We start from the raw sequence: 55984 nt of genomic DNA, 5'->3' as shown, positions 1-55984 counted from the left end.
GAGCCGCGCTACGAGGGAATGCTCGGACGTCCTACCAGTGGACACCGGCGTACGGGCGTGAGCGCGGCCCCATCACTACAACCGGTGAAGGACTACCACTGATGACGACGCCCACGATCGAGCTCAAGCCGTCCGCGCACCCGCTCGCCGCGGCCGAGCGCGAGGCGATCCTCGCCAACCCCGGCTTCGGCCGCCACTTCACCGACCACATGGTGACGATCAAGTGGACCGAGGGCCGCGGCTGGCACGACGGCCAGCTCGTTCCGTACGCGGCGATCCCTCTCGACCCGGCCACCAACGTCCTGCACTACGCCCAGGAGATCTTCGAGGGCCTGAAGGCCTACCGCCGTCCCGACGGTTCGGTGGCCACCTTCCGTCCCGACCAGAACGCCAAGCGATTCCAGCGGTCCGCGCGCCGGCTCGCCATGCCCGAGCTGCCGGTGGAGACCTTCATCGAGGCCTGTGACCTGCTCGTCCAGCAGGACAAGGACTGGGTTCCGGCCCACGGCGGCGAGGAATCCCTCTACCTGCGCCCCTTCATGATCGCCACGGAGGTCGGCCTGGGCGTCAAGCCGGCCAACGAGTACCTCTTCCTGGTGATCGCCTCGCCTGCCGGCGCCTACTTCCCCGGCGGGGTCAGGCCGGTCTCCATCTGGGCCTCCGAGGACCGGGTCCGCGCCGTCCCCGGCGGCATGGGTGACGCCAAGACCGGCGGCAACTACGCGGCCTCCCTGCTGGCCCAGGCCGAGGCCGCCGCCCAGGGCTGCGACCAGGTCTGCTACCTCGACGCGGTCGAGCACAAGTGGGTCGAGGAACTCGGCGGCATGAACCTGTACTTCGTGTACGGGGACAAGATCGTCACGCCGACCCTGAGCGGCTCGATCCTCGAAGGGGTCACGCGTGACTCCCTGCTCACCGTCGCCCGTGACCTCGGCTACGAGTCGGAGGAGGCCCGGGTCTCCATCGAGCAGTGGCAGCGCGACTCGGAGAACGGCACGCTCACCGAGGTCTTCGCCTGCGGCACGGCCGCCGTCATCACCCCGGTCGGCACGGTCAAGCGCAACGGCGCCGAGTGGCTCCAGTCGGGCGGCGAGCCGGGCGAGGTGACCATGAAGCTCCGCGAGGCGCTCCTGGACATCCAGCGCGGCAAGGTCGCCGACAAGCACGGCTGGATGCACGAACTGGGCTGACCACCGCCGCCTGGAACGCCTGTCGCCTCCCCCCGCGGACCGCGGGGGGAGGCGACAGGCGTTCCAGGGCGGGGGGCCGCTCTCACACCCCGGAGGGGCTGGGCTGCGGCGCGGCGCGGCCTTCGTCCTCGGACGCCGGAAGGGACGGGTCGGCCGGGCGCGAGGGCAGCAGCAGGTACAGCGTGCCGCCCACCAGGCCCGACAGCAGGAAGCTGCAGTCCACCCCGCCCGTCAGCGACAGCAGCGGACCCTCGTACGACGGGAGGGAGACCGCGAGCAGGCCGACGCCCGCGCCGACGGCCCAGGAGACCGTCGCCCGGACGTTCCAGCCGGCCCGGTACCAGTAGATCCCGCCGTGCGAGCGGCGGTTGAAGACCTGGAGGGCGTCGGCGTCGTAGATCCCGCGGCAGCGGCGGAAGCCGATGAGGGTGATGACCGCCCACGGGGTGCCGATGGCCGTCAGCAGGAGCACGAAGGACGTCATCGCGGACTGCGCGTTCCAGGCGTAGTGGCCGACGAAGACGCAGGCCGTGGCGACGATCGCGACCGTGTAGGTGGCGCGGGCCCGGGACGCCCGGGGCAGGATCGCGTCCAGGTCCAGGCCCATCGAGTACAGCATCAGGCCCGCGTTGCCGACCGATCCCGCGGAGGCGGAGAGCAGCAGCGGGACCAGGTACCAGGCGGGGGAGGCCGACACCAGCGGGCCCGCGTAGTCCGTCGCCGACCGGGCCGCGTACGCGGTGAACGTGCCGAACAGCTGCGGCACCAGCAGCCCGAGGACCAGCCCCAGCCAGGTCCCGTGCAGGACCCGGCGGGAGGAGTGCCGGGCGGGGGAGATGTAGCGCGTGTAGTCACCGAGGAGGGTGATGAAGGCGACCGGCCCGGACAGTCCCGCCGCGACCGCGGCCAGACACCACGTCGGCCAGAAGCCGCCCAGCAGGTAGCCGCCCGCGTCCGGCAGCGGCGAGGTGCCGAAGTGCGGCGCGTAGGCGATGATCCCGAGGATCAGCAGGGCGGTCATGCCGATGGCGAGCACCTTGGACATGGCGAGCAGGACGCGGTAGCCGTAGACCGCGCCCGCCACCGTCGCCGCCGCGAGCACCGCGTAGACCACGGCGTACGACACCCCGTCCGCCGGCAGTCCGAACAGCCGGTTCAGCACGCCGACCATCACGTCGCCGCCGATCCACACGGTCAGCGCGGTGTACCCGAGGGCCAGCAGCAGGCCGACCACGGAGCCGACCAGCCGCCCGCGCACCCCGAACTGGGCGCCGGAGGAGGTGGACAGGTTGGTGCCGGTGCGCAGCGAGACCAGGGCCAGCGGAGCCGTGAACACCGTGCCGACCACCGTGCCCGCCACGATCGCGCTCACCGACGCCCACCAGCCGAGCCCGAAGGACGGCGGCAGCCAGCCGAAGATGATCACGCCGAGGCAGAGGTTGGAGCCGAGCAGGATCGACACCAGATCCTTGGGTCCGCTGGTGCGTTCCGCGTCCGGGATGGTGTCGACTCCGCGCTGTTCTATCGGCATGGCAGGTCTCCTTCGACGGCCGCCTGAAAGTTAGAGCGACGTTCAATGTGGGCGACCGGCCGGTTGATGTCAATGGTTCCCTTCTCGTAATGCGGCATTTAGAGTGTTGCTCTAAACGAGCAAGCCAAGAGGAAGCGAAGGAGGTGCCGGGACGTGCGACTGACCCCCACGGAACGTGACCGGCTGCTGCTCTTCGGGGCCGCCGAGCTGGCCCGCGCCCGCCGCGCCCGCGGCCTCAGGCTCAACGTGCCGGAGGCCACCGCGCTGATCGCGGACACCGTCTGCGAGGCGGCCCGGGACGGCCTGCGGCTCGCCGAGGCCATCGAGGCGGCCCGCTCCGTCCTCGGCCCGGCCGACGTGCTGCCCGGCGTCGCCGACGTGGTCACCGAGGTGCACGTCGAGGCCGTCTTCGACGACGGCTCACGGCTCGCCGTGGTCACCGACCCGATCGGGGCCGGCCACCTGGGCGAGGCGGCGCCGGGCGCCCTGCTCCCGGGACCCGGGCACGCCGACCCGGAGGCGGTCCTTCGGCTCACCGTCACCAACACCGCCGCCGTCCCCGTCTCCGTCACCTCGCACTTCCACTTCTTCGAGGCCAACCCCCGCCTCGACTTCGACCGCGCCGCCGCCTACGGCCTGCGGCTCGCCGTGCCCGCCGGATCCTCCGTCCGGTTCGGGCCGGGGGAGTCGCTGCAGGTCGGCCTGGTGCCCATCGGCGGCGCCCGGGTCGCCATCGGTTTCGCCGGACTGGTGGACGGCCCGCTGGACGCGCCCGGCGCCCGCGAGGAGGCGCTGCGCCGCGCGGCCGCCTGCGGCTACCTGGGCAGCCACGGCAACCACCGCGAGGAGGCAGACCGATGAGCCGTCCCGGAGGCCACCCGGCCGAGGCCCGCCGCCTCACCCCGTACGAGTACGCGGCCACCCACGGCCCCCGCGCCGGCGACCGGATCCGCCTCGGGGACTCGGGGCTGGTGATCCGCGTCGAGGACGACTCCCAGCGCTACGGCGACGAGTTCCTGGCCGGCTTCGGCAAGACCGCCCGCGACGGACTGCACCTGAAGGCCGCCGCGGTCCGCGAGACCTGTGACGTGGTGATCAGTAACGTCGTCGTCATCGACGCCGTGCAGGGCGTCCGGAAGGTGTCCATCGGCATCCGCGAGGGACGGATCTGCTCGATCGGACGGGCCGGCAACCCCGACACCCTCGACGGCGTCGACGTCGTGGTCGGCACCGGCACCTCGATCGTCTCCGGCGAGGGGCTGATCGCCACCGCGGGCGCCGTCGACACCCACGTCCACCTGCTGTCGCCGCGCATCATGGAGGCCTCGCTCGCCTCCGGCGTGACCACGGTCATCGGGCAGGAGTTCGGCCCGGTGTGGGGCGTCGGCGTCAACTCGCCCTGGGCGCTGAAGCACGCCTTCGGCGCCTTCGACGCCTGGCCGGTCAACATCGGCTTCCTCGGGCGGGGTTCGTCCTCGCACGAGGCTCCGCTGATCGAGGCCCTCGCCGAGGGGGGAGCCTCCGGTTTCAAGGTGCACGAGGACATGGGCGCCCACACCCGCGCGCTGGACACGGCGCTGCGGGTCGCCGAGGAGCACGACGTCCAGGTCGCCCTGCACAGCGACGGGCTGAACGAGTGCCTGTCGGTCGAGGACACCCTCAGGGTCCTCGAAGGCCGCACCATCCACGCCTTCCACATCGAGGGCTGCGGCGGCGGACACGTGCCGAACGTCCTGAAGATGGCCGGTGTCCCCAACGTCATCGGCTCCTCCACCAACCCCACCCTGCCCTTCGGCCGGGACGCGGTCGCCGAGCACTACGGCATGATCGTCTCGGTCCATGACCTGAAGACCGACCTGCCCGGCGACGCCGCCATGGCCCGCGACCGCATCCGCGCCGGGACCATGGGCGCCGAGGACGTGCTGCACGACCTGGGCGCGATCGGCATCACCTCCTCCGACGCGCAGGGCATGGGCCGGGCCGGGGAGACCGTCCGCCGTACCTTCGCGATGGCCGGCAAGATGAAGGCCGAGCTCGGCGCCCCGGACGACGGCCACGACAACGAGCGCGTGCTGCGGTACATGGCCAAGCTGACCATCAACCCGGCGATCGCCCACGGTCTGGCCCACGAGGTCGGTTCCATCGAGGTCGGCAAGCTCGCGGACATCGTGCTGTGGTCGCCCGAGTACTTCGGCGCCAAGCCGCAGCTCGTCCTCAAGTCCGGCTTTCCCGCGTACGGCGTCACCGGTGACCCGAACGCGGCCACCGACACCTGCGAACCCCTCGTCCTGGGGCCGCAGTTCGGGGCCCACGGGGCGACCCCCGCCGACATCTCGGTGGCCTTCGTGGCGCAGGCCGCCCTGGACCAGGGCAACGACACGATGCCCACCCGGCGCCGCCGGGTCGCGGTCCGCGGCACCCGCGGCATCGGCCCGGCCGATCTGCGGCTCAACTCCCGTACCGGAGCGGTCGACGTCGACCAGCGCACCGGCCTGGTCACCCTGGACGGCGAGCCGCTGCGCTCGGAGCCCGCCGACTCCGTCTCCCTCAACCGCCTGTACTTCCTGTAAGGATCACCCATGTCTGCTGCCTCCGACGGCTTCCGGATGCCCGCCGAGTGGACCCCGCACGAGCGCACCTGGATGGCGTGGCCCGGCCCCAACCCGACCTTCGAGGACCCGGACGACCTGCGCGCCTCCCGGGCGGCCTGGGCAGCGGTGGCCCGCGCGGTGCTGCGCTTCGAACCGGTGACGGTGGTCTGCGGCCCCGGTCAGTCGGCGCACGCCCGGACGCTGCTCGGTCCGGGCGTCGGCACCGTGGAGCGCGAACTGGACGACGCGTGGATGCGGGACATCGGACCCACGTTCCTCACCGACGGCCGCGAACTGGCCGCCGTGGACTGGACGTTCAACGGCTGGGGCGCCCAGCACTGGGCGCGCTGGGAGCACGACGCGAAGATCGCCTCGTACGTCGCGGACCTCGCGGGCGCCAGGACGTACGCCTCGAAGCTGGTGAACGAGGGCGGTGCGATCCACGTCGACGGCGAGGGCACCGTCCTGCTGACCGAGACCGTGCAGCTCGGCCCGGAGCGGAACCCGGACTGGACCCGCGAGCAGGTCGAGGCCGAGATCCACGCGATGCTCGGCACCCGCAAGGCGATCTGGCTGCCCCGCGGTCTCACCGGCGACTACCCTCCCCACGGTTTCGGCACCCTCGGACACGTCGACATCGTCGCCGCCTTCGCCCGCCCCGGCGTGGTCCTCGCCCACCACCAGCCGGACCCGGCGCACCCCGACCACGAGGTGACCCGGGAGGTCATCGGCCGGCTCAGGTCCCAGACCGACGCACACGGCCGGCCGCTGGAGGTCGTCGAGGTCCCGGCCCCGACCGTCCTGGAGGCCGACGGCCACTGGGCCGACTACTCCTACATCAACCACTACCTGTGCAACGGCGGGGTCGTGCTCTGCGGCTTCGACGACCCGCGCGACGAGGTGGCGGCCGGGATCTTCCGCCGTCTGTTCCCGGAGCGGACGGTGACCCTGGTGGACGCCCGTACGATCTTCTCCGGCGGCGGTGGCATCCACTGCGTCACCCAGCAGCAGCCGAAGATCCAGTAGCACGAGGAGCAGCACATGGCCGGTGGGCGCAGACAGGCCCCGCCCCGCGAGGACGTGCTCGCCACCGCCATGGACATGATCGCCGACCGCGGCCTGGAGAAACTCACCATGGCCGCCCTCGGCCGGGAGGTCGGCATGAGCAGCGGCCACCTCCTCTACTACTTCCGCTCCAAGGACGAGCTGCTGCTGCGGACCCTGGAGTGGAGCGAGGGCCGGCTGGGCGCCGAGCGGGGGCGGCTGCTCACCCGCCGGGGCACCGCCCGCGAGCGCCTGGACGCCTATGTCGACCTGTACGTGCCCGTGGGCCACCGCGACCCGCACTGGACGCTCTGGCTGGAGGTCTGGAACCGCTCGCAGAACGCCGACGACGCGGCCCGCGACCGCCAGGCCGCCATCGAGGGCGCCTGGCACCGCGACCTGGTGGCGCTGCTCGCGGAGGGCATCTCGCGGGGCGAGTTCCGGGCCGTCGACGCCGACCGGTTCGCGGCCCGCCTGCGCTCCCTGCTGGACGGCTTCTCCATCCATGTGGCGATCGGCCTGCGCGGCACCGACCGGGCGCAGGTCCTCGGCCATGTGCGGGAGTTCCTGGAGGCGGATCTCCTCGCGGACGCGTGACCTTCCGGCCCGGACGGCACCGAAGGGCGGCCGGGCCGACCGCATCCTGAGACGGTCGGTGAGCAGGGGGCGGTTTGTGCCAGACTTCCTCCGTGCTCTCGTTCGCCATGATTATTGGCAGCAGGCGCGCCGGTCCGCAGTGACCACCACGTACGACCAGGTACGGGTGGCCATCGTCGTCCTCGACCCGCGCGCAGACCTCTCGCACCCGCGAGGGGTTTTTTCGTTTTCCGGCCCACCTTCAGCCGGAAGGCAGGCGCGAGGGACCATGGAGGGACGGTGGAGCCGGTCATTCCGGTACGACCGAGATTCGACATCAGGAGCCTAGTGACCATGACCGAGACGGCAACCAACGAGCTGGACGACTCGTTCCACGTCTTCGACACCACGCTGCGCGACGGCGCGCAGCGCGAGGGCATCAACCTCACCGTCGCGGACAAGCTGGCCATCGCACGGCACCTGGACGACTTCGGCGTGGGCTTCATCGAGGGCGGCTGGCCGGGCGCCAACCCCCGGGACACCGAGTTCTTCGCCCGCGCCCGGCAGGAGATCGACTTCAAGCACGCCCAACTGGTCGCCTTCGGCGCCACCCGCCGGGCGAACGCCAAGGCCTCGGAGGACCCCCAGGTCAGGGCACTGCTGGAGTCCGGCGCCCCGGTGATCACCCTGGTCGCCAAGTCGCACGACCGCCATGTCGAGCTGGCGCTGCGCACCACCCTCGACGAGAACCTGGAGATGGTCCGCGACACGGTGTCCTTCCTGAAGGACCAGGGCCGCCGCGTCTTCGTCGACTGCGAGCACTTCTTCGACGGCTACCGCGCCGACCCCGAGTACGCGAAGGCGGTCGTGCGCACCGCCTCGGAGGCCGGCGCCGACGTGGTCATCCTCTGCGACACCAACGGCGGCATGCTCCCCGCCCAGGTCAGCGCGGTGGTCTCCACCGTCCTCGCCGACACCGGCGCCCGGCTCGGCATCCACGCCCAGGACGACACGGGCTGCGCGGTCGCCAACACCCTCGCGGCCGTCGACGCCGGTGCCACCCACGTCCAGTGCACGGCCAACGGCTACGGCGAGCGGGTCGGCAACGCCAACCTCTTCCCGGTGGTCGCCGCCCTGGAGCTGAAGTACGGCCAGAAGGTCCTCCCGGACGGCCGGCTGCGCGAGATGACCCGCATCTCCCACGCCATCGCCGAGGTCGTCAACCTCACGCCCTCCACCCACCAGCCCTACGTGGGCGTCTCGGCCTTCGCCCACAAGGCCGGCCTGCACGCCTCCGCGATCAAGGTCGACCCCGACCTGTACCAGCACACCGACCCCGCCCTCGTCGGCAACACCATGCGCATGCTGGTCTCCGACATGGCCGGCCGCGCCTCCGTCGAGCTCAAGGGCAAGGAACTCGGCATCGACCTCGGCGACGACCGCGAACTGGTCGGCCGGGTGGTGGAGCGGGTCAAGGAGTACGAGCTCAAGGGCTACACCTTCGAGGCCGCCGACGCCTCCTTCGAACTCCTGCTGCGGGCCGAGGTGGAGGGCAGGCCGCGCAGCTACTTCCGCGTCGAGTCCTGGCGGGCCATCGTCGAGGACCGCCCCGACGGCACCCACGCCAACGAGGCCACGGTCAAGCTCTGGGCCAAGAGCGAGCGCATCGTCGCCACCGCCGAGGGCAACGGCCCGGTCAACGCCCTCGACCGGGCCCTGCGGGTGGCCCTGGAGAAGATCTACCCCCAGCTGGCCAAGCTCGACCTGGTCGACTACAAGGTCCGCATCCTGGAGGGCAAGCACGGTACCGAGTCCACGACCCGGGTCCTGATCTCGGTCTCCGACGGCTCCGGCGAGTGGTCCACGGTGGGCGTGGCGGAGAACGTCATCGCCGCCTCCTGGCAGGCGCTGGAGGACGCGTACACCTACGGCCTGCTGCGGGCGGGCGTGGAACCGGCGGAGTAGCGGCGGCAGCGGAAAGCCGGGGGCTGGGCTCACAGCCCCCGGCTCGTTCCGGCGCGGCGCCCGACCGGCCTACTGCAGGTGCCACTTCTGGTTGGCGGCGCCGGTGCACGTCCAGATCTGGGCGCGGGCCCCGTTCGCCGACGAGTTGTCCGTGACGTCCAGGCACTTGTTGGCCGCCGTGTTCACCACGTCACCCGTCGAGGCGTTGTACGACCACTGCTGCGCCCCGGTGCCGTTGCAGTCGTACAACTGCACCTTCGCCCCGTTCGCCGTCGACGCGGAGGTCACGTCCAGGCACTTGCCGAGCGCGCGGACCGAGCCGTCGGACTGCACGGCCCACTGCTGGGCGGTGGAGCCGTTGCAGTCGTAGAGCTGCACGGCCGTGCCGTTGGCACTCGAACCGCCCGCCACGTCAAGGCACTTGCTCGCGAGCCCCACGAAGGCGCCGCTCTGGCCGCCGCCGCCCGACTGGGTGCCGGACCAGGTGAAGGTCGCCGAGGTCTTGCCGGGCAGCGAGTAGGTGGCGTGCTGGCCGCCCCAGTTGATGGTGACGGTCTTGGCGGCGGAGGCGTCGTTGTAGGCGATGAGCGCCTTGGAGCCGTCCGGGTTGCGCCAGGCCACGTTCGGCACCGCGGAGGAGGCGGTGGAGGCGATCCGCTGCGCGCCGGGCCGGACGAACTTCGTGAGGTGTCCCATCGTGTAGTACTCGACCGTGTAGTCGACGGTCCCGCTCGCGCCGTCGCCGTTGTGCACGGTGACCAGCCCGGTGCAGGTGCCGCAACCGCCGTTGTGCGGGCCCATGTTCTGGTCCACGGCCAGCGACCACTTGGTGACCGACTTCGCCCAGTTGCGGGTGTAGTCGATGATGTTGTTCATGTCCTCGCGCTGCTGGTTGGCGATCCAGGTGCCCCCGGAGTGCTCGGTGCCGAAGGCGTCGAGGTTCGGGTACTGGTTGTGCACGGTGGTCTGCTTGTTGATGTCACCGCCGTACCCGTGCCAGGCGATCCCGCCGAAGTTGGGGTGGTTGCGGATCGCCGCGTCGTCGACGCTCGCGGCCGCGTAGGAGTCGTAGACGTCCCAGTTCCAGTCGTGCGCGAGGACCTTGGTGGAGAGCCCGGCGGCCTGGAGCTTCGGCAGCAGCTCGCTCCCCAGGAAGTACTGCAGGCCCGAGGCGTTCCAGCTCATCGAGGGGTAACCGGAGCAGCAGGTCGGCTCGTTCTGCGCGGTGACGTAGGAGACCTTCACGCCCTGCGCCTGGTAGGCCTGGAGGTACTTCACGAAGTAGGAGGCGTAGGCCCCGTAGTCCTCCGACTTGAGCCAGCCGCCGTTGAGCGAGCCGCTGTCCTTCATCCAGGCCGGCGCCGTCCATGGCGAGGCCATGACAGTCAGGGAGGGGTTCAGCTGGAGCGCCTGCTTGGTGAGCGGGACGACGTCCGCCAGGTCGTGGGAGATGGAGAAGCCGTTGAGGTTCGGGTCGCTCTGCCCGGCGGGCACGTCGTCGTACGTGTATCCGTACCGGGCCAGGTCCGAGGCGCCCATCGGGTTGCGCAGGAACGACAGGCCGATCCCGTCGGTGGGGGAGAACAGCTTCTTCATGGTGGCGTCCCGGGTGGCCTGGGACAGCGCCCCGCTGCTGTTCATCAGCCAGGCCGCGGTGTCGGTGAAGGACGCGCCGCCGCCGGTGAAGGTCTGGTAGCGGGTGTTCTCGTCGACGGTGATGTTCTCGCCGCCCCCGCCGCTCCCGGACTGGAAGGCGAACGGCGTCTGTGCCTGGAGGCCGCGCGTGACATGGCGGCCGCCGGAGTCGTCGGTGGTGGTGAGGTACGCGGTGACCTGCTCACCGGCCGCGTGCGCGGACGGTACGGCGGCGCCGAGACCGGCCACGGTGAGCAGTCCGGCCAAGATCAGCCGGACCGTGTGGGGGGTGGTTCTCATGGACACATCGCCCTTCCTGACGGGACGTCTTGACGGGGGTGCGAGCCGTTAGTTAACTCACGTCGTGATCTAAGCCATGAGTGAACTGTGAGAGCCCTGAGTGAACCAGAGAGTCGAGGGAAGGTCCATGCCAAGAACCGCCCTGCTCGTGTCCACCGCCCTACTCGCAGCCCTGATGCCCCTGTCGGCGGCCCGCGCCGCCGCCGACGACCCCGCCCCCACTCCGGTCGACCGCTTCGAGGGCGAGGTCCCCTTCGCCTCCCAGCCCGCGGACGGCATCTTCACCTGGGGTGGCGACAGCGACGATCCGCCCGCCCTCCAGTTCGCCGACCGGGCGGACGCCCCCGAGGGCGCCAAGGTCCTCTCCGGGACGTACGACATCAGCGGTTACGGCGGCTTCTCTCATGACTTCGCCGCCGCCGAGCCCGCCCACGACTGGTCCGCCCACAAGGGCATCCGCTTCTGGTGGGACGGCCAGGACAACGGCAAGAAGATCAACTTCGAGATCAAGGACGGCGGCGCCAACGGCGAGGCCTCCGAGCTGTGGACGACGTCCTTCACCGACGACTTCACCGGCTGGAAGCAGATCGAGATCCCGTTCACGGACTTCGTGTACCGGACCGACTACCAGCCGGTCGGCGGCATCGACCACGTCCTCGGACTGGACCGGATGTGGGGCTACGCGCTCACCCTCCCGGTCGGCGTCCAGGGGCGGTTCGCCATGGACGACGTGGAGCTGTACGGCAAGGCCGACCAGTCCCTGCGCGCCTCCGTCACCACGGACGCGGCCGTCTACCCGGTGCGGGAGGGCCGCACCGCCTCGGTGAAGGTCTCCGTGGGCACCACCGGCTCCGCCCCGCTCGACGAGCCGGTGACGGTCGCGTACGAGACGGCCGGCGGCACCGCCACGTCGGGCAAGGACTACTCCCCGGTCTCCGGCACCCTCACCTTCCCGGCCGGCACGGTCTCCGGCGCCACGCAGACCGTCAAGGTCCGCACGCTGGACGACCGGTCCGCCGAATCGGCCGAGACCATCCCGCTGAAGCTCACCGTCAACGGCGCCAAGGCCCCCGCCGAGACCCCGCAGGTCGTCGTCGACGCGCACGGACTGCCGTACCTGGACAGCAAGCTGCCCGTGAAGAAGCGGGTCGCCGACCTGTTGTCGCGGATGTCCCTGGCGGAGAAGGTCGGCCAGATGACCCAGGCGGAGCGCGGCGCCGTGGGCACCGGCGGCGACGTCGCCGCCTACGACCTCGGCTCGCTGCTCTCCGGCGGCGGCTCCACCCCCACGCCCAACACCGCGGCGGCCTGGGCGAAGATGATCGACGGCTTCCAGCTCCGGGCGCAGGCGACCAGGTTCCAGATCCCGCTGATCTACGGCGTCGACGCGGTGCACGGCCACAACAACCTGGCCGGCGCCACGATCATGCCCCACAACATCGGCATCGGCGCGACCCGCGACCCCGCCCTCGCCGAGGACACCGGCGCGGTGACCGCCGCCGAGGTCCGCGCCACCGGCGTCCCCTGGGACTTCGCCCCCTGCCTCTGTGTCACCCGTGACGAACGCTGGGGCCGCTCCTACGAGTCCTTCGGTGAGGACCCGGCGCTGGTGAAGTCCATGGAGACCATGATCCAGGGCCTCCAGGGCCGCGCCGACGGACGCGACCTCAAGGACGACGACAAGGTCCTGGCCACCGCCAAGCACTTCGTCGGCGACGGCGGCACCGTGTACGGCTCCTCGACCACCGGGTCGTACACGATCGACCAGGGCGTCACCAAGGTCACCCGGCAGCAGCTGGAGGACATCCACCTGGCGCCGTACCAGACCGCGGTGGACCGGGGCATCGGCACGGTCATGCCGTCGTACTCCTCGCTCGACATCGCGGGCGACGGCCTGGGCCCCGTGAAGATGCACGCCCGCGGCGACATGATCAACGGGGTGCTCAAGGGCCGGATGGGCTTCGACGGGTTCGTGATCAGCGACTGGAACGCCATCGACCAGCTCCCCGGCGACTACCCGGCCCATGTCGGCACGGCCGTCAACGCGGGCGTCGACATGATGATGGTCCCCTACAGCTACCAGGACTTCACCAAGACCCTCACCGACCAGGTGAACGCGGGCCGGGTCACCGTGCGGCGGATCGACGACGCGGTCTCCCGGATCCTCGCCCAGAAGTTCAGGCTGGGCCTGTTCGAGCACCCGTACGCCGACACCAGCGGCGCCTCGAGGATCGGCTCCGCCAAGCACCGCGCGGTGGCCCGCGAGGCGGCCGCCGAGTCGCAGGTCCTGCTGAAGAACTCCGGGGGCGTCCTGCCCCTGAAGAAGTCGCAGAAGGTGTACGTCGCCGGTTCCAACGCCGACGACCTCGGCAACCAGACCGGCGGCTGGACCATCACCTGGCAGGGCCAGTCCGGTACCCACACCACGGGCACCACCATCCTCCAGGGCATGAAGAACGCCGGGGGAGACGTCACGTACTCGAAGGACGCCTCGGCGCCGACCAGCGGATACGACGTGGGCGTGGTCGTCGTCGGCGAGACCCCCTACGCCGAGGGCGTCGGTGACGTCGGCAACGGCAACGACCTGGCGCTGACCCCGGCCGACCAGGCCGCCGTGGACAAGGTGTGCGCGGCCATGAAGTGCGCGGTGCTGATCGTCTCCGGGCGCCCGCAGCTGATCGGCGACCGGCTCGGCGAGATCGACGCCCTGGTGGCGTCCTGGCTGCCCGGCACCGAGGGCGACGGCGTGGCCGACGTGCTCTACGGGAAGAAGGCCTTCACCGGGCAGCTCCCGGTCACCTGGCCGAAGTCCGAGGCCCAGCTCCCGATCAACGTGGGCGACGCGGCGTACGACCCGCAGTACCCGTACGGCTGGGGTCTGACGACCCTGGCCAAGCCGTCGAAGGGCGGCGAGGCCACCCTGCGGGCGCTCGGCGTCGCGGCGAAGGCCGCGGAGCGGACGGGTGCCGACGCGGCGGGGCGGAAGCTGGTCGACAAGGCGCGGCTGCTGGTGCAGGCCGAGATCGGGCAGTCGATCACGGCGGCCGTCTCGAAGCCCTTCGCCGACGCCGACCACCTGCTGCTCGGCGGCAGGTACGCGGCAGCGGTGGAGAAGCTCGTGGAGGCCTACGAAGCAGCATAAGAAATGACTGGTTATGGGAGGCTTCGGGTAAATTGCGAAATATGAAGGCCGTGTCGCGGACCCGAACCCGAAGCCTCCCAGGCCTGCTGCTGGCCCTGCTGGTGATCGCCCTGACGGCGTTCGCCCCGCAGGCCACGGCGGCCACCGGTGTCTCGACCATCGCCGCGGCTCTCCGCAAGAGCCCGGTGTACGTGGACCCGGCGGCCGCCGCCCAGCTCTCCACGGCCGAGGCCGACACCCTGGCCCGGCAGATCAAGGACGCGAACAAACCCCTGTTCATCGCCGTCCTGCCGGCCGGCTACCCCACCGCGAACCTCTTCACCGACCTGCGCACCGCGACCGGAGTCACCGGCCTGTACGCCGTCCGGCTCGGCGACCGCTTCGACGCCCGCGCCGACTCCTCGGTGCTGTCGCGGACGGGCGTGCAGAACCTCGTCACCAGCGTCCAGGGCGAGCCCGTCTCCACCCAGCTGACCGACTTCACCGACCGCGCCCTGACCAACCTGGGCGGCAAGGCACCGGCCACCTGGGGTGGCGGCGACTCGGGCGGCTCCGGCGTCTCCAGCACCGCGCTGATCACGATCGGCGCGGTGGTGGTGGCCGGCGGGGCGGGCGCCTACGCCCTGACCCGCCGCAACCGCCGGCGCCGCGAGGAGGAGCAGCAGGCCGCCCTGGACCGGCTCCGGGTGGTCGTGGACGAGGACATCACCGCCTTCGGCGAGGAACTGGACCGCCTCGAATTCCATCCGGCCGAGCCGGGCGCCGACGACGCCATGCGCGCGGACTACGAGCGCGCGCTGAACGCCTACGACCAGGCGAAGCAGTACATGGCCGACGCCCGCAGACCGGAGGACGTCCGGGCCGTCACCCAGGCCCTGGAGGACGGCCGCTTCTCACTGGCCCAGCTCGCCGCCCGCCGGGAGGGACGCCCGCTGCCCGAACGCCGGCCGCCCTGCTTCTTCGACCCCCGGCACGGCCCCTCGGTCACCGACGCCACGTGGACCCCGGCCGGCGGCTCGCCCCGCGAGGTCCCGGTCTGCGCGGCCGACGCCACCCGGCTGGCCGACGGACGCGACCCGGCGATCCGCGAGGTCGACACCGACCAGGGCCGCCGCCCCTACTGGGACGCGGGCCCGGCCTACGGTCCGTGGGCGGGCGGCTACTTCGGCGGCGGCGTCCTCCCGGGCCTCCTCATCGGCACGGCCCTCGGCGGCTGGATGTCCGCCCCCGCCTACGGAGCGGACTACGGCACCGGATACGGCGACTTCCAGACCGGCGGCTACCAGGGCGGCGACCTGTCGGGCGCGGACTTCGACCCCGGTGACTTCGGTGACTTCGGCGGCGGCGGGGACTTCGGCGGCGGAGGCGGCGACAGCGGCGACTTCGGCGGCGGCTTCTGACCTACCGGTCCAGGTCGCCGACCGCACCTGCGAGGAAAGCGGTCCAGGTGACGGGGGAGACGGTGAGGTGAGCGGCGTCGGGGTTCTTGGAGTCGCGGATGTGGACGGCGGCGCAGCGCGAGGCGACCTCCACGCAGTTGCCGCCCTCGTCGCTGCTGTAGTTGGACTTGTACCAGGCAAGCGCTGCTGCAGTCTTCATCACTCTCCTAACAGTCCGTTCAGGAGGCGCACGCTCTCATCGGGTGAGAGGGCTTGTGACCGCAGCATTCCATACTTGTGGTGATAGTCGCTGACCTCGTCGGGATCCGCGACGAGCACACTCGCGCGGTGCACCTCCAGGTATGCGAGGCGCTCGAACTCCGGGGTTTCCAGCAGCAGCATGGGTCCGGCCAGGCCCGCGTGCGGCGCTCGGTCCATCGGCATGATCTGAAGGCTCATGTGAACGGGCTCGGTGTACTCCAGGATCCGGCGGACCTGTTCACGCATCACCTCCGGGCCGCCGACCTTCCGCCGCAGGACGCTCTCCTCCAGTACGAAATGACCGACGGGCGGCCGCTCCCGCTGCCAGACCAACTGCCGCTCCATACGCGCGCTGACCCATTGCTCGGCGGTCTCGCTTCCGATCGCCGGATAGCGGTAACCGAAGACGGCACGGCAGTAGTCCCGCGTCTGGAGAAGCCCAGGAACCACCTGCGTCTCGTACGACAGGATGCCGACCGCCTCCTGCTCGTGGTCGACCAGTCCCTGCGCGAACTGCACGATCCGTTCCCGCACCGGCATCCTCGCCACCAGCACGGCCAACGCCCCACCCGTCCCGAGCAGTTGGTCGAACTGCTCCGCACGGTCCGGCTGGAGGGCGAGCCGCCCCTGCTCGATGGAGCCGACCGTGTCCACGTGCACGTTCGCGCGTTCGGCGAACCGCTCCTGCGTGAGCCGTGCCTGCCTGCGGTAATGGGCTACCAGCGCACCGACCGCGTGCCACGAACCGACCTTCTGGGGCTTCCTCGCCACGTGCATGCGTGTCCCTTTCCCCCGCGTGCGCCCGAACCGCTCGTAGTGGACTCGTAGAAGTCAGAACTACGACCTCACTCACTGATCCATGATAGTCACTCACGGTGACACTCGTCTCATGAACCCGGACCTCCAACATCCGCACGTCCGCGAGGCGTTCTACCGTCGGGACCACAGATCCGTCGGCGTGGCCCGCGACTTCACGCGCCAGGGTCTGGCCGACTGGGGAGTCGGCCGACGGGCGGACGACGTGCTGCTCTGCGTGAGCGAACTGACCACCAACGCGGTACTGCACGGCGTGCCCCCGGGCCGCGGCTTCCGGCTCCGGCTGACCCTGCATCCCGACGGAGTGCTCCGCGTCGAGGTCCACGACAGCGGGCCGGGTGAACTCCGCTACGGAGACATGTCGCCGGAGTCCGAGCACGGCCGGGGCCTGCTGCTCGTCTCACTGCTCGCGGACAAGTGGGGGGTGGGGGAGCGGGAGCCGGGGAAGGTGGTGTGGTGCGAGTTCGCGGTGGGGTCCGGGCCCGTGCGGCGGCAGTGAACGCGGAGGGCGTCCTAGACTCGGAAGGACCGCCGAGGGGACCGCCTACCCCAGGAGGACGCGATGGTACGGCAGACCAGGCTGGCCGGGGAGTCCGAGGAGTACCTCGCCGCCCGGGAGCGGCTGCGGCTGGCCGAGGTCGGGCTGATGCGGCGGCGGGAGGAGGTCGCGGCGCTGCGGCGGGCGCTCCCGCCGGGGCCGGCCGTCGAGGACTACGTCTTCCTCGAAGGGCCCGGCGATCTCGGCGCCGGTGACACCCCGGTCCGCGAGGTCGCGTTGAGCGAGCTGTTCTCCGGCCCCGGACGGCCGCTGATCGTCTACCACTTCATGTACGGCAAGCTGCAGACCAGTCCCTGTCCGATGTGCACGATGTGGATCGACGGGTACGACGGCATCGCCCACCACGTGGCCGAGAACGCGGACTTCGTCGTCGCCGCGGCCGCCGGCCCGGCCCCCTTGCGGCGGTACGCCCGCGCCCGCGGCTGGCACCGGCTGCGGCTGCTCAGCTGTGGTGACAGCACGTTCAAATACGACCTCGGCAGCGAGGACGCGGATGGTGGGCAGGACTCCACGGTCTCCGTCCTCACCCGCGACGGCGACGGCACGGTCCGGCACGTCTACTCGGCTCATCCGCGCATGGCCGACGACATCCAGGAGCGCGGCATCGACCTGCTGACGCCCGTCTGGCACCTACTCGACCTCACCCCGCAAGGGCGAGGGGACTGGTACCCGGTCCTCGAGCCCTAGGACGGCTGCCGGCCCACTCCCTCCCCGCGGTGCGGCCATGACCGCGAGCGACACCGTGGACATGACCGAGCGCCCGGCCTCCGTACGAAAAGGGGGAGGACGGGCGCTACGGGCAGTGGCCAACGGCGGCCGGGCGTTCGGAGGTCGCGGGTGTCACCGCGATTCCGCGCCGCAGGTTCACGCGTTCTTGATCGCCGAGATGTCGAAGTTCAGCTTGATCTTGTCGGAGACCAGGACGCCACCGGTCTCCAGCGCCGCGTTCCAGGTGACGCCCCAGTCGGAGCGCTTGATCTCGGCCTTGCCCTCGAAGCCGACACGCTCGTTGCCGAACGGGTCCTTGGCCGCGCCGTTGAACTCCAGGTCGATGGTGACCGGCTTGGTCACACCGAGGATGGTGAGGTCGCCGGTGATGCGGTAGTCGTCGCCGCCGAGCGCCTCCGCCTTGGTGGAGCGGAAGGTCATCTTCGGGAACTCGTCCGTCTTGAAGAAGTCGGCCGACTTCAGGTGGCCGTCACGGTCGGCGCTGCCCGTGGTGATGCTGTCCATCACGATGTCGAGGGAGGCGGTGGACTTGGCCGGGTCCGAGCCGTCCAGGTGGAGCGTGCCCTCGAACTGCTCGAAGCTGCCCTTGACGTTGGTGACCATCGCGTGGCGGGCCACGAAGCCGAGCGTGGTGTGCGACGGGTCGATCGTGTAGTCGCCGGTCAGCGCGGCGGTGCCGGCGGAGGGGGCGGTCGTGGCGGCGTCGTCGTTCTTGCGGCCGAAGATTCCCATGGTGTGCTCCTTGAGGGGGACGGATCGCTGATGTTTAACGTTCAACGAACTCAACGACGCCCACCGTAGCCCCATTCCGTACAACTTTCAACATCATCGGTTCGCGTGTCGTGTTCATCACGGACCGTAACGTCGTTCGGGGTGGATCGCCACGCGGAGTGAGCGGGCGGGTCGGGTGCGACTACGCTCGGGGGGAGTGGGTGAGGCGGTGCCGGCACCCGCCGTCCGGGGGGCCCGTCACTCCGGGGGTGGTATCGACCGGCCACGAATGTGAGGCGTGTCTCAGGCTCCGCCTTTGTCGCACTCCTACAACACCATGGCCCCCTGAGCAGTCGGAACGGCTGCATGTTGTTCTGGTTCTGTTCAGTGCTTCCAGGAAAACGCGTCGGAGACTGTACGGAGTCGACGTCTCGCAATCCTTGGTGTCCTTCGTAAGGTCGCTACATGACCGTTTTGGAAGAGACGACGGGTGAGCCCACCGGCGAGCCGACGGACGCGCGCGGGCGGGTCGCCGAGCTGCATGAGATCCGTGCGGCGGCCGTGGCGGGACCCAGCGAGAAGGCGACCGAGGCGCAGCATGCCAAGGGCAAGCTGACGGCCCGGGAGCGCATCGAGCTGCTCCTCGACCCGGATTCCTTCCAGGAGGTCGAGCAGCTGCGCCGGCACCGCGCCGTCGGCTTCGGCCTGGAGGCGAAGAAGCCCTACGGCGACGGTGTCATCACCGGCTGGGGCACGGTCGAGGGCCGCACGGTCTTCGTCTACGCCCATGACTTCCGGATCTTCGGCGGCGCCCTGGGCGAGGCCCACGCCACCAAGATCCACAAGATCATGGACATGGCCATCGCGGCCGGAGCCCCGCTCGTCTCGCTGAACGACGGCGCCGGTGCCCGTATCCAGGAGGGCGTCTCCGCGCTGGCCGGCTACGGCGGAATCTTCCAGCGCAACACCAAGGCGTCCGGCGTCATCCCGCAGATCTCCGTGATGCTCGGCCCGTGCGCCGGCGGCGCGGCCTACAGCCCCGCGCTCACCGACTTCGTCTTCATGGTCCGCGAGACCTCGCAGATGTTCATCACCGGCCCGGACGTCGTCAAGGCGGTCACCGGCGAGGAGATCACCCAGAACGGCCTCGGCGGCGCCGACGTGCACGCCGAGACCTCCGGCGTCTGCCACTTCGCGTACGACGACGAGGAGACCTGCATCGCGGAGGTCCGCTACCTCCTCTCGATGCTGCCGCAGAACAACCGCGAGAACCCGCCGCGGGCCGAGTCGACGGACCCCGTCGACCGCCGCAGCGACGTCCTGCTGGACCTGGTCCCGGCCGACGGCAACCGGCCGTACGACATGACCAAGGTGATCGAGGAGATCGTCGACGACGGCGACTACCTGGAGGTCCACGAGCGCTGGGCGCGGAACATCATCTGCGCGCTGGCCCGGATCGACGGCCAGGTGGTCGGCATCATCGCCAACCAGCCGCAGGTGCTCGCCGGTGTCCTGGACATCGAGGCCAGCGAAAAAGCTGCGCGCTTTGTCCAGATGTGTGACGCTTTCAATGTTCCGATCGTCACCTTCCTGGACGTACCGGGCTTCCTCCCCGGCGTCGACCAGGAGCACGGCGGGATCATCCGCCACGGCGCGAAGCTCCTCTACGCCTACTGCAACGCGACCGTGCCCCGGATCTCCCTGATCCTGCGCAAGGCGTACGGAGGTGCCTACATCGTCATGGACTCCCAGTCGATCGGCGCCGACCTGACCTACGCCTGGCCGACCAACGAGATCGCGGTCATGGGCGCCGAGGGTGCCGCCAACGTGATCTTCCGCCGGCAGATCGCCTCCGCCGAGGACCCCGAGGCCATGCGGCAGAAGATGGTCAAGGAGTACAAGGCCGAGCTCATGCACCCCTACTACGCGGCCGAGCGCGGCCTGGTCGACGACGTCATCGACCCGGCCGAGACCCGCGAGGTGCTCGCCAGGTCGCTGGCGATGCTCCACACCAAGCACGCCGACCTGCCGTCCCGTAAGCACGGCAACCCCCCGCAGTAATCCTGCGGAAACCTCTCTCACGGAGACTGAATCCATGAACGCTGACATTCGCGTGGAGAAGGGCAACGCGGACCCGGAGGAAGTCGCCGCCATCACGGCGGTCCTCCTGGCCCGTGCGGCCGCCCGCCCGGCCGCGGACACCGAGCAGACCCACCGGGGCCGCCCGAAGGCCGGCTGGCGCCGTCTGGAGCGCGAGAACGGCTTCCGCGCCCCGCACAGCTGGCACGGCTAGGGCCGGGCCGCTCTCGGCCGACGCTACGCACGGAGAAGGGCCCCTCTCGCTCGAGAGGGGCCCTTCTCCGTACGCGCCGTCGCGGCGCTCAAGAAACCGAATCGGGCCCCTTCGAGGAAGGGGCCCGGGGACGCGCCCCTTCAGGGGCGCTGGGGGTCCCCCGCCCGAAGGGTGGGGGAGGAACTGCGCGACAGGCCACGATCCACCCGCAGTCGGCGTGCGACCGTGGCGGCCCGGTGGAACTACCGAAGCCGCGCCATCAGAGCGTGCTCCACGAGAGTGATCAGCGCCGACTTCGCATCGGCGCGGTGCCTCGCGTCCGTCGTGATGATCGGGGTGTCGGGGCCGATCTGGAGCGCCTCGCGGACCTCTTCCGGGTTGTACGGCTGGTTGCCGTCGAAGCCGTTGAGGGCGATGACGAAGGGCAGACCCGAGTTCTCGAAGTAGTCGACCGCGGGGAAGCAGTCGGCGAGACGGCGGGTGTCCACCAGGACGATGGCGCCGATGGCACCGCGTACCAGGTCGTCCCACATGAACCAGAAGCGGTCCTGTCCGGGCGTGCCGAACAGGTAGAGGATCAGGTCCTGGTCCAGGGTGATGCGGCCGAAGTCCATGGCGACCGTGGTGGTCGTCTTGTCCCCGGTGTGTGTGAGGTCGTCGATGCCGGCAGACGCGGACGTCATCACGGCCTCTGTGCGCAGCGGGTTGATCTCCGAGACGGCACCGACGAACGTGGTCTTGCCCACGCCGAAGCCGCCCGCCACCACGATCTTCGCGGAGGTGGTGGAGCGGGAAGGACCGCCGCTAGAGCTTGCGAAGTCCACTGAGCACCCTTTCGAGCAGTGTCACGTCTGGCTGGCCACCGGCGTTCTCGTCGCCGCCGGGCTGATGGATGGCGACCAGGCCCGCCTCCGCCAAGTCGGCGACGAGGATCCTGGCCACGCCGAGAGGGATCGACAGGAGGGCCGAGACTTCGGCCACCGACTTGATCTCACGGCAGAGGTTGCAGATCCGCTGATGCTCGGGCAGTTGGCCCTGCATCTGGTGCGGCTGCGCGGTGGTGTGCACCAGTGCCTCGATGGCGAGCTGGTACCGCGGGCGGGTCCGGCCGCCGGTCATGGCGTACGGACGCACCAAGGGGTTGTTCGACCCCGAGGCCGGTGCCGGCTCGGGGCGGCGCTGCGGCTGCACCGGCTGGATGCGCGGCGCCGGCGGCTGGTCGTACGGCGAAGGGCCGGGGCCCTGCGGCGCGTACGGCTGCCGGTGGCTGGGCGTGGAGGGGAAGTTGTACCGGTTCGCGGAACCGTCGCCCTGACCCTGTGCCGGGCCGTACGACCAGTTGCCGTTATTCGAACCGTTTGGGGGTGTTGCCACTTTCTCTCCTCCTCCGACCGTGCCGGGCACCCATCCCTGTGGAGCCGCGTCCCGAAACCTTACGGCCCCGGGACGTGAAAACGCACCGTCTGATTGTTAGTTGAGAAGGCTTCCCTGGAGTTCCGCACGCAGATCCGGGGTAAGAACCGTGCCGGCGCGGTCGACCAAAAGGGCCATCTCGTACCCAATCAGGCCGATGTCGGCCTCCGGGTGGGCCAGAACGGCCAACGAGGAACCATCGGATACGGACATGATGAACAGGAATCCCCGTTCCATCTCCACAACCGTCTGATTCACACTGCCGCCCTCGAAAATCCGGGAGGCGCCTGCCGTCAGCGACGTCAGACCGGAGGCGACGGCCGCGAGCTGGTCGGCGCGGTCGCGGGGGAAGCCTTCGGACATCGCCAGAAGGAGTCCGTCGGCGGAGACCACCACCGTGTGGGACACCCCCGGGGTGTTGTCCACGAAGTTGGTGATCAACCAGTTCAGGTTCTGTGCCGCCTGGCTCATCGGGCTCACACTAACGCTCCTGGTTGTAGGTGCTGTCAGGACCACTGTGCTGATTTCTAGTGGCCTGGCCGTTCGTTTCACTGCCTGCGTCACGTCCGCGCTGGACGCCTCTGCGCAGGTTGCTCAGCCTGCCCCGGATGTCCTCCGGGGCGCGGGAGACCTGGGGGCCTCCCTGGGGGGTGTTCTCGGCGGCTCCCTCGACCAGGTTGGCCTTGGGAACCCGCCTCGGCAGACCGGAGGAAGTGACTCCGCCCGCCTTGGGCCTGCGCAGCTGCGAGGCCTGCTGCCAGCGCTCGTCGTTCGCCGAACGCCAGTCGCCGTCACCGTTGGGCTCCGGCGCCGGAGCCGCCGGAGCCGAGGCCGCGGACGGAGTCTGTCGCGTGGGAGCCGCGCCGTTCGGGCCGCCCGATCCACGGCGGGGGAGCCCGGCGTCGGTCAGATGGTGTCCGGCGGCGGGGGCCGCTCCCGGACGGTCGAAGCCTACGCGGTTCCGCTCGTCCACGTCACCGGCCTGCGCGGATTCCGCTTCCGGAGCGTACTGGGCCGGGAAACCGTTCTGGTAGCCGGCCTGCGACTGTCCCTGCTGCGGCCAGTCGTCCTGGTAGGGCTGCTGCTCCCCGAATCCCCGGAAGGAGTCGGAGGCGGCGGGTGCGGCCGCCGGCTCTTCCTGGACCGGTTCCGCATAGCCCGGCTCCGGATAGCCGCCGTTGGTGGCGAAGGCGTCCGGCGAGAACGGGTCGCCCTGCGGCAGGCCGCCGTTCGGCGCGTAGTACTGCTCGTCGTACGCGCCCTGCGGCTGCTCCTGGTACTGCTGCCCGGCGTCGAAGTCCGCGGGCCGCTCCTGGAAGCCGGTACCGCTGGTGTCGTAGCCCTGCTGCCCGTTGTCGAACTCGTCCACGTACGCGGGGATCTCGGCGGTCTCCGGAGGGGCTCCGGGGAGCTGCCCGGCGTGCGGGGGCTGCGCCTGGGCCTCCAGGGCCGCGCGGCGCTCCTCGCGCATCAGGGAGCGGCCGACGGGGTCCAGGTCGCGGATGTCGTCGGGGACCTCCACGTAGGCGCTGTCGTCGAAGCCCAGCTCGGCCGCCGTGCGCATCGGCTGGAGCTGCGGCTGCTGGCTGAAGTTCTCAGCCTGGAACTGCTGCTCCGGGATGATCTGCGAGACGGTGAACTCGTCGCGGTCCAGCGGCTGTTCGCCACCGCCACCATGCGTGATGGCGTCCGGCAGCATGACCAGCGAGGTGGTGCCGGCCTGCTCACCGGAGGGCCGCAGCTGGACCCGGATGCCGTGCCGGTCGGAGAGCCGGCCGACCACGAAGAGGCCCATGCGCTGGGAGATCGCGGCGTCCACGGTCGGCGGGTTGGCCAGCTTGTGGTTGATGTCCGCGAAGTCCTCGGCGGTGAGGCCGATGCCCTTGTCGTGGATCTCGATCATGATACGGCCGTCGGGGAGCCGGGTCGCGGTGACGCGGACCTTCGTCTGCGGCGAGGAGAACGTGGTGGCGTTCTCCAGGAGCTCGGCGAGCAGGTGCACGAGGTCGGTGACCGCGCGGCCGTGGATCTCGGCCTCCGGGACACCGGAGAGCTCGATGCGCTCGTACTGCTCCACCTCGGAGGAGGCGGCGCGCAGCACGTCGACCAGCGGGACCGGCTGGTCCCAGCGGCGGCCGGGCTCCTCGCCGGCGAGGACCAGGAGGTTCTCGCCGTTTCGGCGCATACGGGTCGCGAGGTGGTCCAGGCGGAAGAGGTTCTCCAGCTGGTCCGGGTCGGCCTCGTTGTTCTCCAGGTCGGTGATCAGGGTCAGCTGGCCCTCGATCAGTGACTGGTTGCGGCGCGAGAGGTTGGTGAAGATCGCGTTGATGTTGCCCCGCAGCAGGGCCTGCTCGGCGGCGAGCCGGACGGCCTCGCGGTGGACCTGGTCGAAGGCGCGGGCGACTTCGCCGATCTCGTCGGTCGAGGTGATCGGGATCGGCGCCACCCGGGTGTCGACCCGGCCGGGGTCGGTGCGGGAGAGCTGGTCGACCAGCATCGGCAGGCGCTGCTCGGCGATGCCGAAGGCGGCGTTGCGCAGCTGGCGCATGGAGCGGGACATCTGGCGGGCGACCATGCCGGCCAGGATGAACGCGGCGAGCAGGGCGACGACGACCGCGGCACCGGTGATGAACGCGGAGGTCTTGGCGTCGTCGGCGATACCGGACGCCTCGCTCACCGCCTTGTCGGCCATGTCCGACTCGATGGTGCGGTAGGCCTGGTACTTGAGGGTGTTGACCGTCCACCAGTTCTCGGCGGTGATGCCCTGGGTGGCCAGCGCCTGACGGGTGCCGGGGTCGGTGTCCTGCAGCGTGGCCAGCGCCTGGACCATGGCGTTGTCCTTGGTCGGCGGCGGCACGTAGTTCGGGTCCTTGGCCTTGGCCTGCTGCACCAGGGCCGCGCCGTCGTCCTTCGTCTTCGTCTGCAGGTCGCTCAGCTTCTGCGCGTCCGCCTCGGTACCACCGCCGAGGTACTCCTCGACGGCGATGCCCTCGAGGTAGGCGTAAGAGGAGAGGGCGACCCGCTGGCTGGCCAGGTTGCCGGCGTCGGGGCCGGGCTTGATCAGCAGGTGCATGCCGATCGAGCGCTCCAGCGACAGGGCCGCCTTGGTGAGCGAGATGGCGTAGACGGTACGGCCGTAGGAGGTGATGTTTCCGGTGCCCAGACCGAGCTCGTTGGCGAACTCCATCAGGGGGTGGGCGATCGCGGTGTACCCCTCCTCGGTCTGCACACCGGTGAGATTGGTGGTGTACGCCGCGGCACGGAGGTCGGCGAGCTTGGGCTCGGTCTTGCGGAAGAGCTTCAGCCGGCGTTCCAGGCCCGCTTTCTGGGGCATGTTCTGCGCGGCCGCGTCGAAGGCGTCGGCGGCCTTGTCGGTCTCCGCGCGGGCGTCGGTGACGATCGCCTTGTCCTTGGCGTCGCCCTTGGCCAGCAGCAGCGGAGCCGCGGTGGTGTCACGCTCGTTGTAGAGGGCGTCGCCGTAGTTCAGGGCGGCACGCACCAGGCGCGCGGTGTTCTCCGCGTCCTGGGCCTCGTTCCAGGTGTCGATCGAGCTCTTCACCTGGAAGCCGCCCATGACCAGACCGACGACCACGGGTATGAGCAGAATCGCGTTCAGCCTGGTCGGCACTCGCCAGTTCCGCGGGGAGAAACGGCCGCCGCTCTTCGCGGGTGCGGCCGGTGGTTCCGCGGCTGGCACAGGGGTGGGCGCCGCAGCGCGCGGCGGCGGGGTGAAGTTGCCCCGTGCCGACGGCTCGGGACCGTTCTTGCTTCGCCTCACTCGACCAACAACCTCTCGGCGGCGGGCACCTATCGTCGTGCCGCAGTCTCTCAGAGCCCGGTGTGTCGCAGACCACTACTCAGTACGTCCTTGACTATTGGGCAGTTCAGGCATTCCAGCATGGGGTCCTGCGCACTTCCAAACAGCGGAAAGCAATGATGTGCGCTCTTGTAAGGCCCAGATAAAACGGTCATAAAGAGCGAGCCCCGCCAAAAGGCGGGGCTGTTGTGAGCGCAGCGGCACCGTGCGACCGCGACGCGTGGCGATACCAACCGATTCCTCTGCCGAAACGTTATGAACACCGGAGCCGACCGTGTCAAAGGCCACAGCCGGCTCCGGTTTCCGTACGACAACTGCCGTACACGACGTACGACTTGGGTGTTACCGCAGTCGTGCCATGAGCGCGTGCTCCACCAGTGTGATCAGCGCACTCTTGGCGTCGGCGCGGTGCCGGGCGTCCGTGGTGATGATCGGCGCGTCCGGCCCGATCTGCAGTGCCTCGCGGACTTCCTCGGGCGTGTAGGGCTGGTGCCCGTCGAAGCCGTTGAGGGCTATGACGAACGGCAGGCCGCTGTTCTCGAAGTAGTCCACCGCCGGGAAGCAGTCGGCCAGACGCCGGGTGTCCACGAGCACCACCGCGCCGATCGCACCGCGGACGAGGTCGTCCCACATGAACCAGAAGCGGTCCTGGCCGGGCGTGCCGAACAGGTACAGGATCAGGTCCTGGTCGAGCGTGATACGTCCGAAGTCCATGGCCACCGTGGTGGTGGTCTTGTCCCCGGTGTGGGTCAGGTCGTCGATGCCCGCCGAGGCGGACGTCATCACGGCCTCCGTGCGCAGCGGGTTGATCTCGGAGACCGCTCCCACGAAAGTGGTCTTGCCGACGCCGAAGCCGCCCGCCACCACGATCTTCGCGGAGGTGGTGGCCCGACCTCCGTCAGAGCTTGCGAAGTCCACTGAGCACCCTTTCGAGCAGCGTCACGTCAGGTGCGCCACCGTTGTTCTCGTCGCCGCCCGGCTGGTGGATGGCGACCAGGCCGGCCTCGGCGAGGTCGGCCACCAGGATCCGGGCCACACCCAGCGGCATGGCGAGCAGCGCCGAGACCTCGGCGACCGACTTCACCTCACGGCACAGGTGGCAGATGCGCTGGTGCTCCGGGAGCAGCCCCATGAGCGCTGCCGGGTCGGCCGTGGTGCTGATCAGCGCCTCGATGGCGAGCTGATAGCGCGGCCGTGTCCGGCCGCCGGTCATCGCGTAAGGACGTACCAGCGGCTGGTCGCCCTCGTCCCCGTACGGCTCCGCGTACGGATCATGAGAGGCGGTGGGCGGGGTCATCGTTCCTCCGGGCGGGACAGCAAGTCGGTCAGTCGTGCCGTCGGACGTGGCCGGTGGGGGGATTGTGGCGGCCGGACGGTGATTTGGTGAGGCGGGTTGGATCCGGGCTGTCAGTGGAGCAGACTGCCTTGCAGTTCGGCACGCAGGTCGGGCGTGAGCACCGCCCCGGCGCGGTCGACCAGGAGCGCCATCTCGTAGCCGACGAGGCCGATGTCGCACTCGGGGTGGGCCAGGACCGCGAGGGACGACCCGTCCGAGATGGACATCAGGAACAGAAAGCCGCGTTCCATCTCGACGACCGTCTGCGCCACGTCGCCGCCCTCGAAGATCCGGGATGCCCCGGCCGTCAACGAGGTGAGCCCGGACGCGACGGCCGCCAGCTGGTCGGCGCGGTCGCGAGGGAAGCCTTCGGACATCGCCAGAAGGAGGCCGTCGGCGGATACGACGACGGTGTGGGACACACCCGGGGTGTTGTCCACGAAGTTGGTGATCAACCAGTTGAGGTTCTGTGCCGCCTGGCTCATCGGACTCAACTAACGCTCCTGCTGGTGAGTGGGGCTCGGGAAGCTGCCGGTCTGCGGGCCGCCGGCCTGCCGACCCTGCGCGATACCCCGACGGAGATTGGTCAGCCGGCCACGGACGTCATCAGGCGCACGCGAGACCTGCGGACCGGTGTGATGCTGCTGCTGCTGAGCCGTGCCCGGGACGAGGTTGGCCCGGGGTACCCGGCGCGGCAGACCGGAGGTGGTGACACCGCCCGCCGCCGGCTGCCGTACACGCTCCGCCTGCCGAACGAGATCGTCGTTCGGGGAGGTGCGCCAGGCCGCCTGCGCGGGACGCTGGGGGGCCGCGGCGGCCGGGGCCGGCGGCTGGGCAGGAACGGACGGGATCGGCGCCGAGCCGTTTCCGTGGCCGTTGCTCTGCTGCTGCTGCTGCTGCTGCTGCTGCTGGTGGTGCTGCTGTTCCTGCTGCGCGCCGTGGAACCAGTTGGTCTCCAGCGTGTCGTACAGCGGGGTACGACCGTCACCGGGACCGCTGGCCGGCGGCAGCGCCTCGGGCTCCTGACGGACCGGCGGGACCGGCGGACGCTGGGCCGCGCCGAAGTCCGTCCCGCGGCCGTTGGTCGCCGGACGCTCGTACTGACCGGTGTTGTGCTGACCGGTGTTGTACTGGCCGTTGGTGTGCTGGCCGTTGGTGTGCTGGGCGTTGCCCGCGTAGCCGTTCTGGTGGCCGGGCAGGGCGTGCTGGCCGGTGGAGCCGTTGTCGTAGCCCTGCGGGGCGGGGAACTGACCGGTGGCACCGTTGTCGTAGGCCTGCGGGGCCTGCGGAGCGGCGAACTGGCCGGTGTTCTGGGAGCCGCCCTGCGGTCCGCCCTGCCCGCCGAAGACGTCGGAGCGGACGAACTGCCCGGAGTCCTGCTGGCCGTTCAGGTTGGGACGGGGGAAGGACCCCGTGTCCTGCGGTCCGTTCATGCCCGGACGGGGGTACGAGCCCGTGTCCTGCTGGGCGTTGAAGTCGGGGCGCGGGAAGGATCCCGTGTCCTGCGGTCCGTTCATGCCCGGACGGGCGTACGAGCCGGTGTTCTGCTGGCCGTTCGGCAGGTTGAAGTCCGGGCGGGGGAACTCGCCGGTGGACGACGGCCCCTGCGGGATCGCCGGCATCTGCGAGGTGCCGCCCAGGTCCTGCCGGTCGTCGATGCGAGGCATCGGCGCGGTGTGGCCCGGGTCCTGCTCGTCGTGTCCGCGCGGGGCGTCCATCGAGGCACGGGAGACCGGCGGCTGGGCGTTGTCGTCGCTCCAGCTGGGCCTGGCCTGCGGGTTGCCGCCGGGCAGCTCGGCCCGCGGGCCGCCACGCGGCGGCAGCTGGGGCTGGCGGCCCTGGTCGGAGCCGGAACGCTGCGGCGGGACCGCCCCCCGGTTGCCGAACGCGTCCTGAGCGCCGAAGGAGTCCTGCCGGTTGCCGAACGCGTCCTGGTCGCCGAAGGCACCGCCGGCCGGCCGGCCCTGCGGGGAACCCGCCTGGCCCTGCTGACCGCGGGCACCGCCGGGGCGGCCGCCGTTCGAGCCCGCGCCGGGCAGCGCGGCCCGGGGACCCTGACCCGCGCCGACCTGGCCGCGCGGAGCCGAACCGGCGCCGAGGGCGCCACCACGCGTGCCGGCCGCGGCGGCACCGCCGCCGAGAGCAGGGGCGGGGGCACCGGCGCCGAGCGGAGCACCGGCCTGGCCGTTGCCGCGGCGGGCGGCGGCCGCACCGGCCGAGGCCTGCGCGACGGCCGGACCGCCGGACTGTGCCGGGGCGCCGGGCTTGCCGGGAGTGGGCTTCTTGCCGCCCTGCGCGACGTCGACGGGGAGCATGACCAGCGCGGTCGTGCCACCGGAGTCGGAGGGGCGCAGCTGGATGCGGATGCCGTGGCGCTGGGACAGCCGGCCGACCACGAACAGACCCATGCGGCGGGAGACCGAGACGTCCACGGTGGGCGGCGAGGCGAGCCGCTCGTTGATCGCCGCGAGATCCTCGGGGGAGAGACCGATACCCGTGTCGTGGATCTCGATCAGGACGCGGCCGTCGGGCAGCGCGTGACCGGTGACCTTGACCTTGGTCTGCGGGGAGGAGAACGACGTGGCGTTCTCCAGCAGCTCGGCGAGCAGGTGCACGAGGTCGTTGACCACGCGGCCGGCCACTTCGGTGGTCGGCACGGCGGCCAGCTCGATGCGCTCGTACTGCTCCACCTCGGACGCGGCGGCGCGGAGCACGTCGACGAGCGGGACCGGGCGGGTCCAGCGGCGTCCCGGCTCTTCACCCGCGAGGACGAGGAGGTTCTCACCGTTACGGCGCATACGCGTCGCGAGGTGGTCGAGCTTGAAGAGGGAGGACAGCTGGTCCGGGTCGGCCTCGCGGGACTCCAGTTCGGAGATGAGCGAGAGCTGACGCTGGATGAGGCCCTGGGAGCGGCGCGAGAGGTTGGTGAACATCGCGTTGACGTTGCCCCGCAGGAGGGCCTGCTCGGCGGCGAGGCGGACCGCCTCGCGGTGCACGTCGTCGAAGGCCGCGGCCACCTGGCCGATCTCGTCCCGGGAGTGCACACCGACCGACTCCACGGACGTGTCGACGTCCTGCGGGTCGGACTCGGACAGCTGCTTGACCAGCTCGGGCAGCCGGTCCTGGGCGACCTTGGTGGCGGTCTCCTGGAGGCGGCGCAGCGAGCGGATCATGGAGCGGGCCACGATGAAGGCGCCGACCAGCGACACGCCGAGGACGAGCAGGATCAGCGCACCGGAGATGATCGCTTCCTGCTCGGAGGAGGACCGCAGCTCGCGGGCCTTCTGCTCCATGTCCTCGAGCAGCGTGTGCTCGATCTTCTTCATCTGTTCGATCTTGGTCGAGCTCTCGTCCACCCAGTCGGGGTAGGACCGCTTGGAGAGCTCGGTGAGTCCGTTCTGGGCACCCAGCGCGCGCTTGGCGTAGGTGTTGGCGGACTCGATCGTCGGGTTGTTGTCGTCGACCGGCTTGAGCAGCTCGGCCGCGTTGCCCGCGTAGATCTTCCGGAAGATCGTCAGTTCGGAGGTCTCGCTCTCCTGAGCCGACTCGCCGTACAGGCGGTCGTTCTCGGAGAGCTTTCCGAAGGTCGTGGGCTGGGCCGGCAGGGCCGCGGCGATGACCGCTCGCTGGACCGACGCGTACTCCTTGGCGGTGGAGAACGCCGCCAGGGCGCGCGTGCGCTGGATCATCTCCGGGTTGCTGGAGGCCTGCGCCATGTCCTGCGAGAGGTCGATCAGCTGGGTGATCAGCCGGTGGTAGGCCTCGACCGTCTGGGTCGAGTTCTCGTTCTGCTGGTACGCGTCCTTGCGGATCTTCGCCAGGTCGTCCAGCTGGCCGGCCAGACCGACGAGGGTGTCGCGGACGCCCTGGAGCTGACCGTTCTTGCTCGCGGCGTCGATCTGCTCCGAGGCGTTGAGGAAGTTCTCGCGGGAGCGGTCGGTCTGCTTCTCCAGGCCCTCGACGGTGGGGTTCGTCCCCGTGTGCGCGAGTGGACCGGCCGCCTTGTCCCGCTCGTCCTGGAGCGCGGAGGCGAGCTCGGTGGCCTGCTTGGTCATCTCGGTCAGCAGCTTGATGTTGTCGAGCTGCTGGATGCTGTCGAGTGACTGGTTGATGCGGACCGCGCCCAGCGAGGTCGCCGCCACCACGGGGAGCGCGAGCAGCGACACCAGGCGCGTGGAGATGCGCCAGTTGCGCAGGGCTATGCGCGGGCCGGGGTTGGACGAGCCCGCCGGGGGCTTGATCGTGGGTGTCGGTGTGGCGGTCGACTGGGAGCCCGAGGATCCCGAGGCCGTCGAGGACGCCGACACGGCAGGGCGCCCGGGGCGCTCGCCGCCGTCACCGCCGCCGGCCGGGGCCGGGCCCGGGTTCTGGGCGTGCTGGGGCGAGGAACCGCGGTCGGTCCCGCCGTGCGCCTCCGGCTCCGCCGAAGCGCTGCCATCCCTCTTGAAACGTCCCTGCACTAGCGTCGCAACCTCTGGACCAGGCGCCCCTCCGCTGAACGGAGAGACACGGTGTCGGCGTTGATAGGGGGAGCGCCCTGAATGCACGCCCCCTGTTGGTCTTGAGTGTGACCGGCGCTGGCTCCCCCTGTCCCGCCGCCGCCCGGCGCTGCGTTGCGCCCCCTGCGCGCCGGCTGGATCCCGCGGCGGTCCGTGGAATTCCAGCACAGTGCCGGATCTCCAACAAGGGCCGTGGACCGAGCTGTGACCTCCGTGACAGCCCGTGAGTGACACGTTACGAGGTGTCGAAGTCGATCGCGTACATAACGGGCGTATCCCTGTCAGTCGCAGGCGCCCCACTCGTGTCCCAGTCGCCATGATCAGGAGCGGAATGACAGCTTCAGTTCGTCAATGTCCGTTTCGGCGCGGACGCTTGCCGGTGAGGAATGACCGCTATGTCCTCGACATCGTGAGCAAACTCACACGGTCATCACGACTACTTGGCGGCTTCCGTCGGGAATTCGATGTTTAGCCTGGCGCTTTACAAGAGGGAAGTCTCTGCCAACCGACACATGACGGGGTCCACGACAACCGTGAAGACGACGATGATGTTCCGCAACATAGCCAACCCCCGGCGCACCACTCTCGCCCACCTCAAGGACGCCGAGGAACTGCAGACCCCGGAACTCCCCGAGCACTCCCTCGAACTGCCGGCGCAGACCGCCAACCCCCGGCGCACCGTCCTCATGGAGATCCCGGTCGCCGTCGCGGCCGCCGAGTAGCCGCCGCCACGGGTCCAGGCCGCCGGCCGTCCGCTCACCCGGTCACCGGGTCGTTCTCACGGCGGCCGCCCCCTGCCGCGTTAGCCTGGGGTGTCAGACTCCAGCCGGCTCAGTGAGGGGCGCCAGGATCCCGTGCGCATCGCCAGGTTCTCCATCGACGGGAACGTCGCCTTCGGCGCCGTCGAGGGCGACAAGCAGGACGAACTCGTCCTCGACATCATCAAGGGCATTCCGTTCACGGACTTCGAGCTCTCCGGCACGAAGGTCCCCCTGAACAAGGTCCGGCTGCTTCCGCCGGTGCTCCCCAACAAGGTCGTGGCCTTCGGGCGCAACTACGCCGAGCACGCCCGTGAGCTGGGCAACGAGGTCCCGGACGCCCCCTTCGCCTTCTTCAAGCCGTCCACCTCCGTGATCGGCTCCGGCGACGAGATCCAGTACCCCTCGTTCTCCCAGGAGCTGCACCACGAGGCCGAACTCGCGGTGGTCATCGGCCGCCTGTGCCGTGAGGTCCCGCGCGAGCGCGTCCAGGACGTCATCTTCGGCTACACCTGCGCCAACGACGTCACCGCGCGGGACGTGCAGCGGCGCGAGAAGCAGTGGGCCCGGGCCAAGGGCTTCGACACCGCCTGCCCGCTCGGCCCCTGGGTGGAGACGGACCTGGACCTCGCCACCGCGTCCGACCTGACGATCCAGCTCACCGTCGACGGCGAACAGCGCCAGCTCGGCCGGACGAGCGAGATGATCCACTCCATCGCGGACCTGATCGTCAACATCACCGAGGCGATGACGCTGCTCCCCGGCGACGTCATCCTCACCGGCACCCCGGCAGGGGTCGGCCCCCTCAACGTCGGCGACGAGGTCGCCGTCACCATCGAAGGCATCGGCACTCTCACCAACAAGGTTGTCAAGCGTGGCTAGCGCACCCGGCTCCCCCGTTCGCGTCCGTTTCTGCCCCTCGCCCACCGGTAACCCCCATGTGGGCCTGGTCCGCACCGCCCTGTTCAACTGGGCGTTCGCCCGGCACCACCAGGGCACGCTGGTCTTCCGCATCGAGGACACCGACGCGGCCCGCGACTCCGAGGAGTCGTACGACCAGCTGCTCGACGCGATGCGCTGGCTGGGCTTCGACTGGGACGAGGGCCCGGAGGTCGGCGGTCCGCACGCGCCCTACCGCCAGTCGCAGCGCATGGACGTCTACGCCGACGTCGCCCGCAAGCTGCTCGACGCCGGCCACGCGTACCACTGCTACTGCTCCCAGGAGGAGCTGGACACCCGCCGCGAGGCCGCCCGCGCCGCCGGCCGGCCGTCCGGCTACGACGGCCACTGCCGCGACCTCGGCGCCGAGCAGGTCGAGGAGTACAAGGCCCAGGGCCGCACCCCGATCGTCCGCTTCCGGATGCCCGACGAGACGATCACCTTCACGGACCTGGTCCGCGGCGAGCTGACCTTCACCCCTGAGAACGTCCCGGACTACGGCATCGTCCGCGCGAACGGCGCCCCGCTGTACACGCTGGTCAACCCGGTCGACGACGCCCTGATGGAGATCACCCACGTCCTGCGCGGCGAGGACCTGCTCTCCTCCACCCCGCGCCAGATCGCCCTCTACAAGGCGCTCATCGAGCTCGGCGTCGCCCAGCGGGTCCCGGACTTCGGCCACCTCCCCTACGTCATGGGCGAGGGCAACAAGAAGCTCTCCAAGCGCGACCCGGAGTCCTCGCTCAACCTCTACCGCGAGCGCGGCTTCCTCCCCGAGGGCCTGCTGAACTACCTCTCGCTGCTCGGCTGGTCGTTCTCCGCCGACCAGGACATCTTCTCCGTCGAGGAGATGGTGGCGGCCTTCGAGATCTCCGACGTGAACCCGAACCCGGCCCGCTTCGACCTGAAGAAGTGCGAGGCGATCAACGCCGACCACATCCGGATGCTGGACGTGAAGGAGTTCACGGAGCGCTGCGCCCCCTGGCTGAAGGCCCCCTTCGCCCCCTGGGCGCCGGAGGACTTCGACGAGGCGAAGTGGCACGCGATCGCCCCGCACGCCCAGACCCGTCTGAAGGTCCTGTCCGAGATCACCGACAACGTCGACTTCCTCTTCCTGCCCGAGCCGGTCTCCGACGAGGCGTCGTGGACGAAGGCGATGAAGGAGGGCAGCGACGCCCTGCTGACCACGGCCCGGGAGAAGCTGGAGTCGGCCGACTGGTCCTCTCCGGAGTCCCTGAAGGAGGCCGTCCTGGCCGCCGGCGAGGCCCACGGCCTCAAGCTCGGCAAGGCCCAGGCCCCGGTCCGGGTCGCCGTCACCGGCCGCACGGTCGGCCTGCCGCTCTTCGAGTCGCTGGAGATCCTCGGCAAGGAGAAGACCCTGTCCCGGATCGACGCGGCGCTGGCGAAGCTGGCCGCCTGACCCGAATGTCCGCCCGGGGGGCGGCACCCGGCGCGTCCGGGTGCCGCCCCCCGGACGTCCGCGTACCGGCCTGCCGTCAAGTCCCGTGCCCCGGCCGCAGGTCGGACGTCCCGTTCGCACGGGTGGGACCGCCGGGTCCGCCACGGAGGTCGGCGGCGCTCCCGGCCCGTGCCGGAGCGACCCGGCCCACGGGCCCCGCGAGCGCCGGACCGCGTCACCGCACCCGGGCGGGGGGCGGCCGGGGAGTACGGTCGGTGTCATGACGATCAGGGCCGTGGCCTGGGACGTGGACGACACTCTCTTCGACTACACGAGCGCCGACCGCGACGGGATGCGGGCGCACCTGGAGGCGGAAGGGCTGCTCACGGGCCGGGAGGGCGCGGAGGCGGCCCTCGTGCGGTGGCGGGAGATCACCGACGCGCAGTGGGCGCGGTTCTCGGCGGGCGAGGTCAGCTTCGAGGGGCAGCGCCTGGACCGGGTACGGGTGTTCCTGGGCCGGGCGCTGACCGACGACGAGGCCGACGCCTGGTTCCGCAGGTACCGGGTGCACTACGAGGCCGCCTGGACGCTCTTCCCCGACGTGCTGCCCGCCCTGGACGTGCTCGCGGCCGGCTACCGGCACGCGGTGCTCTCCAACTCCAGCCTGCACGTCCAGGACCACAAGCTGCGCGCGCTCGGCGTGCACGACCGCTTCGAGGTCATCCTCTGCGCCGCCGAACTGGGCGTCTCCAAACCCGATGCCGGTGCCTTCCGCGCCGCCTGCCAGGCGTTGGACCTCGCTCCGCACCAGGTCGCGTACGTCGGCGACCACCCGGAGATCGACGGGCGCGGTGCGGCCGACGCCGGGTTGCTCTCCGTCTGGCTCGACCGGCACGGGACCGGGAGCGCCCCGGCCGGCGGTCACCGGATCGGCTCCCTCGCCGAACTGCCCGCGATCCTCCACGCCGATACCCGTTTTGGAGCCCCGTCCACCTTCAGGTAATGTTCTTCCTGCGCCGCCGGGGAGCGGGCCGAAAGGCCGGAACCGGAGACGCGAAGCTAGAACGAGAACCCCTCTGGGGCTTGCGTTCCAGTGGCCTATGGTGTAATTGGCAGCACGACTGATTCTGGTTCAGTTAGTCTTGGTTCGAGTCCAGGTAGGCCAGCTCGCAGAGCTCATCTGCACACGCGGATCACATCCGCGAGCCCCCGTTGTGTAGCGGCCTAGCACGCTGCCCTCTCACGGCAGTAGCGCCGGTTCGAATCCGGTCGGGGGTACGGAGATCTTCTACGGATGATCGCTAGGGCCCCCGTTGTGTAGCGGCCTAGCACGCCGCCCTCTCAAGGCGGTAGCGCCGGTTCGAATCCGGTCGGGGGTACGAACTGGTCTAAACCATCATTGGTCTATGGTGTAATTGGCAGCACGACTGATTCTGGTTCAGTTAGTCTTGGTTCGAGTCCAGGTAGACCAGCTCGGATCTGCGGCGGTTGGCTTCAAGCGCTCGTAAGATCCACGCCCCCGTTGTGTAGCGGCCTAGCACGCCGCCCTCTCAAGGCGGTAGCGCCGGTTCGAATCCGGTCGGGGGTACACGAACACGGCGAAAGGCCCCTCATTCCGGTGAGGGGCCTTTCGCCGTACCGCCGTATGGCGGACGGTTCACTCGAAGCCGTAGCGGCGGGCCGTCTCCTCCTCCTGGGCCAGCCGGTGCAGCGCCTGGAGCATCGGCTCCACCAGCACCGCCGCGGCCACCGCGACCTCCACCTTCTCCTCCTCGGACTGCCGTGTCTCCAGGAAGTCCAGGTCGGCCACGGCCGCCTGGTGCATCAACTTCGCGTGGGACACGAGAAGTTCGGCGTCCCAGTCGTAACCGAGCCGGCGGAACGCGGCGAGCGCGACCACCAGCCGGCGGTAGGCGGGGGAGATGGTCGTGAGCTGCTTGGCGTTCTCCCAGCCGAGCACGTCCAGCAGCTCGCCGACCTCGCGGTGCGCGCCCCGCACGAACTCGTCCTCGTCGTCGGGCTCCGGCACCTGGGGCAGCGCCCACAGTGCGGCGCCCACCCTGATCGTGCGGCCCAGCGAGGCGTCGTCGACGTGTCCGAGCACCTCCCGGACCGTCGCGACCGGGATCCGGCCGACCTGGATCATCGCCCGCACCAGCCGCAGCCGCCGCAGATGCTCCCCGTCGTACTCGGCGGTGGTGGTGTTGACCTGGCGGCCCGGCGGCAACAGCCCTTCGCGCAGGTAGTACTTGATCGTCGCGGCGGACACACCGCTGCGCTCGCTCAGCTCGGCAAGCCGCATGTCTTGCGCCCCTCCTTGGTAAGTGCCACTATCCAAGCATCCAAGTGAAGGATAGTGCTGCTATCCGATAGGGATCCGGGGGTCTCGTCATGTTCGCGAAACCGATTCCGGGCCGGACGACCGCGGCCCGCGAGGGCGACGCGGTGGTCCTGCTGATCGGCATGCGCGTCAATCACTTCTGGGCCGTCCACCAGTGGCTGCCGGTCGCGCTGTCGATGTTCCGCATGCTGCGGGAGCTCGAACGGGACCCCGGCCGGGGTCTGCTCGGACGCGTTCTGCTGACGGCGTCGCCGCGGACGTACTACGTCGTCCAGTACTGGGAGTCCAAGGAGAAGCTGTACGCGTACGCGAGCTCGCCGGAGATGCTCCACCACGGGATGTGGAGCATCGTCAACCGCAAGGAGCGGGCGGGGAGGCTGCGGCAGCACGTGGGCCTGTGGCACGAGACGTACGTCGCGCCCGAGGGCTCGTACGAGTCGATCTACTTCGACATGCCGGAGTTCGGACTGGGCGCGGCGAGCGGGGTCGTCCCGGTGGAGAAGCGGGGCCGCTACGCGAAGGACCGGTTCGCCCATCGCTCCGGGAGCGCGACCCCCAGCGCCCCCTAGGTGGTTTCACTCCCGGAGGGATGGGCCGGCCGCGGCGTTGGGGCCGGCCCTTCCGGTGGAGGCGTCAGCCGGTTCGGCGCAGGGCCTCGGAGAGGCGGCCCGCCGCGTCGATGACCGCCTGCGCGTGCATACGGCCGGGGTGGCGGGTCAGTCGCTCGATGGGGCCGGAGACGGAGACCGCCGCCACCACCCGGTTGGAAGGCCCCCGCACCGGCGCCGACACCGAAGCCACCCCCGGCTCGCGCTCGCCGATCGACTGGGCCCAGCCCCGGCGGCGGACGCCCGAGAGGGCAGTCGCCGTGAAGCGGGCGCCCTGCAGGCCCCGGTGCAGCCGCTCCGGCTCCTCCCAGGCCATCAGGATCTGCGCGGAGGAACCCGCCTTCATCGTGAGTGTCGAGCCGACCGGGACCGTGTCCCGAAGGCCGGACAGGCGTTCCGCCGCGGCCACACAGATCCGCATGTCCCCCTGGCGTCGATAGAGCTGCGCGCTCTCGCCGGTGATGTCCCGCAGGTGCGTGAGCACCGGGCCCGCCGTCGCGAGCAGACGGTCCTCGCCGGCCGCCGCGGCCAGCTCCGCGAGTCGCGGCCCGAGAATGAAACGGCCCTGCATGTCGCGTGCCACCATGCGGTGGTGTTCCAGGGCCACGGCCAGCCGGTGTGCCGTGGGCCGTGCCAGTCCGGTGGCTCCGACCAGACCCGCGAGGGTGGCCGGACCGGACTCCAGAGCGCTCAGGACAAGGGCCGCCTTGTCCAGAACGCCGACGCCGCTACTGTTGTCCATGAAACGATACTCACGTCTCACTCTGTGAAACGCAAGTTCAATTTCCGATGGAACGCGCCACCCTGGAGGGACACAGGGGCCCGCGAACCAACGGGTCCGGCGGCAGGAGCCCGGAACCACGACTTCAGGGGCCCGGAGAACGGGCGGCCGCCGCCTCAAGATCTCTAGTTGGGCCGGTGCACGCTGCCGGCCGGAGGGAAAGCGATGGGTAGGACACTCGCGGAGAAGGTCTGGGACGACCACGTCGTCCGGCGCGCCGAGGGCGAGCCCGACCTCCTCTTCATCGATCTGCACCTGCTGCACGAGGTGACCAGCCCGCAGGCCTTCGACGGCCTGCGGCACAGCGGCCGCCGGGTGCGCCGCCTCGACCTCACCATCGCGACCGAGGATCACAACACCCCGACCCTCGACATCGACAAGCCCATCGCGGACCCCGTCTCCCGGGTCCAGCTGGAGACGCTCCGCAAGAACTGCGCCGACTTCGGTGTCCGGCTGCACCCGCTGGGCGACGTCGAGCAGGGCGTCGTGCACGTCGTCGGCCCGCAGCTGGGCCTGACCCAGCCCGGCACGACCGTGGTCTGCGGCGACTCCCACACCTCCACGCACGGCGCCTTCGGCGCGCTGGCGTTCGGTATCGGCACCTCCCAGGTGGAGCACGTGCTGGCCACCCAGACGCTGCCGCTGGCCCGCCCGAAGACCATGGCCATCACGGTCGACGGCGAGCTGCCCGAGGGGGTCACCGCGAAGGACCTGATCCTGGCGATCATCGCCAAGATCGGTACCGGCGGCGGCCAGGGCTACATCCTGGAGTACCGCGGCTCCGCCATCGAGAAGCTCTCGATGGAGGCCCGCATGACCATCTGCAACATGTCGATCGAGGCCGGTGCCCGCGCCGGCATGATCGCCCCCGACGAGACCACCTTCGCCTACATCAAGGGCCGCGCCCACGCGCCCGAGGGTGCCGACTGGGACGCGGCGGTCGAGTACTGGAAGACCCTGCGGACCGACGAGGACGCGGTCTTCGACGCCGAGGTGCGCATCGACGCGGCCGCCCTCTCGCCGTTCGTCACCTGGGGCACCAACCCCGGTCAGGGCGCACCGCTTTCGGCGGACGTCCCCGACCCCGCTTCGTACGAAGACGCTTCGGAGCGGCTCGCCGCCGAAAAGGCCCTGGAGTACATGGGGTTGGAGGCCGGACAGGCGCTGCGGTCCATCAAGGTGGACACCGTCTTCGTAGGCTCCTGCACCAACGGCCGCATCGAGGACCTGCGCGCCGCGGCCTCGATCGTCGAGGGCCGCAAAGTCGCCGACGGGGTAAGGATGCTGGTCGTCCCCGGCTCGGCGCGGGTCGGTCTGCAGGCGGTCTCCGAGGGCCTGGACGTGGTCTTCAAGGAGGCCGGCGCCGAATGGCGGCACGCGGGCTGCTCGATGTGCCTGGGCATGAACCCCGACCAGCTGGCACCGGGGGAGCGCTCCGCGTCCACCTCCAACCGCAACTTCGAGGGCCGGCAGGGCAAGGGCGGCCGTACCCACCTGGTGTCGCCGCAGGTCGCGGCCGCCACGGCCGTCCTCGGCCACCTGGCCTCGCCCGCCGACCTGTCCGACGCCGACGTTCGTACGCCCGCTGGAGTCTGATCAGCCATGGAAGCATTCACCACGCACACCGGCCGGGCCGTCCCGCTGCGCCGCTCCAACGTCGACACCGACCAGATCATCCCTGCTCACTGGCTCAAGAAGGTCACCAGGGACGGTTTCGAGGACGGGCTGTTCGAGGCCTGGCGGAAAGATCCGGAGTTCGTGCTCAACCGGCCCGAGCGGCAGGGGGCGACCGTCCTGGTCGCGGGCCCCGACTTCGGTACCGGTTCCTCGCGCGAGCACGCCGTCTGGGCGCTGCAGAACTACGGGTTCAAGGCCGTCATCTCGTCCCGCTTCGCGGACATCTTCCGGGGCAACTCGCTGAAGAACGGCCTGCTCACGGTGGTTCTGGAGCAGAAGACCGTGGACGCGCTCCAGGAGCTCGCCGAGCGCGACCCCGAGGCCGAGATCACCGTCGACCTGGAGGCCCGCGAGGTGCGCGCCGAGGGCGTCACCGCCTCCTTCGAGCTGGACGAGAACTCCCGCTGGCGGCTGCTGAACGGCCTGGACGACATCTCCATCACCCTCCAGAACGAGGCGGACATCGCCGCGTACGAGGCCAAGCGGCCGACCTACAAGCCGCGGACGCTCCAGGGCTGATCCGGAGCCCGCTTCCGGCCTGATCGCCCACATCTGAATACGGCTGGTTTCAGCCACCGCCACGCCACGCCTGTACCCCCGATCGCCACGATTGGGGGTACAGCCATGTCTGCACCCGAACGGACGCTCGCGTTGTCGCAGGTCTTGCCAACTTCCCACGTTAGGACGGATGTTGTTGGGGTACGTGAGTGACGTGTGCGCCCCTTCCGCAAGTGCCCGGAAGGCCATTTGAGGCGGCAGTTGCCCCCTGCGCAGGCGACAACTCGCCCCAGATGGCACAATCTGTGCATGGAACACGACGGCCAACTCCAGCTCTATGCGGCGGTCGCGGACCAACTGAAGGAAGCGCACACAACAGTGCGCGCACTGCAAGTCCCGGAGGGCGTACGGATGGCGCTGACCCGGAAGCTGCTGGTCATTACGGCCGCGGCCAAGCACGATCTCGCCGACGCGGCAAGGCGGCTGGAACGGTTCAATGCGGACCTCGACGAGGGTCGATTCCCCGAAGAGGAACGCTGAGTGGACCGTCCCGCGACCGAATCCGTTGCGGCACAAGGGTGATAAGCCCGTTTCGTGTTTGATTTGCGGTATATATCTGCCTAACGTGCGAAAAAGCTTGAACACTTTCGTTCTGGCGATGTCTCCGAAGGGGAAGACGTGAACAAGGCGCAGCTCGTAGAAGCGATTGCCGACAAGATGGGCGGCCGCCAGCAGGCGGCCGAGGCTGTCGACGCGGTTCTGGACGCCGTCGTCCGTGCGGTCGTCGCGGGGGACCGGGTCTCGGTCACGGGCTTCGGGTCCTTCGAGAAGGTGGACCGCCCGGCGCGTTACGCCCGCAACCCCCAGACGGGCGAACGGGTTCGGGTCAAGAAGACGTCTGTGCCGCGTTTCCGTGCCGGTCAGGGCTTCAAGGACCTGGTGAGCGGCTCCAAGAAGCTCCCGCGCGGCGGCGAGGTCGCGGTCAAGAAGGCGCCCAAGGGCAGCCTGACCGGCGGCGCTTCCGCGACGGTCAAGAAGGCGGCGGCCAAGAAGAGCACCACCGCCAAGAAGGCCACCGCGAAGAAGGTGACGGCGGCCAAGAAGACGACGGCCGCCGCCAAGAAGACCACCGCCGCCGCCAAGAAGACCACGGCCAAGGCGACCGCGAAGAAGGTCACGGCCACGGCGAAGAAGACGGCCGCGAAGAAGGCTCCGGCCAAGAAGGTCACCGCCAAGAAGGCCCCCGCCAAGAAGTCGACGGCGCGAAAGGCCACCGCCAAGAAGGCTGCGGCTCGCTGAGAGGCGGAGCTCGGGGTACTCACGCGACGGGCCGGATTCCCTGGGGGAATCCGGCCCGCGGTGCGTTCATGAAGAGGCGGTGCCCCGCTCAGAGCGTCTGCAGGGTCACCAGGGTGATACGGAGGTCCGCTCCGCTGCCCGCGGTCTCGATCCGCACCCGCTGCCCCGGACGCAGCAACCGCAGGCCGCCCGCCTCGAACGCGGCCCCGTCGAAGGACACCGGGGTCCCGTCGTCCAGGAGCACCTGGCCGCTGCGGGTCTCGGGGTCGTACGTGTAAGCGGTCGCCTGCATGACGGCAGCCTACTGGTCCGGGATCAGCAGGCGCGCCGCGACCGCCGCCGTGCGCGGGCCCACCCCCAGGGCCAGGGCCGTGCGCAGGTCGGCGCCGGTGTCCACGTCCTGGCGCACCGACTCCACGCCGGCCGGCCGCAGTTCCACGGCGCCCGAGGCCGCGTGGCGGGCCCGGGAATCCGGGCCGAATGCCGGCGCCAATTCATTGCCGGCCGTCGCGGCCAGCAGCGTCGTACCGACCGCCGCCGTGTCCGGGAGAAAAGCGCGCGGGAATTCCGCGGCGGCGTCCAGTACCCGGCACAATTCCAGTGGACGCAACGCCGGGAGATCCGCGTTCAGGGCCGCCACCGCGCTTTTCGGCCGCGACACGCGCGCGAGGGCGGCGCCGAACCGCAGAGCGGCGTTCAGACCGCCTCCCGGTGTGTCCGGGACGATCCGCGCGCCCAGCGCCGAGAGCTCCCGCGCGGCCAGCGTGTCGTCCGTGACGACCACCACATCCCGCACCGCCGGGCAGGCCAGCGCCGCCGCCACCGTGTCCTGGGCGAACGCCAGCGCCAGTCCCGGCCGCAAACCGTCCGTGGCGGTGTCCGCGAGCCTGCTCTTGGCTCGCGCGAGGGGCTTGAGGGGTATCACCAAGGTCCACTGCACCGACGTACCGTCCCTCCCTTGTTGCCTCATTGTCACCCGGGCCCCGAGGCAGGCGCGGCGCCGAGGCGTACGGTGTTCCTCGACAGACCGGCGGTCCGGGGCGACACTTCTCCCGGCCCCCCGGTCCGGGAGAGGAAGTCCCGGAGACCGGGAATGAAGTCCTAGAGGAAGGTGTGCGCGTGCCCCGCCGGAGAATCGGCTTCTGGTACCGCTTCGCTGCAGTGCTCTGCAAACCGCCGCTGGTGGTCCTGATCAAGCGGGACTGGCGCGGAATGGAGAACATTCCGGCCGACGGCGGATTTATCACCGCGGTGAACCACAATTCCCACATCGACCCCTTCGCCTACGCGCACTATCAGTACAACACCGGGCGTGTTCCGCGATTCCTGGCGAAGAGTGGCCTTTTCAAGAAGGGATTCGTCGGCGCCGCCATGCGGGGCACCGGCCAGATCCCCGTGTACCGCGAGTCCACCGACGCCCTCAGCGCCTTCCGGGCCGCGATCGACGCCGTCGAGCGCGGTGAGTGCGTGGCCTTCTACCCCGAGGGCACGATCACCCGCGACCCGGACCAGTGGCCCATGACGGCCAAGACCGGCGCCGCCAGGGTCGCCCTGCAGACCAGGTGCCCGGTGATCCCCATCGCCCAGTGGGGCGCCAACGAACTGCTGCCGCCGTACGCGAAGAAGCCCAACCTGCTGCCCCGCAAGACCCACCACGTCCTCGCGGGCCCGCCGGTCGATCTCAGCCGCTTCTACGACAAGGAGATGACCCAGGACGTCCTCAGGGAGGCGTCCGAGGTCATCATGGCGGCGATCACCCGCCTGCTGGAGGAGATCCGCGGCGAGAAGGCTCCCGAGACCCCCTACGATCCACGCCAGGTGCGGATCGAGCAGCGGCGCCGGACGCGTGCGCAGAGCGGTCTGGAAGAGGAGAGCGGCAAGTGAGCATGCCTGCCAAGGCGGCGGTCTTCAGCGCGGGTTCGTGGGGTACGGCCTTCGGGATGGTGCTCGCCGACGCCGGGTGCGAGGTCACCCTGTGGGCGCGGCGGGCGGAGGTGGCCGAGGCGATCAACTCCGGCCGCACCAACCCCGACTACCTGCCCGGGGTGGAACTCCCCGGGAACCTGCGGGCCACGACCGACCCCGCCGAGGCGGCGGACCGCGCCGACTTCACCGTGCTGTCGGTGCCGTCCCAGACCATGCGCGCCAACCTCGCCGACTGGGCGCCGCTGCTCGCGCCCGGCACCACCCTGGTGTCCCTCATGAAGGGCATCGAGCTGGGCACCACCATGCGGATGAGCGAGGTCATCTCCGACGTCGCCAAGGTCGGCCAGGACCGGATCGCCGTGGTCACCGGCCCCAACCTGGCCCGTGAGATCGCCGCCCGGATGCCGGCCGCCGCCGTGGTCGCCTGCACCGACGGGGCCGTCGCGGAGCGCCTCCAGGCCGCCTGCCACACGCCCTACTTCCGGCCCTACACCAACACCGACGTGATCGGCTGCGAACTCGGCGGCGCGGTCAAGAACGTCATCGGGCTCGCGGTCGGCATCGCCGACGGCATGGGGCTCGGTGACAACGCCAAGGGCTCGCTCATCACCCGGGGCCTCGCCGAGACCACCCGGCTCGGCGTGGCGCTCGGCGCCGACCCGCTCACCTTCTCCGGCCTGGCCGGACTCGGCGACCTGGTGGCGACCTGCTCCTCGCCGCTGTCCCGCAACCACACCTTCGGCACCAACCTCGGCAAGGGCATGACCCTGGAGGAGACCATCGCGGTCACCCGGCAGACCGCCGAGGGCGTCAAGTCCTGCGAGTCCGTGGCGGATCTGGCCCGCCGGCACGGGGTGGAGATGCCGATCACCGAGACGGTGGTCGACATCGTGCACGAGGGCAAGCCGCCGGTGGTCGCCCTCAAGGAGCTGATGTCGCGCAGCGCGAAGCCCGAGCGACGCTGAGCGAACCCACCCGGCGGACGCTGTATCGGCGCCCTACCACCGGGTACTCTCATCGCGATATGAGCACCGAGAACCTCCCCCAGAGCCCTGAGCAGCCCGCTCGCAAGCCCCGTGTGGCCCTCGTGTTCGGCGGCCGCAGCTCCGAGCACGGCATCTCCATGGTCACCGCCGGAGCGGTCCTGAGCGCCATCGACCGGACGAAGTACGACGTCCTGCCGATCGGCATCACCCGGGAGGGCCGCTGGGTGCTCACGGCCGACGAACCCGAACGCATGGCCATCACCGACCGCCGCACGCCCGAGGTCGGCGACCTCGCCGAGGCCACCGACGGCGGCGTGCTGCTCCCCGTCGACCCGGCCAACCGCGAGGTCGTCTACAGCGAGCCCGGTTCCGTGCCCAAGGCGCTCGGCGAGGTCGACGTCGTCTTCCCGATGCTGCACGGCCCGTACGGCGAGGACGGCACCCTGCAGGGCCTCCTGGAGCTCTCCGGCGTCCCCTACGTGGGCTCCGGCGTGCTCGCCTCGGCCGTCGGCCAGGACAAGGAGTACATGAAGCGGGTGTTCACCTCGTTCGGCCTCAAGGTCGGCCCGTACCTGGTGATCCGTCCCCGCGAGTGGAAGCAGGACGAGTCCGGCGCCCGCAAGCGGATCGTGGACTTCGCGGGCGAGCACGGCTGGCCGCTGTTCGTGAAGCCGGCGCGGGCGGGCTCGTCGATCGGCATCACCAAGGTCGACGACCTCTCCGGACTCGACGAGGCGATCGCCACCGCCCAGGTCCACGACCCGAAGATCCTGGTCGAGGCGGCGCTGCGCGGCCGTGAGCTGGAGGTCGGCGTCCTGGAGTTCGAGGACGGCCCGCGCGCCTCGGTACCGGCCGAGATCCCGCCCGCCGACACGCACGCGTACTACGACTTCGAGGCCAAGTACATCGACTCCACCCCCGGCATCGTCCCGGCGCCGCTGACCGAGGCGGAGACCGCCGAGATCCAGGCGCTCGCGGTGGACGCGTTCGAGGCCGCCTCCTGCGAGGGCCTGGTCCGCGCGGACTTCTTCCTCACCGAGGACGGCGACTTCGTGATCAACGAGATCAACACGATGCCGGGCTTCACGCCGATCTCGATGTACCCCCAGATGTGGCAGGCGACGGGCGTCGGCTACCCGGAGCTGATCGACCGCCTGATCCAGGCGGCGCTGAACCGTTCGACGGGGCTGCGCTAGAGCCGCCCCGAGCCGGAGCGCCCCTGGCGGGCGGACATCGCAGGACCCGCTAGTCGGCGACCCCCTTCGGAATCGCGTGCTCGACGGCGGGCGCCAGGTTCGCCAACGGCGCCAGGCCGTCGCCGGTCCGCTCCGCGGGGATCGTCACCTCGACATACGCCTTCCGCAACGTCGTGGTGAAGTGAAACGATTTGTCGGGCTGCTGCTCCAGCAGCCAGCCGACCCCGTCGACCTCGACCCCGTCGGCTTCGGGGTCGGCCATCTTCGCAGGCCGCTCGACACCACAGCGCAGTATGATCGCCGGGTTCCCCCAGCCCGCCGTCAGTACGGAGGCGGGCTCGGGGTCACGCCGGGCGAGCTTCTCCACCCTCTTCGGCAACCCCTCGTCGAGATTCCGGCACAGCTTCGCCACCGCTGCGCCCGGACGGGGAACCGCCGCCGACGGCGGATCGTCCGCCGATGAACAGCCCGCCGTGGCGATCATCAGCACGGCGAGCACGGGCAGACCGGAGGGCCGGTGACGGAAGGTCTTCACCGGCCAAGCGTAGACGGGGGCTACAGATGCACGACCGGGCAGGTCAGGGTGCGCGTGATGCCGTCCACTTGCTGGACTCTGGCGACCACGAGCCGGCCGAGTTCGTCGACCGTCTCCGCCTGCGCGCGCACGATGACGTCGTACGGTCCTGTCACATCCTCGGCCTGGATGACTCCAGGGATCTTGCTGATGATCTCGGCGACGGTCGACGCTTTGCCGACCTCCGTCTGGATCAGGATGTACGCCTGTACCACGGAACCTCCAGGGCGGCCACGAGGATCATGTGGGGAAAAGGAACGCCACGGTATCGCGTCGCCGCTCACCACGGGGAGACCTGCGCGGACAGGGGCTTGCGCGCCAGGGTGCAGGCACGACAGAAGTTGACGGTCACCTCGACCGTATCCAGGACGACGGTGACGCGCGAGCGGGCCCGGCACGGCAGAGAAGGGGCGTAAGGGCAATGAAGGGCACTGTTGGTGAGCTGGGGGAGTTCGGGCTCATCAGGGAGCTCACCTCCCGTCTCACCACCACTCCGGCGGTCCGGGTCGGCCCCGGCGACGACGCCGCGGTGGTCGCCGCGCCCGACCGCAGGGTCGTGGCGAGCACCGACATCCTGCTGGAGGGCCGGCACTTCCGCCGCGACTGGTCCACGGCCTACGACGTGGGCCGCAAGGCGGCCGCCCAGAACCTCGCGGACATCGCGGCCATGGGCGCCGTGCCGACCGCGCTGCTGCTCGGCCTGGTCGTCCCCGCCGAACTGCCGGTGACCTGGCCCAGCGAGCTGATGGACGGCATCCGGGACGAGTGCCAGGTGGCGGGCGCCTCGGTGGTCGGCGGCGACGTGGTCCGCGGCGACACGATCATGGTCTCCATCACCGCGCTCGGCGATCTGCGCAACCAGGAGCCGGTGACCCGGGCCGGGGCCCAGCCCGGCGACCTGGTGGCCGTCACGGGCTGGCTGGGCTGGTCCGCGGCCGGCTACGCGGTGCTCTCCCGGGGCTTCCGGTCGCCGCGCGCCTTCGTGGAGGCGCACCGCCGCCCCGAGCCGCCGTACCACGCGGGTCCGGCCGCCGCCGGGCTCGGCGCCACCGCGATGTGCGACGTCAGCGACGGGCTGATCGCCGACCTCGGGCACATCGCGGAGGCCAGCAAGGTCCGGATCGACATCCGCTCCGGCGCGATCGACGTCCCGACCCAGATGAACGACATCGGCCAGGCCGTCGGCGTCGACCCCATCCAGTGGGTGCTGACCGGCGGCGAGGACCACGCGATCGTGGCGACCTTCCCGCCCGACGTGAAACTGCCCGCCCGCTGGAAGGTCATCGGCGAGGTCCTCAACCCGTCGGCGCTGCCGCAGGTGACCGTCGACGGGGCGCCCTGGACCAGCAAGGGCGGCTGGGACCACTTCGGGGACATCGAGTCATGAGCCTCCCGCGCGTGCTGACGGTCGCGGGCTCCGACTCCGGTGGCGGGGCCGGCATCCAGGCAGACCTGAAGACCATGCTGGCGCTCGGCGTGCACGGTATGAGCGTGATCACTGCGGTCACCGCGCAGAACTCCGTGGGCGTGCAGGGGGCCTGGGAGCTGCCGGTGGCGGCGGTGCGCGCCCAGTACCGCAGCGTGGTCGACGACATCGGCGTGGACGCGGTGAAGACCGGGATGCTCGCCTCGGCCGAACTCGTCGAGACGGTCGCGGAGTTGATCGCCGGAACCGACGCGCCCGTGGTCGTGGACCCGGTGGGCGTCTCCAAGCACGGCGACTCCCTGCTCGCCGCCTCCGCGCTCGACTCGGTGCGCACCAAGCTCCTCCCGCTGGCCACCGTGGCCACCCCCAACCTGGACGAGGTGGCCCAACTCGCCGGCGTCCAGGTCGAGTCGGAGGCGGATCTGAGCCGGGCCGCGGCGGCCGTGCTGGCGTACGGGCCGCGCTGGGTGCTGATCAAGGGCGGGCATCTGCCGGGCGAGGCCGTGGACCTGCTCACGGACGGCACGGACGAGTTCCGGCTGCGCGCCCCGCGTCACGACAACCGGCACACCCACGGGACCGGCTGCACCCTCGCGTCCGCGATCGCCTCGCAGCTCGCGAAGGGGCGGTCGGTGCCGGAGGCGGTGGCGGCGGCCAAGGAGTACGTCACCGGGGCGATCGCCGCCGGATTCGCCCTCGGCGCCGGGATCGGACCCGTGGACCACGGCTGGACCCTGGGCCGGCGCCAGGTGTATCGACCCGCGTGAACAACCCTGCGGGTCAATACACCTAGGACCGCTCCCGCGCACAGGGCCCCGCGGGCACGGCAAAAAGCCGGTCCACCCTCAGGTGGACCGGCTCAGTGCGGCGAACCGGCAGTGGCCGCGCGCTAGCAGCAGTGCGTCAGCGCGAGACCTTGCCGGCCTTGATGCACGAGGTGCAGGCGTTCACGCGCTTCGGCGTCCCGCCGACCACGGTACGCACACGCTGGATGTTCGGGTTCCAGCGACGGGACGTACGGCGGTGCGAGTGCGAGATGTTGTTGCCGAAGCCCGGCCCCTTGCCGCAGACGTCGCAGTTGGCAGCCACGGGTCACTCCAAAGACTTCAGATGCACTTACGGTTGGATCCCGGCTTGCCGGGATCGAGATCCAGGGATCTGAGATCTTGAGTGGCGTTGCCAGGGTTGACGGCCCGATCGGATCGGGCAACCGGAGCAGCATACAACGGCCGCGACGGTTAGACGAAACTAGCATGGCTGCTCAGGGGCCGGCTCCCGGCCCTCTTCCGGTGGACACCCTCCCGGGGTCTACGCTGCGACCACGTCGGGCCAGCTCAAGGAGGCGCAGGTGGCGCAGGTGCCGCAGACATTCCTCGATGCTCTCGCGGTACGCACCTGGTGCGCTCTCGCGCTCGGGGCGATCGGCCGGGCGCGGGAGGAGATCGACTCGATCAACGTCTACCCGGTGGCCGACGGTGACACGGGCACGAACCTCTACCTGACGGTGGAATCGGCCGCCGGAGCCGTGGAGGCCGTCTTCGCCGGCTACGAGCTGGGCGAAGAGGTCCCCACCCTGGCCGACGCCGTCGGCGCGATGGCGCACGGCGCCCTGATAGGCGCGCGCGGCAACTCCGGCACGATCCTGGCGCAGCTGCTGCGCGGCATGGCCCAGACCCTCACCGGGGGTGGGGCGACTCACATCGACGGCGAGCGACTCCGGCTCGCCCTGCGGCACGCCGCCGAGACCGCCCGCAAGGCCGTCGCCCACCCCGTCGAGGGCACCGTGCTGTCGGTCGCGACCGCGGCGGCCGACGCGGCCGACGCCACCGAGGGCGACTGCGGGGCCGTCGTCCGCGCCGCCTACGACGGCGCCTGCCGGGCGCTCGCCAGGACCCCCGGGCAGCTGGCCGTGCTGGAGCGGGCCGGCGTGGTCGACGCGGGCGGGCGAGGCCTGGTCGCGGTGCTCGGGGCACTGGTGGAGGCGTGCACGGGGGAGGCGCCGACGGCCTTCGACCCGCACGCCCACGACGGGCTCCCGATCGCGTACGCGCGCGTGGACGCCGTTTCCGACGCCAGGGCCGAGGCGTGCGCCGAGCCGGCCCCGGGACCCGCCTTCGAGGTCGTCTACCTCCTGGAGGCCGAGGACGCCGCCGTGGAGCGGCTCCGGCTCCGGCTGGACGCGCTCGGCGACTCCCTGGTGGTGGTCGGCGGCGACGGCCTGTGGAACGTCCACGTGCACGTCGACGACGCCGGCGCCGCCGTGGAGGCGGGCGTCGAGGCCGGGCGCCCCCACCGGATCCGGATCACGCACTTCGGCGCGTCAGACCCGCACACCGGCGCGGAACCCCCGCGCGAGCGGGTGCAGCGGGCCGTGGTGGCCGTCGTGCCGGGGGAGGGGCTGGTCGGGCTGTACGGCGACTCCGGCGCCACCACCGTGCTCGCGCGCCCCGGGGAGCCGCCCGCCAGCGGTGAGCTGGTGGACGCCGTACGGCGGGCCCACGCGCGCGAGGTGGTGCTGCTGCCCAACGACGCCGACCTGCGGCACACCGCGGCCGCGGCCGCCGAGCAGGTCCGCGCGGAGGGCATCCGGGTCGCCCTCATCCCGACCCGCTCCGCGGTCCAGGGCATCGCCGCGCTCGCCGTGCACCAGCCGGACCGCCGCTTCGACGAGGACGTCGTCCAGATGACCTCGGCGGCCGGCGCCACCCGCTACGCCGAGGTCGTGGTCGCGGAACGGCAGTCCTGGACCATGGCGGGCATCTGCCAGGCCGGGGACGTGCTGGGCCTGATCGACGGCGACGTGGCGGTGATCGGCTCGGACGTCACGGCCACCGCCGAGACCGTCCTCGACCGGATGCTCCAGGCCGGCGGCGAGCTGGTCACCCTCGTCCTCGGCGACGAGGCGCCCGAGGGGGTCGCCGAACGCCTGGAGGCACGGGTGCGCGAGGCGTACCTCGCCGTGGACACGGTGGTCCACGACGGCGGCCGGCAGGGGGCCCCGCTGCTCATCGGCGTCGAGTGAGCCCCCCCGCGCCCGTCCCCGCACACCCCTCAGGCCTCCGTGGGCTCCAGCAGCTGCCGTGCCTCCGCCCGCCGGGCCCGGACCGTGTCGTCGTCCGGGTCGGCGCCCTCGTAGGCGTCCAGCACCGCACGCGCGCGTGCCGCCGCGTCGGCCGGCCGGCTCAGGTCGGCCTCCAGCCAGCCCGCCGCGAGTTCGGCACCGGTACGGCTGTGCAGCTCCTCCTCGCCCAGTTCGGCGAAGACGGCTATCGCGGCCGTCGTCTCCGCCAGCGCCGCCTCGAAGGCGTCCTGGATCGCCGCGTCCTCGGCGTCCTCGGAAGCGGACCGGGCGAGCAGATCCCCGAACTGCCGGTGGGTGTGGCCCAGCTCGGCGGTGAGCCGGTCCCGGGCGGCCGGATCCGGGTGCGCCGCCAGCGCCGTCTCGCACTCCGCCACCGCGGCCGCCATCAGCCCGCGCGCGCCCGCCGTCCCGGCCTCCGTGCGCAGCGCCAGCCACGCGCGCGCCCGCAGCGAGCGGACCAGGAAGTGCACGTTGCCCATCGCCCGCCACAACTCGCCCGCGCGCGTGTAGGCCAGGTCAGCCTCGGCGGCCAGCCCCGCGTTGCCCAGCGACTCGGCGGCCAGGTGCGCCAGGGTGGCGTGGTCGTGCTGCTCGGGCCAGTGCCGGGCGGTCTCGGCCGCCTGCAGACGCCGTTCGGCCGCCGCGTGGTGCTCGCCCAGCTCGCTCAGACAGTCCCCGAGCCACCACTGGGTCTGCACGACCGCACCGTCACCGTGCGTCTCGGCGCTCAGGTCGGCCAGCGCCGACTCCAGCACCTCGGCGGCCTCCGCGAACCGCCCCTGCCGCAGCAGCAGGCCGCCCAGCTGGTGCCGCGCCCAGGCGCCCATGGTGGAGCTCTCCCCGGCCTCGTCGGCCCAGTGCGCCGCCTGGAGAGCGTGCTCGGCGGCCTCCTCGGCCGCGCCCCGCCCACCGAGCACCTCGGCCAGCTGGAGGTGCAGCTGGGCCCGCCCGACCGGCTCCACGAGCGGCCCCCCGTGCTCCAGGGCCGCCCGCAGGGCCCGCTCCGCCTCGGCCATGTCGCCCTGCTCATGGGCGAGCGCGGCCACCCGCACCTCGTACTCCACCGCGAACCACGGCAGCTCCGCGCCCACGAACTGCGCCGACGCCTGCCGGAACAGCTCGCCCGCGCGCTCCGCGTCACCGGCGTGCTCGGCCAGTTCGGCGAGCATCGCCCGCCCCTCGGCCGCCCGCGCCACCAGCCGGACGTCGGCCCCGCCGCGCCCGCCGACGAGCGCCAGCACCTCCCGTACGGCCTGCTCGGCGCCGTCGGCGCCCTGGGACCGCTCGTGCACCCGGCGCATCAGGATCCGCGCCCGGCTCATCAGCACGGACGCCGTCTGCCGCACACCGGTGGCGTCGTCGGCGTACAGCGCGAGGATCCGGTCGTACGGCTCGGCGATCGCCGCCGTCGCCTCGTCCAGTTCCCCGGCCAGCGCGCGCACGTAGGCGGCACGCGCGCGTGCCGCGATCGCCTCGCCCTCGTCGCCGGCCTCCGCGTACAGTGCGGCCGCCCGCTCGAACAGCTCGACGCCCTCGGGCCCTCGGCCCATCGCCGTGTGGTCGGCGATCTCCGCCCGGACGCGGGTGTCGACCTCGGTGTTCCCGGCGGCCTCCGCGACCGCCGCCCAGGCCTCCATGGCGTGCGGCTGGAGCGTGTCCGAGAGGCGGCGCGCCTCGGCGATCAGCGCGGGCAGCGACGGCCGCTCCGGCGCGGGCGCCCGCACCACCGGCGCGACCGGTCCGGCGGGCGCCGTCCGCGGTGTGCGCACGCCCAGCGGCAGCCGGTCCACCAGGGGCCGCTGCGCCATCCGCTCGCGCAGCTGGTCGCCGACGTAGGAGGTGCCGTTGCGGGCGTCGAACCGTGCCGCCAGCTCCAGCGCCTGCGCACGCGCGTGCCCGGCGAGTTCGCCGGCGCTCCACGCCCGTCCCTCGGGGCCCGGCACCCGCTGTCCGCCGAGGCCCAGCTCGGTCAGCCGCTCCATCAGCAGCGTCACCACCGCCAGGAAGTCCATCCGGCTGCGCGGCTGCCCGGTGTCCGTGAAGTACGCGGGACGTTCCGCCAGCAGTTCCAGACCGCGTGCCTCGTTGCCGGTCAGCGCGCAGAACTCCACGTGGTCCGCGTAGGCGCCGCGCATGCTCTCCATGGGGCGCACCAGCCGGAAGCCGCGCAGATGGTGGGCGCGGGCCTCGTCGGCCCGGCCGAGCCGCAGCAGCGGGAGCAGCGAGGAGGCGAGGACCGTGTGCGGCTCGTGGGCGCAGCTGTACTCGCCCTCCAGGACCGGCCCCCACAGCTCCAGGGCCGCGGCGTCCCTGCCGTTGCGCAGCTGCCAGCCGCCCTGCCCGTGCAGCTCGCACGCGTGGCAGTCGGCCATCCGGTCCCGGTCCGCCGCCAGCCAGGCCGTGTACGCCCGCTCCGCGCGCGCGAGGTCACCGATGTGCCCGGCGACGCTGAACTCGGCGCTGCGCACCGCCCGCTCGGAGTGCCCGGCCAACCGGTAGCGGTGCTCCATCTCGCCGAGCCACTTCTCGATCGAGGCGAGCGGGATGTGCGGCTGGTCGAGCATGCCGGCCGTCACCCACTTGAAGACCCAGTGCAGCGAGTGCGTCTCGTACTCGTCGAAGTCCCCGGGCCGCTCGTCCCACAGGCGCAGCAGGCGCGCGAAGGGGACGAACATCTTGTCCTTCTCGGAGCTGTAGTTGTAGACCTTCAGCTGGTGTCCGAGCGCCTCGATCACGGCGAGCGGGATGTTCAGCTTCTCGGCCTCCACCAGCAGCCGCTCCGCGCGCGCGTTGCGGGCGGGACCCTCCGGCTCCTCGGAGTTCTCGGCCATCGCGCGGCGCAGCGCGTCGAAGTCCGCGATCCCCCCGGCCTCGGCCATCAGCGGTCACCCTCCCCATGAGTGGCCCACTCCAGGAGGCCGATGAACGAGCGGTTGATCAACGCCGAGTCGGCGGGCCGCAGCGGGCGCTGCGCCATCAGCAGCGCCTGCCCGTAGAGCGATTCGCTCGCGGTGCCGATCAGCTCCGGTTCGGTCAGGGAACTGATCCGCCGGATCAGCGGGTTGAGATGGTTGAGCACCAGCCGTGCCCGGGGTGCGCTGCCGCGCAGCGAGCCCAGGATGCCCGCCCACAGATCGTCGGCCCGCTCCTCGGCCTCCGCGCGGGCCTGCTCGTGCCGCGCGGCCCGGTCGTCCAGGTGCAGCGCGGGCACGGACAGCGGGTGGAAGGCGCGCAGGACGACGTCGCAGCCCAGCGGGTCCAGCTTCGCCCGCGCGGCCGCCAGGAAGCCCGCGAGCGCCAGCTCCTCCGCCGGATCCACCGAGTCCAGGTGCGCGGTCACGGTGTCCGCGTCCAGCTCCGCGACCACCGTCCCGGGCCGCACCGACGGCAGTGCCTCGACCAGCTCGCTGTCGTACGTGTAACCGCCGTTGACCACCCCGATGCCCTGCGCGGAGGCGATCGGCGCGACCTGCCGGTACTCCTCGACCGTCCGCGTGAAGTGCACCACCGGGTGGCGCTGCGCGAACTCCTCCAGGGACAGCTGGCCGTCGGTCGTCTCGAAGGGCAGCCACGGCAGCATCGTGCGCAGCATCTCCCGGTCGTGCCGGGCCAGCGACTTCACCCCCAGGTGGTGCACGGACAGGAACGCCGAGAGCCGTTCCGGATCACCCGCGGCAAGGCCGGTCAGCCAGGACCGAATCCTTTCGCCGAGCGCCTCCCGTACGGCGGCCAGCGTCTCGTCCTCGTACAGCGACTCACGCGAGGCGGTCGGCCGCAGGCTGTCCGTGTCCAGGACGCAGCGCACGAAGAACGCCCAGTCCGGCAGCAGCTGTTCGGCCCGCTCGGTGAGCAGCATGCCCTTGAGGTGCACGCGATGGCCGGCCCGCTGGGCCGGGCTCACCGCCGCCGGCAGCACGTACGCCACCCCGCGGATCCCGGCCAGCGGCACGTCCAGGGCGATCGAGTCCAGCGGCGCGAACCCGAAGAGGTCCTGGCAGTGCCGGGCGAGGGCCACCCGGCGGGTGCCGGGGGAGGGGTAGGGCCGGTCCCAGGGCGCGGGCAGGTCGGTGACCGCCTCGTCGCCCACCCGGACGTCGTAGGGCAGCAGCGAACCGAAGTCCCGGGCCAGCGCCAGCACCCGCCGCTCGTCCAGCCACTCGGCCGCCCCCGCCCGTGCCACCAGATGCACGGTGGTGCCGGGTTCGGGCCGCGCCTCGGGCGCCAGCGTCCGCACGGTGTACGACCCGTCGTCCCGGGCCGTCCACTCCACGGGGAGCGCGTCCGGGGTACGGGCGCTGCGGCTGACCACCCGGATCCGCTCGGCGACCACGAAACAGGCCAGCAGCCCGATGCCGAACTGGCCCAGGAAGTCGGAGCGGGCCTCCTGGAGCCCGTCCGCGCGCTTGGAACTGCGCCCGATGGTCGCGAGCAGGCTGTGCACGTCCGACTCGGTGAGCCCGACGCCGCTGTCCTCCACCCGCAGGGCGCTGCCGTCGGCGTACAGCCGCACCCGCGCCGGGGCGTCGGGCTGCTCGGCCCGTCTGGCGGTGATGGCGTCCACCGCGTTCTGCAGCAGCTCGCGCAGGTAGACCTTGGGGCTGGAGTACAGGTGGTGGGAGAGCAGGTCCACCAGACCGCGCAGGTCGACCTGGAACGTATGGGGAGGCTGGGATGCCTGGGATGACTGTGAGGTCTGGGAGTCCATCG

General features: G+C 70.9%; 49 protein-coding genes and 5 tRNA genes. 32 read left to right on the top strand and 22 right to left on the bottom strand.

The genetic code is table 11. From position 1 onward, the window contains the following. Positions 1 to 101 precede the first annotated feature (101 nt). Positions 102 to 1190 (top strand): branched-chain amino acid aminotransferase, encoded by a 1089-nt coding sequence (locus ACFY3I_RS30525; RefSeq protein ID WP_365293905.1) that lies wholly within the window; start codon positions 102 to 104, stop codon positions 1188 to 1190. Between the two features lie 82 nt (positions 1191 to 1272). Here the strand turns inward: ACFY3I_RS30525 and ACFY3I_RS30520 are convergent, their stop codons facing one another. Continuing rightward, complete coding sequence (locus ACFY3I_RS30520; RefSeq protein WP_390864330.1) at positions 1273 to 2721, bottom strand: cytosine permease; 1449 nt, start codon at positions 2719 to 2721, stop codon at positions 1273 to 1275. Between the two features lie 153 nt (positions 2722 to 2874). Here ACFY3I_RS30520 and ureA point away from each other — a divergent pair, with 153 nt between their 5' ends. From ureA to cimA, 5 genes are all read left to right on the top strand, one after another. Continuing rightward, complete coding sequence (gene ureA / locus ACFY3I_RS30515; RefSeq protein WP_390864329.1) at positions 2875 to 3582, top strand: urease subunit gamma; 708 nt, start codon at positions 2875 to 2877, stop codon at positions 3580 to 3582. Beyond that, positions 3579 to 5291: an urease subunit alpha gene (locus ACFY3I_RS30510; RefSeq protein ID WP_365289457.1), complete on the top strand. Its 1713-nt coding sequence runs from the start codon at positions 3579 to 3581 to the stop codon at positions 5289 to 5291. Before ureA ends, ACFY3I_RS30510 begins: the two co-directional genes overlap by 4 nt. 9 nt (positions 5292 to 5300) lie before the next feature. Then, the gene (locus ACFY3I_RS30505) at positions 5301 to 6338 is read left to right on the top strand and encodes an agmatine/peptidylarginine deiminase (protein ID WP_390864328.1); all 1038 of its coding nucleotides are present in this window, start codon (positions 5301 to 5303) and stop codon (positions 6336 to 6338) included. A gap of 15 nt (positions 6339 to 6353) precedes the next feature. After that, positions 6354 to 6953: a TetR/AcrR family transcriptional regulator gene (locus ACFY3I_RS30500; RefSeq protein WP_390864327.1), complete on the top strand. Its 600-nt coding sequence runs from the start codon at positions 6354 to 6356 to the stop codon at positions 6951 to 6953. Positions 6954 to 7286: 333 nt separating this feature from the next. Then, positions 7287 to 8897, top strand: coding sequence for a citramalate synthase (gene cimA, locus ACFY3I_RS30495; RefSeq protein WP_365289454.1), 1611 nt, complete (start codon positions 7287 to 7289; stop codon positions 8895 to 8897). Positions 8898 to 8966: 69 nt separating this feature from the next. Here cimA and ACFY3I_RS30490 read toward each other — a convergent pair whose 3' ends face one another. Further along, complete coding sequence (locus ACFY3I_RS30490) at positions 8967 to 10832, bottom strand: ricin-type beta-trefoil lectin domain protein (protein WP_390864326.1); 1866 nt, start codon at positions 10830 to 10832, stop codon at positions 8967 to 8969. A gap of 127 nt (positions 10833 to 10959) precedes the next feature. On the opposite strand from ACFY3I_RS30490, the gene ACFY3I_RS30485 reads away from it, so the two are divergent. Both ACFY3I_RS30485 and ACFY3I_RS30480 read left to right on the top strand, forming a co-directional pair. Beyond that, complete coding sequence (locus ACFY3I_RS30485; protein WP_390864325.1) at positions 10960 to 13974, top strand: glycoside hydrolase family 3 N-terminal domain-containing protein; 3015 nt, start codon at positions 10960 to 10962, stop codon at positions 13972 to 13974. A gap of 41 nt (positions 13975 to 14015) precedes the next feature. Further along, a complete protein-coding gene (locus ACFY3I_RS30480; RefSeq protein WP_390864324.1) occupies positions 14016 to 15374 on the top strand; it encodes a hypothetical protein in 1359 nt (452 codons plus the stop codon). 1 nt (position 15375) lies between these two features. Here the strand turns inward: ACFY3I_RS30480 and ACFY3I_RS30475 are convergent, their stop codons facing one another. Continuing rightward, a complete protein-coding gene (locus ACFY3I_RS30475; protein ID WP_390864323.1) occupies positions 15376 to 15573 on the bottom strand; it encodes a DUF397 domain-containing protein in 198 nt (65 codons plus the stop codon). Beyond that, the gene (locus ACFY3I_RS30470) at positions 15573 to 16391 is read right to left on the bottom strand and encodes a Scr1 family TA system antitoxin-like transcriptional regulator (RefSeq protein WP_390864322.1); all 819 of its coding nucleotides are present in this window, start codon (positions 16389 to 16391) and stop codon (positions 15573 to 15575) included. The genes ACFY3I_RS30475 and ACFY3I_RS30470 overlap by 1 nt, the downstream gene beginning before the upstream one ends. Before the next feature lie 112 nt (positions 16392 to 16503). On the opposite strand from ACFY3I_RS30470, the gene ACFY3I_RS30465 reads away from it, so the two are divergent. Both ACFY3I_RS30465 and ACFY3I_RS30460 read left to right on the top strand, forming a co-directional pair. Further along, positions 16504 to 16929 carry an ATP-binding protein gene (locus ACFY3I_RS30465; protein ID WP_390864321.1) on the top strand — a complete coding sequence of 142 codons (426 nt, stop codon included), beginning with the start codon at positions 16504 to 16506 and terminating at the stop codon, positions 16927 to 16929. A gap of 63 nt (positions 16930 to 16992) precedes the next feature. Then, the gene (locus tag ACFY3I_RS30460; protein WP_390864320.1) at positions 16993 to 17676 is read left to right on the top strand and encodes a DUF899 family protein; all 684 of its coding nucleotides are present in this window, start codon (positions 16993 to 16995) and stop codon (positions 17674 to 17676) included. Between the two features lie 177 nt (positions 17677 to 17853). Here ACFY3I_RS30460 and ACFY3I_RS30455 read toward each other — a convergent pair whose 3' ends face one another. After that, positions 17854 to 18450, bottom strand: a complete 597-nt coding sequence (locus tag ACFY3I_RS30455; protein ID WP_390864319.1) for a YceI family protein — start codon at positions 18448 to 18450, stop codon at positions 17854 to 17856. Positions 18451 to 18894: 444 nt separating this feature from the next. On the opposite strand from ACFY3I_RS30455, the gene ACFY3I_RS30450 reads away from it, so the two are divergent. Both ACFY3I_RS30450 and ACFY3I_RS30445 read left to right on the top strand, forming a co-directional pair. Further along, positions 18895 to 20490, top strand: a complete 1596-nt coding sequence (locus ACFY3I_RS30450; protein WP_390864318.1) for an acyl-CoA carboxylase subunit beta — start codon at positions 18895 to 18897, stop codon at positions 20488 to 20490. 34 nt (positions 20491 to 20524) lie between these two features. Beyond that, complete coding sequence (locus ACFY3I_RS30445) at positions 20525 to 20722, top strand: acyl-CoA carboxylase subunit epsilon (protein WP_365289445.1); 198 nt, start codon at positions 20525 to 20527, stop codon at positions 20720 to 20722. Positions 20723 to 20964: 242 nt separating this feature from the next. Here ACFY3I_RS30445 and ACFY3I_RS30440 read toward each other — a convergent pair whose 3' ends face one another. From ACFY3I_RS30440 to ACFY3I_RS30405, 8 genes are all read right to left on the bottom strand, one after another. After that, the gene (locus ACFY3I_RS30440; protein ID WP_046729246.1) at positions 20965 to 21546 is read right to left on the bottom strand and encodes an ATP/GTP-binding protein; all 582 of its coding nucleotides are present in this window, start codon (positions 21544 to 21546) and stop codon (positions 20965 to 20967) included. Beyond that, the gene (locus ACFY3I_RS30435; RefSeq protein ID WP_365289444.1) at positions 21527 to 22096 is read right to left on the bottom strand and encodes a DUF742 domain-containing protein; all 570 of its coding nucleotides are present in this window, start codon (positions 22094 to 22096) and stop codon (positions 21527 to 21529) included. The genes ACFY3I_RS30440 and ACFY3I_RS30435 overlap by 20 nt, the downstream gene beginning before the upstream one ends. A 96-nt stretch (positions 22097 to 22192) precedes the next feature. After that, a complete protein-coding gene (locus tag ACFY3I_RS30430; RefSeq protein WP_005479603.1) occupies positions 22193 to 22606 on the bottom strand; it encodes a roadblock/LC7 domain-containing protein in 414 nt (137 codons plus the stop codon). A 10-nt stretch (positions 22607 to 22616) separates the two neighbouring features. Next, positions 22617 to 25913 carry a nitrate- and nitrite sensing domain-containing protein gene (locus tag ACFY3I_RS30425; RefSeq protein WP_390864317.1) on the bottom strand — a complete coding sequence of 1099 codons (3297 nt, stop codon included), beginning with the start codon at positions 25911 to 25913 and terminating at the stop codon, positions 22617 to 22619. Positions 25914 to 26294: 381 nt separating this feature from the next. Next, complete coding sequence (locus ACFY3I_RS30420) at positions 26295 to 26870, bottom strand: ATP/GTP-binding protein (protein WP_046729249.1); 576 nt, start codon at positions 26868 to 26870, stop codon at positions 26295 to 26297. Continuing rightward, on the bottom strand, positions 26851 to 27249 hold the full coding sequence (locus ACFY3I_RS30415) for a DUF742 domain-containing protein (protein WP_019058642.1): 399 nt from the start codon (positions 27247 to 27249) through the stop codon (positions 26851 to 26853). The genes ACFY3I_RS30420 and ACFY3I_RS30415 overlap by 20 nt, the downstream gene beginning before the upstream one ends. 110 nt (positions 27250 to 27359) lie before the next feature. Next, a complete protein-coding gene (locus ACFY3I_RS30410; RefSeq protein ID WP_121890767.1) occupies positions 27360 to 27773 on the bottom strand; it encodes a roadblock/LC7 domain-containing protein in 414 nt (137 codons plus the stop codon). Between the two features lie 9 nt (positions 27774 to 27782). Beyond that, positions 27783 to 31748 (bottom strand): nitrate- and nitrite sensing domain-containing protein, encoded by a 3966-nt coding sequence (locus tag ACFY3I_RS30405; RefSeq protein WP_390864316.1) that lies wholly within the window; start codon positions 31746 to 31748, stop codon positions 27783 to 27785. A 572-nt stretch (positions 31749 to 32320) separates the two neighbouring features. Here ACFY3I_RS30405 and ACFY3I_RS30400 point away from each other — a divergent pair. The 9 genes from ACFY3I_RS30400 to ACFY3I_RS30360 all read left to right on the top strand — a co-directional run bounded on the left by ACFY3I_RS30400 (position 32321) and on the right by ACFY3I_RS30360 (position 36471). Further along, positions 32321 to 32509: a hypothetical protein gene (locus ACFY3I_RS30400; RefSeq protein WP_365289465.1), complete on the top strand. Its 189-nt coding sequence runs from the start codon at positions 32321 to 32323 to the stop codon at positions 32507 to 32509. A gap of 132 nt (positions 32510 to 32641) precedes the next feature. Then, positions 32642 to 33427 (top strand): fumarylacetoacetate hydrolase family protein, encoded by a 786-nt coding sequence (locus ACFY3I_RS30395; protein ID WP_390864315.1) that lies wholly within the window; start codon positions 32642 to 32644, stop codon positions 33425 to 33427. Continuing rightward, positions 33420 to 34904 (top strand): glutamate--tRNA ligase, encoded by a 1485-nt coding sequence (gene gltX / locus ACFY3I_RS30390; protein ID WP_390864314.1) that lies wholly within the window; start codon positions 33420 to 33422, stop codon positions 34902 to 34904. Before ACFY3I_RS30395 ends, gltX begins: the two co-directional genes overlap by 8 nt. A gap of 259 nt (positions 34905 to 35163) precedes the next feature. Further along, positions 35164 to 35886 (top strand): HAD family hydrolase, encoded by a 723-nt coding sequence (locus ACFY3I_RS30385; protein WP_390864313.1) that lies wholly within the window; start codon positions 35164 to 35166, stop codon positions 35884 to 35886. Between the two features lie 91 nt (positions 35887 to 35977). Beyond that, a tRNA-Gln gene (locus ACFY3I_RS30380) sits at positions 35978 to 36049 on the top strand. Positions 36050 to 36088: 39 nt separating this feature from the next. Then, positions 36089 to 36161, top strand: a tRNA-Glu gene (locus ACFY3I_RS30375). A gap of 28 nt (positions 36162 to 36189) precedes the next feature. Next, a tRNA-Glu gene (locus tag ACFY3I_RS30370) sits at positions 36190 to 36262 on the top strand. Positions 36263 to 36283: 21 nt separating this feature from the next. Further along, positions 36284 to 36355: transfer RNA gene (locus tag ACFY3I_RS30365), tRNA-Gln, on the top strand. A 43-nt stretch (positions 36356 to 36398) separates the two neighbouring features. Continuing rightward, positions 36399 to 36471 (top strand) — tRNA-Glu (locus ACFY3I_RS30360). Between the two features lie 69 nt (positions 36472 to 36540). Here the strand turns inward: ACFY3I_RS30360 and ACFY3I_RS30355 are convergent. Further along, positions 36541 to 37185, bottom strand: coding sequence for a MerR family transcriptional regulator (locus ACFY3I_RS30355; RefSeq protein WP_365289438.1), 645 nt, complete (start codon positions 37183 to 37185; stop codon positions 36541 to 36543). 89 nt (positions 37186 to 37274) lie between these two features. Here ACFY3I_RS30355 and ACFY3I_RS30350 point away from each other — a divergent pair, with 89 nt between their 5' ends. Beyond that, the gene (locus tag ACFY3I_RS30350; protein ID WP_390864312.1) at positions 37275 to 37793 is read left to right on the top strand and encodes a DUF4188 domain-containing protein; all 519 of its coding nucleotides are present in this window, start codon (positions 37275 to 37277) and stop codon (positions 37791 to 37793) included. Positions 37794 to 37857: 64 nt separating this feature from the next. Here the strand turns inward: ACFY3I_RS30350 and ndgR are convergent, their stop codons facing one another. Then, a complete protein-coding gene (ndgR, locus tag ACFY3I_RS30345; RefSeq protein ID WP_003993203.1) occupies positions 37858 to 38574 on the bottom strand; it encodes an IclR family transcriptional regulator NdgR in 717 nt (238 codons plus the stop codon). 204 nt (positions 38575 to 38778) lie between these two features. On the opposite strand from ndgR, the gene leuC reads away from it, so the two are divergent. From leuC to ACFY3I_RS30325, 4 genes are all read left to right on the top strand, one after another. Then, positions 38779 to 40209, top strand: a complete 1431-nt coding sequence (gene leuC / locus ACFY3I_RS30340) for a 3-isopropylmalate dehydratase large subunit (protein ID WP_390864310.1) — start codon at positions 38779 to 38781, stop codon at positions 40207 to 40209. Positions 40210 to 40215: 6 nt separating this feature from the next. Continuing rightward, complete coding sequence (gene leuD, locus ACFY3I_RS30335; RefSeq protein WP_390864308.1) at positions 40216 to 40809, top strand: 3-isopropylmalate dehydratase small subunit; 594 nt, start codon at positions 40216 to 40218, stop codon at positions 40807 to 40809. A gap of 288 nt (positions 40810 to 41097) precedes the next feature. Continuing rightward, the gene (locus ACFY3I_RS30330; RefSeq protein ID WP_390864306.1) at positions 41098 to 41328 is read left to right on the top strand and encodes a hypothetical protein; all 231 of its coding nucleotides are present in this window, start codon (positions 41098 to 41100) and stop codon (positions 41326 to 41328) included. 138 nt (positions 41329 to 41466) lie between these two features. After that, the gene (locus ACFY3I_RS30325) at positions 41467 to 42087 is read left to right on the top strand and encodes an HU family DNA-binding protein (RefSeq protein ID WP_390864304.1); all 621 of its coding nucleotides are present in this window, start codon (positions 41467 to 41469) and stop codon (positions 42085 to 42087) included. A gap of 88 nt (positions 42088 to 42175) precedes the next feature. On the opposite strand, the gene ACFY3I_RS30320 is transcribed toward ACFY3I_RS30325, so the two are convergent. Together ACFY3I_RS30320 and cofC are read right to left on the bottom strand one after the other, a co-directional pair. Continuing rightward, positions 42176 to 42379, bottom strand: coding sequence for a hypothetical protein (locus ACFY3I_RS30320; RefSeq protein WP_365289431.1), 204 nt, complete (start codon positions 42377 to 42379; stop codon positions 42176 to 42178). 9 nt (positions 42380 to 42388) lie between these two features. Further along, positions 42389 to 43027, bottom strand: a complete 639-nt coding sequence (cofC, locus tag ACFY3I_RS30315; protein ID WP_390864301.1) for a 2-phospho-L-lactate guanylyltransferase — start codon at positions 43025 to 43027, stop codon at positions 42389 to 42391. Between the two features lie 179 nt (positions 43028 to 43206). On the opposite strand from cofC, the gene ACFY3I_RS30310 reads away from it, so the two are divergent. The 3 genes from ACFY3I_RS30310 to ACFY3I_RS30300 are packed head-to-tail and all read left to right on the top strand — an operon-like array spanning position 43207 to position 46195. Continuing rightward, positions 43207 to 43971: a lysophospholipid acyltransferase family protein gene (locus ACFY3I_RS30310; protein ID WP_390864300.1), complete on the top strand. Its 765-nt coding sequence runs from the start codon at positions 43207 to 43209 to the stop codon at positions 43969 to 43971. Then, the gene (locus tag ACFY3I_RS30305) at positions 43968 to 44978 is read left to right on the top strand and encodes an NAD(P)H-dependent glycerol-3-phosphate dehydrogenase (RefSeq protein WP_365289428.1); all 1011 of its coding nucleotides are present in this window, start codon (positions 43968 to 43970) and stop codon (positions 44976 to 44978) included. The genes ACFY3I_RS30310 and ACFY3I_RS30305 overlap by 4 nt, the downstream gene beginning before the upstream one ends. A 59-nt stretch (positions 44979 to 45037) precedes the next feature. Beyond that, positions 45038 to 46195 carry a D-alanine--D-alanine ligase family protein gene (locus tag ACFY3I_RS30300; protein ID WP_390864298.1) on the top strand — a complete coding sequence of 386 codons (1158 nt, stop codon included), beginning with the start codon at positions 45038 to 45040 and terminating at the stop codon, positions 46193 to 46195. 49 nt (positions 46196 to 46244) lie between these two features. Here the strand turns inward: ACFY3I_RS30300 and ACFY3I_RS30295 are convergent, their stop codons facing one another. Further along, positions 46245 to 46730 (bottom strand): DUF3515 domain-containing protein, encoded by a 486-nt coding sequence (locus ACFY3I_RS30295; RefSeq protein ID WP_390864296.1) that lies wholly within the window; start codon positions 46728 to 46730, stop codon positions 46245 to 46247. 20 nt (positions 46731 to 46750) lie between these two features. Then, the gene (locus ACFY3I_RS30290; RefSeq protein ID WP_093498875.1) at positions 46751 to 46984 is read right to left on the bottom strand and encodes an Lrp/AsnC family transcriptional regulator; all 234 of its coding nucleotides are present in this window, start codon (positions 46982 to 46984) and stop codon (positions 46751 to 46753) included. Positions 46985 to 47190: 206 nt separating this feature from the next. Here ACFY3I_RS30290 and ACFY3I_RS30285 point away from each other — a divergent pair, with 206 nt between their 5' ends. Together ACFY3I_RS30285 and thiD are read left to right on the top strand one after the other, a co-directional pair. Next, the gene (locus ACFY3I_RS30285; protein WP_046733970.1) at positions 47191 to 48156 is read left to right on the top strand and encodes a thiamine-phosphate kinase; all 966 of its coding nucleotides are present in this window, start codon (positions 47191 to 47193) and stop codon (positions 48154 to 48156) included. Then, positions 48153 to 48962, top strand: coding sequence for a bifunctional hydroxymethylpyrimidine kinase/phosphomethylpyrimidine kinase (gene thiD / locus ACFY3I_RS30280; protein ID WP_390864294.1), 810 nt, complete (start codon positions 48153 to 48155; stop codon positions 48960 to 48962). Before ACFY3I_RS30285 ends, thiD begins: the two co-directional genes overlap by 4 nt. A gap of 136 nt (positions 48963 to 49098) precedes the next feature. Here thiD and rpmB read toward each other — a convergent pair whose 3' ends face one another. Then, the gene (rpmB, locus tag ACFY3I_RS30275) at positions 49099 to 49284 is read right to left on the bottom strand and encodes a 50S ribosomal protein L28 (protein WP_003993230.1); all 186 of its coding nucleotides are present in this window, start codon (positions 49282 to 49284) and stop codon (positions 49099 to 49101) included. A 259-nt stretch (positions 49285 to 49543) separates the two neighbouring features. Here rpmB and ACFY3I_RS30270 point away from each other — a divergent pair, with 259 nt between their 5' ends. Then, complete coding sequence (locus tag ACFY3I_RS30270) at positions 49544 to 51217, top strand: DAK2 domain-containing protein (RefSeq protein ID WP_390864292.1); 1674 nt, start codon at positions 49544 to 49546, stop codon at positions 51215 to 51217. Between the two features lie 29 nt (positions 51218 to 51246). On the opposite strand, the gene ACFY3I_RS30265 is transcribed toward ACFY3I_RS30270, so the two are convergent. Further along, complete coding sequence (locus ACFY3I_RS30265; RefSeq protein WP_390864290.1) at positions 51247 to 54156, bottom strand: tetratricopeptide repeat protein; 2910 nt, start codon at positions 54154 to 54156, stop codon at positions 51247 to 51249. After that, positions 54156 to 55982: an HSP90 family protein gene (locus ACFY3I_RS30260; RefSeq protein ID WP_390864288.1), complete on the bottom strand. Its 1827-nt coding sequence runs from the start codon at positions 55980 to 55982 to the stop codon at positions 54156 to 54158. Before ACFY3I_RS30260 ends, ACFY3I_RS30265 begins: the two co-directional genes overlap by 1 nt. Positions 55983 to 55984 lie beyond the last annotated feature (2 nt).

This window comes from Streptomyces sp. NPDC001068 (assembly GCF_042897315.1).
Taxonomy (GTDB): Bacteria; Actinomycetota; Actinomycetes; order Streptomycetales; family Streptomycetaceae; genus Streptomyces.
This window is presented reverse-complemented; position numbering and strand designations above follow the sequence as displayed.

What these genes read in the sequence shown, in the direction of transcription:
- ACFY3I_RS30455 (WP_390864319.1), bottom strand. Translation starts at nt 18,450, where the DNA reads ATGGGAATCTTCGGCCGCAAGAACGACGACGCCGCCACGACCGCCCCC.
- ACFY3I_RS30500 (WP_390864327.1), top strand. Translation starts at nt 6,354, where the DNA reads ATGGCCGGTGGGCGCAGACAGGCCCCGCCCCGCGAGGACGTGCTCGCC.
- ACFY3I_RS30320 (WP_365289431.1), bottom strand. Translation starts at nt 42,379, where the DNA reads ATGCAGGCGACCGCTTACACGTACGACCCCGAGACCCGCAGCGGCCAG.
- ndgR (WP_003993203.1), bottom strand. Translation starts at nt 38,574, where the DNA reads ATGGACAACAGTAGCGGCGTCGGCGTTCTGGACAAGGCGGCCCTTGTC.
- ACFY3I_RS30475 (WP_390864323.1), bottom strand. Translation starts at nt 15,573, where the DNA reads ATGAAGACTGCAGCAGCGCTTGCCTGGTACAAGTCCAACTACAGCAGC.
- ACFY3I_RS30350 (WP_390864312.1), top strand. Translation starts at nt 37,275, where the DNA reads ATGTTCGCGAAACCGATTCCGGGCCGGACGACCGCGGCCCGCGAGGGC.
- ACFY3I_RS30265 (WP_390864290.1), bottom strand. Translation starts at nt 54,156, where the DNA reads ATGGCCGAGGCCGGGGGGATCGCGGACTTCGACGCGCTGCGCCGCGCG.
- cimA (WP_365289454.1), top strand. Translation starts at nt 7,287, where the DNA reads ATGACCGAGACGGCAACCAACGAGCTGGACGACTCGTTCCACGTCTTC.
- ACFY3I_RS30505 (WP_390864328.1), top strand. Translation starts at nt 5,301, where the DNA reads ATGTCTGCTGCCTCCGACGGCTTCCGGATGCCCGCCGAGTGGACCCCG.
- ACFY3I_RS30285 (WP_046733970.1), top strand. Translation starts at nt 47,191, where the DNA reads ATGAAGGGCACTGTTGGTGAGCTGGGGGAGTTCGGGCTCATCAGGGAG.
- ACFY3I_RS30450 (WP_390864318.1), top strand. Translation starts at nt 18,895, where the DNA reads ATGACCGTTTTGGAAGAGACGACGGGTGAGCCCACCGGCGAGCCGACG.
- ACFY3I_RS30330 (WP_390864306.1), top strand. Translation starts at nt 41,098, where the DNA reads ATGGAACACGACGGCCAACTCCAGCTCTATGCGGCGGTCGCGGACCAA.
- ACFY3I_RS30415 (WP_019058642.1), bottom strand. Translation starts at nt 27,249, where the DNA reads ATGACCCCGCCCACCGCCTCTCATGATCCGTACGCGGAGCCGTACGGG.
- ACFY3I_RS30355 (WP_365289438.1), bottom strand. Translation starts at nt 37,185, where the DNA reads ATGCGGCTTGCCGAGCTGAGCGAGCGCAGCGGTGTGTCCGCCGCGACG.
- ACFY3I_RS30490 (WP_390864326.1), bottom strand. Translation starts at nt 10,832, where the DNA reads ATGAGAACCACCCCCCACACGGTCCGGCTGATCTTGGCCGGACTGCTC.
- ACFY3I_RS30260 (WP_390864288.1), bottom strand. Translation starts at nt 55,982, where the DNA reads ATGGACTCCCAGACCTCACAGTCATCCCAGGCATCCCAGCCTCCCCAT.
- leuD (WP_390864308.1), top strand. Translation starts at nt 40,216, where the DNA reads ATGGAAGCATTCACCACGCACACCGGCCGGGCCGTCCCGCTGCGCCGC.
- ACFY3I_RS30485 (WP_390864325.1), top strand. Translation starts at nt 10,960, where the DNA reads ATGCCAAGAACCGCCCTGCTCGTGTCCACCGCCCTACTCGCAGCCCTG.
- ACFY3I_RS30510 (WP_365289457.1), top strand. Translation starts at nt 3,579, where the DNA reads ATGAGCCGTCCCGGAGGCCACCCGGCCGAGGCCCGCCGCCTCACCCCG.
- ACFY3I_RS30460 (WP_390864320.1), top strand. Translation starts at nt 16,993, where the DNA reads ATGGTACGGCAGACCAGGCTGGCCGGGGAGTCCGAGGAGTACCTCGCC.
- ACFY3I_RS30300 (WP_390864298.1), top strand. Translation starts at nt 45,038, where the DNA reads ATGAGCACCGAGAACCTCCCCCAGAGCCCTGAGCAGCCCGCTCGCAAG.
- ACFY3I_RS30445 (WP_365289445.1), top strand. Translation starts at nt 20,525, where the DNA reads ATGAACGCTGACATTCGCGTGGAGAAGGGCAACGCGGACCCGGAGGAA.
- ACFY3I_RS30520 (WP_390864330.1), bottom strand. Translation starts at nt 2,721, where the DNA reads ATGCCGATAGAACAGCGCGGAGTCGACACCATCCCGGACGCGGAACGC.
- ACFY3I_RS30480 (WP_390864324.1), top strand. Translation starts at nt 14,016, where the DNA reads ATGAAGGCCGTGTCGCGGACCCGAACCCGAAGCCTCCCAGGCCTGCTG.
- thiD (WP_390864294.1), top strand. Translation starts at nt 48,153, where the DNA reads ATGAGCCTCCCGCGCGTGCTGACGGTCGCGGGCTCCGACTCCGGTGGC.
- leuC (WP_390864310.1), top strand. Translation starts at nt 38,779, where the DNA reads ATGGGTAGGACACTCGCGGAGAAGGTCTGGGACGACCACGTCGTCCGG.
- ACFY3I_RS30525 (WP_365293905.1), top strand. Translation starts at nt 102, where the DNA reads ATGACGACGCCCACGATCGAGCTCAAGCCGTCCGCGCACCCGCTCGCC.
- ACFY3I_RS30465 (WP_390864321.1), top strand. Translation starts at nt 16,504, where the DNA reads ATGAACCCGGACCTCCAACATCCGCACGTCCGCGAGGCGTTCTACCGT.
- ACFY3I_RS30385 (WP_390864313.1), top strand. Translation starts at nt 35,164, where the DNA reads ATGACGATCAGGGCCGTGGCCTGGGACGTGGACGACACTCTCTTCGAC.
- ACFY3I_RS30430 (WP_005479603.1), bottom strand. Translation starts at nt 22,606, where the DNA reads ATGAGCCAGGCGGCACAGAACCTGAACTGGTTGATCACCAACTTCGTG.
- ACFY3I_RS30470 (WP_390864322.1), bottom strand. Translation starts at nt 16,391, where the DNA reads ATGCACGTGGCGAGGAAGCCCCAGAAGGTCGGTTCGTGGCACGCGGTC.
- ACFY3I_RS30410 (WP_121890767.1), bottom strand. Translation starts at nt 27,773, where the DNA reads ATGAGCCAGGCGGCACAGAACCTCAACTGGTTGATCACCAACTTCGTG.